This is a genomic window from Diaphorobacter sp. LR2014-1 (assembly GCF_002916785.1).
GTDB lineage: Bacteria > Pseudomonadota > Gammaproteobacteria > Burkholderiales > Burkholderiaceae_C > Diaphorobacter > Diaphorobacter nitroreducens.
In genome coordinates, this window is sequence record NZ_MTBE01000032.1 from 1 (window position 1) to 48,050 (window position 48,050).

45 protein-coding genes and 3 pseudogenes are annotated in these 48,050 nt (G+C 68.9%); 34 read left to right on the top strand and 14 right to left on the bottom strand.

Features of this window, described 5'->3' with window-relative positions; all coding sequences use genetic code 11:
* Positions 1–117: 117 nt before the first annotated feature.
* From istB to BV908_RS22840, 4 genes and pseudogenes are all read right to left on the bottom strand, one after another.
* The gene (gene istB, locus BV908_RS17530) at positions 118–855 is read right to left on the bottom strand and encodes an IS21-like element helper ATPase IstB (RefSeq protein ID WP_011805003.1); all 738 of its coding nucleotides are present in this window, start codon (positions 853–855) and stop codon (positions 118–120) included.
* 36 nt (positions 856–891) lie between these two features.
* Positions 892–2,437: pseudogene (gene istA / locus BV908_RS17535) on the bottom strand (IS21 family transposase).
* A gap of 159 nt (positions 2,438–2,596) precedes the next feature.
* A pseudogene (locus tag BV908_RS17540) lies at positions 2,597–2,761 on the bottom strand (RNA-binding protein); the annotation flags it as partial.
* A gap of 111 nt (positions 2,762–2,872) precedes the next feature.
* Positions 2,873–3,082: a hypothetical protein gene (locus BV908_RS22840; RefSeq protein WP_082136757.1), complete on the bottom strand. Its 210-nt coding sequence runs from the start codon at positions 3,080–3,082 to the stop codon at positions 2,873–2,875.
* A gap of 818 nt (positions 3,083–3,900) precedes the next feature.
* On the opposite strand from BV908_RS22840, the gene BV908_RS17550 reads away from it, so the two are divergent.
* Together BV908_RS17550 and BV908_RS17555 are read left to right on the top strand one after the other, a co-directional pair.
* Positions 3,901–4,131 (top strand): AlpA family phage regulatory protein, encoded by a 231-nt coding sequence (locus tag BV908_RS17550; RefSeq protein WP_059400289.1) that lies wholly within the window; start codon positions 3,901–3,903, stop codon positions 4,129–4,131.
* A 228-nt stretch (positions 4,132–4,359) separates the two neighbouring features.
* Entirely contained in the window at positions 4,360–5,187 is an 828-nt protein-coding gene (locus BV908_RS17555; protein WP_059400290.1) for an inositol monophosphatase, read from the top strand.
* Between the two features lie 65 nt (positions 5,188–5,252).
* Here the strand turns inward: BV908_RS17555 and BV908_RS17560 are convergent, their stop codons facing one another.
* Entirely contained in the window at positions 5,253–6,263 is a 1,011-nt protein-coding gene (locus tag BV908_RS17560) for an AraC family transcriptional regulator (RefSeq protein WP_059400291.1), read from the bottom strand.
* A 694-nt stretch (positions 6,264–6,957) separates the two neighbouring features.
* Here BV908_RS17560 and BV908_RS17565 point away from each other — a divergent pair.
* The 10 genes from BV908_RS17565 to BV908_RS22975 all read left to right on the top strand — a co-directional run bounded on the left by BV908_RS17565 (position 6,958) and on the right by BV908_RS22975 (position 14,927).
* Positions 6,958–8,112 (top strand): acyl-CoA dehydrogenase family protein, encoded by a 1,155-nt coding sequence (locus BV908_RS17565; protein ID WP_082136759.1) that lies wholly within the window; start codon positions 6,958–6,960, stop codon positions 8,110–8,112.
* Between the two features lie 122 nt (positions 8,113–8,234).
* A complete protein-coding gene (locus BV908_RS17570; protein WP_059400293.1) occupies positions 8,235–9,380 on the top strand; it encodes an acyl-CoA dehydrogenase family protein in 1,146 nt (381 codons plus the stop codon).
* Between the two features lie 93 nt (positions 9,381–9,473).
* A complete protein-coding gene (locus BV908_RS17575; protein ID WP_059400294.1) occupies positions 9,474–9,995 on the top strand; it encodes a flavin reductase family protein in 522 nt (173 codons plus the stop codon).
* Between the two features lie 22 nt (positions 9,996–10,017).
* Positions 10,018–10,692 (top strand): glutathione S-transferase family protein, encoded by a 675-nt coding sequence (locus BV908_RS17580; RefSeq protein WP_059400295.1) that lies wholly within the window; start codon positions 10,018–10,020, stop codon positions 10,690–10,692.
* Between the two features lie 54 nt (positions 10,693–10,746).
* Positions 10,747–11,133 carry a DoxX family protein gene (locus BV908_RS17585; protein ID WP_172751399.1) on the top strand — a complete coding sequence of 129 codons (387 nt, stop codon included), beginning with the start codon at positions 10,747–10,749 and terminating at the stop codon, positions 11,131–11,133.
* 37 nt (positions 11,134–11,170) lie between these two features.
* Entirely contained in the window at positions 11,171–11,992 is an 822-nt protein-coding gene (locus tag BV908_RS17590; protein WP_059400297.1) for a hypothetical protein, read from the top strand.
* A 104-nt stretch (positions 11,993–12,096) separates the two neighbouring features.
* Entirely contained in the window at positions 12,097–12,672 is a 576-nt protein-coding gene (locus BV908_RS17595; RefSeq protein ID WP_059400298.1) for a malonic semialdehyde reductase, read from the top strand.
* Between the two features lie 291 nt (positions 12,673–12,963).
* Positions 12,964–13,854: a site-specific integrase gene (locus BV908_RS17600; protein ID WP_139222802.1), complete on the top strand. Its 891-nt coding sequence runs from the start codon at positions 12,964–12,966 to the stop codon at positions 13,852–13,854.
* 269 nt (positions 13,855–14,123) lie between these two features.
* The gene (locus BV908_RS17605; protein ID WP_242455311.1) at positions 14,124–14,366 is read left to right on the top strand and encodes a hypothetical protein; all 243 of its coding nucleotides are present in this window, start codon (positions 14,124–14,126) and stop codon (positions 14,364–14,366) included.
* 213 nt (positions 14,367–14,579) lie between these two features.
* On the top strand, positions 14,580–14,927 hold the full coding sequence (locus BV908_RS22975) for a helix-turn-helix transcriptional regulator (protein ID WP_082136761.1): 348 nt from the start codon (positions 14,580–14,582) through the stop codon (positions 14,925–14,927).
* Between the two features lie 118 nt (positions 14,928–15,045).
* Here the strand turns inward: BV908_RS22975 and BV908_RS17615 are convergent, their stop codons facing one another.
* From BV908_RS17615 to BV908_RS17625, 3 genes are all read right to left on the bottom strand, one after another.
* Positions 15,046–15,567, bottom strand: coding sequence for a hypothetical protein (locus tag BV908_RS17615; RefSeq protein ID WP_059400300.1), 522 nt, complete (start codon positions 15,565–15,567; stop codon positions 15,046–15,048).
* A 116-nt stretch (positions 15,568–15,683) separates the two neighbouring features.
* Positions 15,684–15,881, bottom strand: a complete 198-nt coding sequence (locus BV908_RS17620) for a hypothetical protein (protein ID WP_059400301.1) — start codon at positions 15,879–15,881, stop codon at positions 15,684–15,686.
* 4 nt (positions 15,882–15,885) lie between these two features.
* Positions 15,886–16,065 carry a hypothetical protein gene (locus tag BV908_RS17625; RefSeq protein WP_139222803.1) on the bottom strand — a complete coding sequence of 60 codons (180 nt, stop codon included), beginning with the start codon at positions 16,063–16,065 and terminating at the stop codon, positions 15,886–15,888.
* Between the two features lie 713 nt (positions 16,066–16,778).
* On the opposite strand from BV908_RS17625, the gene BV908_RS17630 reads away from it, so the two are divergent.
* Positions 16,779–17,834 carry a DUF6236 family protein gene (locus BV908_RS17630; RefSeq protein WP_059400303.1) on the top strand — a complete coding sequence of 352 codons (1,056 nt, stop codon included), beginning with the start codon at positions 16,779–16,781 and terminating at the stop codon, positions 17,832–17,834.
* 62 nt (positions 17,835–17,896) lie between these two features.
* Here BV908_RS17630 and BV908_RS17635 read toward each other — a convergent pair whose 3' ends face one another.
* Positions 17,897–19,330: an HNH endonuclease gene (locus BV908_RS17635; RefSeq protein WP_103738772.1), complete on the bottom strand. Its 1,434-nt coding sequence runs from the start codon at positions 19,328–19,330 to the stop codon at positions 17,897–17,899.
* Positions 19,331–19,640: 310 nt separating this feature from the next.
* Here BV908_RS17635 and BV908_RS17640 point away from each other — a divergent pair, with 310 nt between their 5' ends.
* Positions 19,641–20,882, top strand: a complete 1,242-nt coding sequence (locus BV908_RS17640) for a DUF1173 family protein (protein WP_059400444.1) — start codon at positions 19,641–19,643, stop codon at positions 20,880–20,882.
* A 39-nt stretch (positions 20,883–20,921) separates the two neighbouring features.
* Here the strand turns inward: BV908_RS17640 and BV908_RS17645 are convergent, their stop codons facing one another.
* Together BV908_RS17645 and BV908_RS17650 are read right to left on the bottom strand one after the other, a co-directional pair.
* A complete protein-coding gene (locus BV908_RS17645) occupies positions 20,922–21,635 on the bottom strand; it encodes a TetR/AcrR family transcriptional regulator (RefSeq protein WP_059400305.1) in 714 nt (237 codons plus the stop codon).
* 104 nt (positions 21,636–21,739) lie between these two features.
* Positions 21,740–22,669 (bottom strand): LysR family transcriptional regulator, encoded by a 930-nt coding sequence (locus BV908_RS17650; RefSeq protein WP_059400306.1) that lies wholly within the window; start codon positions 22,667–22,669, stop codon positions 21,740–21,742.
* A 530-nt stretch (positions 22,670–23,199) separates the two neighbouring features.
* On the opposite strand from BV908_RS17650, the pseudogene BV908_RS17655 reads away from it, so the two are divergent.
* The 8 genes and pseudogenes from BV908_RS17655 to BV908_RS17690 all read left to right on the top strand — a co-directional run.
* Positions 23,200–23,892 (top strand): annotated as a pseudogene (locus BV908_RS17655) (2Fe-2S iron-sulfur cluster-binding protein); the annotation flags it as partial.
* Positions 23,893–23,906: 14 nt separating this feature from the next.
* Entirely contained in the window at positions 23,907–24,620 is a 714-nt protein-coding gene (locus BV908_RS17660; protein ID WP_210434038.1) for a branched-chain amino acid ABC transporter permease, read from the top strand.
* A gap of 40 nt (positions 24,621–24,660) precedes the next feature.
* Positions 24,661–25,689 (top strand): branched-chain amino acid ABC transporter permease, encoded by a 1,029-nt coding sequence (locus tag BV908_RS17665; protein ID WP_103738773.1) that lies wholly within the window; start codon positions 24,661–24,663, stop codon positions 25,687–25,689.
* Entirely contained in the window at positions 25,686–26,444 is a 759-nt protein-coding gene (locus tag BV908_RS17670) for an ABC transporter ATP-binding protein (protein WP_017404452.1), read from the top strand. The genes BV908_RS17665 and BV908_RS17670 overlap by 4 nt, the downstream gene beginning before the upstream one ends.
* On the top strand, positions 26,441–27,145 hold the full coding sequence (locus tag BV908_RS17675) for an ABC transporter ATP-binding protein (RefSeq protein WP_017404451.1): 705 nt from the start codon (positions 26,441–26,443) through the stop codon (positions 27,143–27,145). The genes BV908_RS17670 and BV908_RS17675 overlap by 4 nt, the downstream gene beginning before the upstream one ends.
* 69 nt (positions 27,146–27,214) lie before the next feature.
* Positions 27,215–28,399, top strand: a complete 1,185-nt coding sequence (locus tag BV908_RS17680) for an ABC transporter substrate-binding protein (RefSeq protein ID WP_017404450.1) — start codon at positions 27,215–27,217, stop codon at positions 28,397–28,399.
* Positions 28,400–28,503: 104 nt separating this feature from the next.
* Entirely contained in the window at positions 28,504–30,018 is a 1,515-nt protein-coding gene (locus BV908_RS17685; protein ID WP_246867539.1) for an aldehyde dehydrogenase, read from the top strand.
* A gap of 47 nt (positions 30,019–30,065) precedes the next feature.
* On the top strand, positions 30,066–31,121 hold the full coding sequence (locus BV908_RS17690; RefSeq protein WP_017404448.1) for a zinc-binding dehydrogenase: 1,056 nt from the start codon (positions 30,066–30,068) through the stop codon (positions 31,119–31,121).
* A gap of 100 nt (positions 31,122–31,221) precedes the next feature.
* Here BV908_RS17690 and nadC read toward each other — a convergent pair whose 3' ends face one another.
* The gene (nadC, locus tag BV908_RS17695; protein WP_103738775.1) at positions 31,222–32,079 is read right to left on the bottom strand and encodes a carboxylating nicotinate-nucleotide diphosphorylase; all 858 of its coding nucleotides are present in this window, start codon (positions 32,077–32,079) and stop codon (positions 31,222–31,224) included.
* A gap of 361 nt (positions 32,080–32,440) precedes the next feature.
* On the opposite strand from nadC, the gene BV908_RS17700 reads away from it, so the two are divergent.
* From BV908_RS17700 to BV908_RS22490, 12 genes are all read left to right on the top strand, one after another.
* Positions 32,441–32,902: a hemerythrin domain-containing protein gene (locus BV908_RS17700; protein WP_103738776.1), complete on the top strand. Its 462-nt coding sequence runs from the start codon at positions 32,441–32,443 to the stop codon at positions 32,900–32,902.
* Between the two features lie 42 nt (positions 32,903–32,944).
* Positions 32,945–34,264, top strand: a complete 1,320-nt coding sequence (locus BV908_RS17705) for a Rieske 2Fe-2S domain-containing protein (RefSeq protein WP_103738777.1) — start codon at positions 32,945–32,947, stop codon at positions 34,262–34,264.
* A 4-nt stretch (positions 34,265–34,268) separates the two neighbouring features.
* Entirely contained in the window at positions 34,269–35,258 is a 990-nt protein-coding gene (locus BV908_RS17710; protein ID WP_067513046.1) for an ABC transporter substrate-binding protein, read from the top strand.
* Positions 35,259–35,290: 32 nt separating this feature from the next.
* Entirely contained in the window at positions 35,291–36,268 is a 978-nt protein-coding gene (locus tag BV908_RS17715; protein ID WP_103738778.1) for a tripartite tricarboxylate transporter substrate-binding protein, read from the top strand.
* A gap of 11 nt (positions 36,269–36,279) precedes the next feature.
* Positions 36,280–37,257, top strand: a complete 978-nt coding sequence (locus BV908_RS17720; RefSeq protein WP_103738779.1) for a PDR/VanB family oxidoreductase — start codon at positions 36,280–36,282, stop codon at positions 37,255–37,257.
* Positions 37,254–38,432 (top strand): Gfo/Idh/MocA family oxidoreductase, encoded by a 1,179-nt coding sequence (locus tag BV908_RS17725; protein WP_103738780.1) that lies wholly within the window; start codon positions 37,254–37,256, stop codon positions 38,430–38,432. Before BV908_RS17720 ends, BV908_RS17725 begins: the two co-directional genes overlap by 4 nt.
* A 183-nt stretch (positions 38,433–38,615) precedes the next feature.
* Complete coding sequence (locus BV908_RS17730; RefSeq protein ID WP_086929075.1) at positions 38,616–39,536, top strand: LysR family transcriptional regulator; 921 nt, start codon at positions 38,616–38,618, stop codon at positions 39,534–39,536.
* 177 nt (positions 39,537–39,713) lie between these two features.
* Positions 39,714–40,688, top strand: a complete 975-nt coding sequence (locus BV908_RS17740) for a tripartite tricarboxylate transporter substrate binding protein (RefSeq protein WP_245610632.1) — start codon at positions 39,714–39,716, stop codon at positions 40,686–40,688.
* 9 nt (positions 40,689–40,697) lie between these two features.
* Positions 40,698–41,867 carry an alpha-hydroxy acid oxidase gene (locus BV908_RS17745; protein WP_103738782.1) on the top strand — a complete coding sequence of 390 codons (1,170 nt, stop codon included), beginning with the start codon at positions 40,698–40,700 and terminating at the stop codon, positions 41,865–41,867.
* A 673-nt stretch (positions 41,868–42,540) separates the two neighbouring features.
* Positions 42,541–43,044, top strand: coding sequence for a MarR family transcriptional regulator (locus BV908_RS17750; protein ID WP_103738783.1), 504 nt, complete (start codon positions 42,541–42,543; stop codon positions 43,042–43,044).
* A gap of 577 nt (positions 43,045–43,621) precedes the next feature.
* Positions 43,622–44,776, top strand: a complete 1,155-nt coding sequence (locus BV908_RS17755; protein ID WP_103738784.1) for a citrate/2-methylcitrate synthase — start codon at positions 43,622–43,624, stop codon at positions 44,774–44,776.
* Positions 44,777–44,947: 171 nt separating this feature from the next.
* Positions 44,948–45,103 (top strand): hypothetical protein, encoded by a 156-nt coding sequence (locus BV908_RS22490; RefSeq protein ID WP_158276426.1) that lies wholly within the window; start codon positions 44,948–44,950, stop codon positions 45,101–45,103.
* A 16-nt stretch (positions 45,104–45,119) separates the two neighbouring features.
* Here the strand turns inward: BV908_RS22490 and BV908_RS17760 are convergent, their stop codons facing one another.
* Both BV908_RS17760 and BV908_RS17770 read right to left on the bottom strand, forming a co-directional pair.
* The gene (locus BV908_RS17760; RefSeq protein ID WP_199227645.1) at positions 45,120–46,169 is read right to left on the bottom strand and encodes an alpha/beta fold hydrolase; all 1,050 of its coding nucleotides are present in this window, start codon (positions 46,167–46,169) and stop codon (positions 45,120–45,122) included.
* Positions 46,170–46,754: 585 nt separating this feature from the next.
* Complete coding sequence (locus BV908_RS17770; RefSeq protein ID WP_103738104.1) at positions 46,755–47,981, bottom strand: IS256 family transposase; 1,227 nt, start codon at positions 47,979–47,981, stop codon at positions 46,755–46,757.
* Positions 47,982–48,050: the final 69 nt, after the last annotated feature.

Sequence of the window (48,050 nt, forward strand, 5' to 3'; positions counted from 1 at the left end):
CCATCGCGGACAGCGTTCCAGGCGATGGCGGACACGTTGCGCGGGTGTCCTGAGTGACGCTCAAATCGTAGCCGAAGTGTCCGCCATCAGCGTGGAATGGCGGTCGGCGCGGCCGGCTCAGACGGCCTTGGTGAGCTTGCGCATCGACTCGCCCTTGAGGGCTATCTTGTGCGAGCCGTGCACGATGCGGTCCAGGATGGCGTCGGCCAGCGTGGGCTCGTCCAGCCAGGCGTGCCAGGCCGTCACCGGCAACTGGCTGGTGATGAGCGTCGAGCGCGTGCCCACCCGGTCGTCCAGCAATTCCAGCAGGTCGTTTCGCTCGTGCGCGGCAATCGGCGCGATGCCGAAGTCGTCCAGGATGAGCAGGTCCAGCCGCGCCAGTTGCGCCAGCCGTTTGCCCAGGCTGCCATCGCCGTGGGCCACGTGCAGCTCCTGCAGCAGCCGTGGCGCGCGGGTGTAGAGCACCGAGAAGCCCAGGCGCGCGGCCTGCTGCCCCAGTGCGCAGGCGAGCCACGTCTTGCCGCACCCGGTGGCGCCGGTGAGCAGCACGTTGTGGCCATGGCGCAGCCAGTCCCCGCCGGCCAGGCTGGTGATGACCTCTCGGCTCAGGCCCCGGCTGGCGCGCCAGTCGATGTCCTCCAGGCAGGCACTGGAGACCTTCAGGCGGGCCGCCTTCAACAGGCGCTCCAGGCGCTTGCTGTCACGCCAGTCCACCTCGCGCTGCACCAGCAGCGCCAGGCGTTGTTCAAAGGGCAGCTCGCTGGCCGTGATGTGGGTGGCCGCGTCGCTGAGGGCGGCCACCATGCCGTCCAGGCGCAGGGCGCGCAGTTGGTTCAAGGTCTGTTCGTTGAGCATGGTTCTTCCTTGTTAGGTTTGCTTGCACGTTGGAGTTCAGTGGTAGTAGCCCGGCCCGCGCACGTTCTCGTGCAGCGGCAGGCTCGCCTGTGCGGCCATCGGCGCATCCAGCGGCCGCTGGTCCAGGCCGCAGCCCAGGATGGAGGCGATGCTCTTGTAGGACGGTGAGCGAATCGACTGCGCCCGCGCACAGGCGGCCTCCAGCCGGTCAGCCCCGTACTCACGGCCCAGGCGCATGAGGCCCAGACAGGAGCGGTAACCCTGCTCGGGATGCTGGCGGTGCTCCATCTGCCAGCGCACCACGGCGGCGGTGGCCGCGCCCACGCGCTCACCCCAGGCGATGAGCTTGGCCGGCGTCCACTGCAGGTGCGCCCGGTGCGAGGCCGGCATGTGCTCGGGCGTGGTGGTGTGTGCACCCCGTCGGGGATTGAGGGCGTGGGCGGCCACGCGTTTGCTGCCGTGCAGGACTTCGAGCGTGCCGGCCGTGATGCGCAACTCCACCGGCTCACCCACCAGGGCGTGGGGCACCGAGTAGTAGTGGCCATCGAGCTCAACGTGGTAATCGATGTTGACGCGGGCGGGTTTGAAGCGCGCGATGGGCATGCGCACCGGCGGCAGGGGGCGCAGGGCTGGCCGGTCGAGTTCGGCGAAGGCGCTAGTGCGGTTGCCCGGCAGCTTCTTGAACGCGCGCTGGTTCAAGTCCACCAGCAAGGCGGCAATCGCCCGGTTGAGCTCGGCCAGGCTGAAGAAGGTCTGGTGGCGCAGCCTGGCCAGAATCCAGCGCTCGACCACCTGCACAGCGACCTCCACCTTGGGTTTGTCGCGTGGCTTGGCCGGGCGCGCGGGCATCACGGCCAGGCTGTAGTGCGCACAGAGCTCTTCGAGCAGGCGGTGCGCGGTGGGCTCGTAACGGTCGGGTCGGGCCATGAGGGCGCGCGGCTGGTCAGGCACCAGCAGGCGGGGCACGCCGCCGATGAACTCCAGCGCGCTAATGATGCTGGCCACCCAGTCGGTGGCCTTCTGGCTGGCGGTGGCGCAGGCGTAGGTGTAGTTCGATGCGCCCAGCACGGCCACGAAGACCTGGGCCTGGCGTATCTCGCCAGTGTCAGCATCCACCACGGGAACGGTCTGGCCGGCGTAGTCCACAAAGAGCTTGTCACCGCCCGTGTGGGTCTGGCGCATGGAGCGCTGCAGGCGCCGGGCCCAGGCCTTGTACTTCTCGCAGAAGGCGCTGTACTTGTACGCCTGCCCGCTGTGCTGTTGCTGGTATTCCTCCCAAAGCAACTGCAGCGTCACGCCAGGTCGGCGCAGTTCGCGGTGGATGTGGGCGTGGTCGGGTTCAAGGTGCCGGGACTCGCGCGCCACGGGTGGCTTGTAGAGCCGGGCCTGGAGTTCGTCGTCGTTCAGGCTCTGGGCCAGTGCCCAGTCCACGCCGGCCACGCGCGCGTAGCTGGCTATCTCGCTGACAGTGGATTTGGAGATGCCGAGANGCGGCACCGATTTGACGGGTGCTCAAGGCCCCGCGGTGCAGCAGTTGCAGTGTGTGTCGTAGTTTGCTCATGGTGACCCTGGGTGTGGGCATCGCTGGTTCCGGTCAAAAAACCGGGCAGCGTATGCCGCGTTCGGGTCACTCAGAACACCCCGCAGGTGTCCGCCATCAGTTTGGAATGCTGTCCGCCTTCAGCGTGGAACACTGTCCGCCATCACGCTGGAACACTGTCCGCCATCAGCATGGAATCGTGTCCGCCATCGCGTGGAATACGCAGCCGAAGCCCTTGGAACGGCCGGTCTCACGGTCCGTCATGACCTTGGCGGAGGCGACGCTGCCGAACTCGGCAAAGTTGCTCTGCAGGCTGGAATCGGTGACGGAGTAGGGGAGGTTGCCTACATAGATCTTGCTGGACATGGAAAAGCCTTTATTCATGGGGCGCGCGCAAGGGCGCGCCGTTTGCGCTAGGGATGTGCATGTGGAGGCCACATGCGGACGGATGGAAGGGACGCGGTGGGGCGCAGTTGCTCAGCACGCCGGAGGGTGCTGCATGCACGTTTGCAGCCAGCCTTGGGTGACTGCGAAGATTCGCGCGGCTTCGCGAGAGGCAAAGGCTCTGTCAAAGCGGAACACTCGACAGTAGCTGCCGTTGCCTTGAGAGCGTTGGACCGAGACGGAGGCGCGGAAGCGGCCACAGTCGGTCTGGTGTGTCGCGGGCGAAACGACGTACTTGCCCATGGGAATGGCGGTATTTGGAATCGGGTTCAGTCGGCAACGCAGGCTGGAATGGACCTGCATGAGCATGGAGAAACGGGATAGGCTGCAGCTCTACAGACCCACCGGGCGGCAATAGCCGCAAAAGCTAGCCGCGCGGGACGATGTGGCGCCTTCGGCGGGCGTTGTCGTGGCTGCTGGGAACAGCCAGTTGAACTGGTTTGAGTATATCTCGATTCGTATGGACGAGAAGCTTGATATTCTTTTTGGTTTTATAAAAGCCCTGCCGCACCGATGCGCTCGGATTCCTTCGGCTCCGCGCGCGAGATGCCTGCCGCCGCTGTCTTTCGAGCCTGCCGCATTCTCCCCAGGCGAGGGCGAGGGAACGACTGCGCCGACACGAGACAAGGTCCGCTGCGGGAAGTCACTCCGACTTGTCTCCCGCGGCGTGGCATTCGGTGCTAGGACGTGGCGCCGCGGCCCGGCACCCTATGCCTCTTGGCGCAGGCGCGATATGGTTCCGGCAGCCCGCATGCGCCCGTGTTCTCCGCGGTGACTTCGGGCGGGGACAGCTGGATCTCCTCGACCCTCCAGCCCTGGAGCTGCTTGCGAATTCTCTTCCTCGCGCCTGCCCGCCGCCGGATGGTCTGCCGTCGCTCGCCGCGGTGACCAGAGGCGTCCGCCGAGCGCGGCCATGAACTTGTCGATCGCCACACCGTCCAGGGGACGTCCACGGTGTGCGCCAGCGTGTTGCGTCCCTAGCGTGGGTGTCATCCTGACCTAGCCCCACGTGAACGAGCGGGTCGGCCACCGACCGGCCTTGCCGGTGTAGGAGTCGAACCATGACCTACCCATCCGAACGTCCTGCCGTGCTGCCCGAGACGGGGTTTCTGCGCGAACGCCAGGTGCTGGTGTTCGTGCCCATCTCGAAGTCGACCCTGTGGCGCCGCGTCGACAGCGGCAGCTTCCCTGCGCCCGTGAAGCTGTCGCCCCGGGTCACCGCGTGGCGGGCCGAGGACGTGCGCCGCTGGATCGCGGACCAAGGAAGCCAGCATCCGCGCTCCCCGGCGTAGCGTCCCGCGAGCGCACGGCGCCGGTCGACCGCGAAGGAGCGGCCTGCGCGCGCATGCGCTCGGGTGGATCCGGAGGCACAGGTGCCCCGCCGTCCCGCACGTACGCGGCATCGCCATGGAAGCGTGGCCTGGCCCCGCTGCGCGCGCGGCCGCAAGGAAGGGACCCGCTGCACGCATTGCCGCTGCCCGTGCGGGGCCAACACTGAAACGCCGCAAGGAGGCTGGCATATGGCGTTTTCGATGGATGACCTGTTATGGATGGGCAAGGTGCTGCAGGCGGCGGGACAGGCCGAGCTGATGCCGCGCTTCAACCGCCTCGCGCCGGACCAGATAGCGCGCAAGACCTCGGCATTCGACGTGGTCACGCTGGCGGATGAACGCTCCGAGGCGGCGATCGCCAGCGACCTGGCGCGCCGGTTCCCGGGCGCGCTCATCGTGGGCGAGGAAGCGGCCGGCCGCGACCCGGAACTGCTGGAGCGCATCGGCGGCCGCGACCTGGCCTTCGTGGTCGATCCGCTCGACGGCACCCGCAATTTCGCCAGCGGTCTTCCGCTGTTCGGCGTCATGGCCGCTGCGGTGGTGCGCGGAGAGATCATGGCCGGCGCGATCCACGATCCGGTGACCGGCAGCACGGCCTACGCGTTCAGGAGCGGCGGCGCATGGCTCGAACATGAAGGCGGCGGGCGCCGCATCGATCTGCGGGTGGCTGCACCGGTGCCCCCGGACCAGATGGACGGCGTCATCGGCACCAACTTCCTGCCCGAGCCGCTGCGCACGCGCGTGAACCAGCGCCTGTCCTCGCTGTCGACCACCTGCTGGCTGCGTTGCGCGGCGCACGAGTACCGGCTTGCGGCGGCCGGGCAGGTCCACGCGCTGTTCTACAACAAGCTGATGCCCTGGGACCACGCCGCGGGCTGGCTGCTGCACCGCGAAGCCGGCGGGCACAGCGCGCATTTCGATGGCTCGCCTTTTCTCCCCGCGCACATGTCAGGCGGGCTGATCTGCGCGCCCGATGCGCGGAGCTGGCGGGACCTGAAGGCGGCGCTGCTGGATTGAGCAGGACGGGGTGGGCTGGGCCTCTCGCGGCCCGGCCGCCGCCGGGGCTGGCACGCGCCCGCCCGTCAGCGAATGGAGCGGCGCAGCGTCTGGGACGGCGCTTCGCCGAACTTGTGCTTGTAGGCGGCGGTGAAGTGGCCCAGGTGCGTGAATCCCCAGCGCATCGCCACCCCGGTGACCGTCTCGTCGCGGGAAGCCCCCTCGAGCAGTTCGGCGCGAACGCGTTGGAGGCGGATCGACTTCAGGAACGCCGCGGGGCTCGTGTCGCGGAAATTCTTGAAGCCGGAATAGAGAGCGCTGATGCTCACGCCCGCGTGTTCCGCGACGTCCGCGATGCTGACCTGCTCGCCTGCATGGGCGTGGATGTACTCCTCGGCGCGGCGCACGTAGTAGGGGGCCATCGGCGGCGTCGGGCGCCGCAGTTCGTCGCTGAGGCTGTTCGACTGTCCGAACAGCAGGGCGCTGACCAGCATCTGCTCCAGGTTGGATCGCGCCGCCGGCGACGCCAGCATGCCGCTGTCGTGGGCCGCCTCGCTCACCAGAAGCTCGATCAGGCGGCGCCAGGGCTCGATCTGGGAACCATCGAGCGCCATCCTGGGGGCGAACTTCACCGGCTTCGACAGGTCCCGTCCGAGATGCTGTCCGCAATGCCGCTCCAGCAGGGAGCGGTCGATCTGCACGATGATCTGGTCGCACCCCTTGTGCCCCAGCAGGTGCAGCGGCTCGGTGGGCGTGACCACGGTGCCCACGCCCGGGCTGGAATCGACGGTGGTGTCTCCGCAGCGCACGACGCACGAGCCCGAGATCGGCATCTGAACCAGGTAGGCGTTCTCCATGCGTCCGGGGCGGACCTCCACGGCGGCGCCGTAGCTGAGGCGGTGCAGCGAAATCGATCCCAGCGTGACGCGGTACATGCGCGTGTCCACGGCGTCCCCGGTGTCCAGGACCCGGAGCTCGTGCGGCGAAAGCACCTCGCCGACGCGGCTGCGGGCCTCGTCGGGGTCGTGCGTTTGAAACAGCTGGCGCGACAGCAGTGCCTGGGACCGGAAGGTCTCCGCAAACCCGGAACTTGGCATCCCTTGTCTCCTTGTCGGTCGACCCGTGCGGCGCATCGACGCGCGTCCGGGCATCTTCTCGTCAGCACCTTCCGCCCGCCGGCTGCCTTGCGTGGCTCGCCCAAGGCACCGGCTTCAATGCAGGCGAACCCAAAAAAATGATCATGATTGAAAATGATCTAGCTCATATCAATCCAAAATACCATGAAGCGCGGGGAAGTGGCATCGGGACATCCCGCAGCCCCCGAGGGGGCGGTTGCCGCAGCCCTGCCGGTAGTGAAGCCGGACTCCGCCCGCTTGTGGCGGCAGCGTGCCGGGCAAGGCACTCTCCGGCCGAGCGGGCGCCCGGGAAGGAGGAGGAGCCGCTGCGCGGCGGGTGCCCTGGCTTCCTGCCCGGATCGAGGCCCGACGCGCTCCGCGGCCGGCGCGCCTCGCGCGCTGGCACACGGCACATGCGATGTGCCATGGACGGGGCCGAGGAACCCGACACACATCAAGAAGATGTAGACCCGGGATAGCCGCTGCAAAAAGCGGATGGCGTGCTGGAGGGGGTGCTGAGATGCTATGCACCAAGAGACAACTCCGCTTGCGAAGGACCGGGCCGCGAAAGCAAAAGAGCCCGGCCGCGCATGACCTCACTCGGTCCTGAGTCCCGCCCGGCCCCGCCGCAGGCGGAGGAGTCTCCCGTACTCCACGTCCTTAGAAGGTGCCGAGAATGCCAAATACTGATTCCGAATTGATCCAGCGCGCGAGAGAGATCGCTCCGCGCATCCGAGCCCGTGCTGCCGAGGCGGCGGTCCGGCGCAAGCCGCACGACGATTCCATCCAGGAACTGATCGAGACGGGTATCGTGCAGATGTTCGTGCCCAAGCGCTGGGGCGGCGCCGAAGCGAGCCTGTCCACCGCGCTGGAGGTGATCGAGATCATCAGCGAGGCCTGCCCTTCGACGGGCTGGATCGCCGCCTTCTACATCATGCACAACATCTATGTGCCGAAGTTCCCGGAGCGGGCGCACGAGGAGCTGTTCGGGAAGAAGGGCTATGTGCTGCTGCCGGCGGCCTCGGCCCCCAACATGAAGGCGCGCAAGGTGGACGGCGGCTGGGAGTTGAGCGGGCGGGCGCTGTGGGGGTCGGGTGTGATGCATGCCGACTGGGTCATGATCGGCGGCATGGCCGAGGATGGCCAGCAGCGCGGCTTTCTGCTGCCCGTGGCGCAGGTCCAGGTCGAGGACAACTGGCACTTCGCCGGCATGTCGGGAACCGGCAGCAACGACTACGTCGCCACCAATGTGTTCGTGCCGGACCACCGTTCGGCCGCCATGGGCGAGTTCTACGAAGGTCCGACGGCGGGGTCCCGCCTTTACGACAACCCGCTGTACTCGATTCCCTTCTTCGTGCTGGTGTACTGCACCTTCGCTCCGGTGATCGTCGGGTGCCTGAAGGGGGCCTTGCGGGCCTACGAGGAAACCGTCGAGCGCCGGGTCCGCAACTTCACCGGGGCGGTGGTTAAGGAGCAGCAGCATGCCCAGATCATGCTGGGCGAGTTCCAGATCGCCACCCGTGCCGCCGACGAGCTGGCGCGTGCCGTCTACGGCCACGCCGCCGAGATCCTGGCCGGCCGTCCATTCACCGTGGACGAGCGTTTGAAGCTGAAGGGGCTGACGGCCTTCATCTCGAAGCACAGCCGGGAAACCGTGAACGCCATGATGGGCGCCTCGGGGGCGTCCAGCTTCCACAACGACCAGGCGCTGCAGCGCATCTGGCGTGATCTCAACACCGTGTCGGTCCATGCATTCGTCGACTGGGACGCGACCCGCGAACTGCACGGCAAACACCACCTCGGCCTGCCGCTGACCTACCCGCTCTTCTGAGCCCCGGGCGAGGGCGGGCGACCTTGCGGCGGGATGGCTCCGCCCTCCCGTCGCCGCGTCCCGCCGCGCGCTCGGCAGTGCCAGGCGCGAGTCGTTGAACCAGATTGAAAAAGGAATCCGAGATGTCAAACAACGCTGTACTGAATCCCTCGCCGAAGGCGAGCGCCACCGCCGCCGCGGCGCCATCGCACGCCGAGCTCCTGGAGCGCGCCCGCCGGATCAGCCGCAAGGCGGAGGCGCGCGCCGAGCAGACGGACCGCGAGCGCTGCATTCCGCGCGAGACCATCGCCGAGCTCTACGATGCGGACCTGATGCGGCTCGTGCAGCCGCCGCAGTGGGGCGGACTGGGCCGCAGCTTCCACGAACTGTACGAACTGGTTTACGAGCTCGCGCGCGGCTGCGGCTCGACCGGCTGGATCTACTGCGTGCTGGCGGGCCACTCCGTCGTGGTGGGCACCTTCCCCGCCGAAGCGCAGGCCGCGGTCTGGGGCGATGACAGGAAGGCCCTGGTTTCCTCCGCATTCGCTCCCACGCTGCAGGCGAGGAAGGTCGATGGGGGCTACGAGATCAGCGGCAAGTCGCCCTTCTCGAGCGGCACCGACCATGCGAGCTGGGCCTTGCTCGGCGGCGTGGTCCTCGACGAGAAGGGGGCACCGGCGCGCAAGCTGTTCCTGGTCCCCCGCAGCGACTATGCGATCCACGACGACTGGTTCGTGATGGGCCTCGCGGGCACCGGCAGCAAGACACTGGAGGTCGCCGGGGCCTTCGTGCCCGAGGTGCGCGTGGTCGACCTGCAAGACTTCTTCAGCGGCCTGGCGCCGCACAGCCTCCAGAGCGCGATGGTTGGCGCGGCGCGCGGCGGCATCGACAGTTTCGTGGAGAGCATCCGCAACAGCCCCGGCAAGTTCGGCGGGCGGCCGCCGGCGGAGCTGGAGCTGTTCCAGACGGTGGTCGGCAGCGCGGTCGGGGACGTGACCTATGCCTGGGAACTGCTCCAGAAGATCACGTGCGAGTGCGAGCCCATCGTGCTGAGCGGGCAGGCGATGCCGCCCGAGCAGATCCTGCGCAACCGCTCGGCAACCTCCACGATTTCCAGGCTGTGCCTCGGCGCGCTCGAGCGGGTATTCGAGCTCAGCGGGGGCCAGGGGATCTACAACAACCGCCTGTCACGCGCGCTGCGCGACGTCCGGGCGGCGGCCAACCACGCTGCGCTCAATGCGACGCTGGCGGGCAAGGATGCCGGCCTGCTGGCCCTCAAGCGCGGTTAGCCCCTGAAGACAACCCGGCCGCGCGGCCGGCCCTGCCGTCGCACATGGCGTCGGCCCGTGCCGCTGGCGCCCCCACCCACAAGAGCTCCCAAGATGACCCAATTGATTGAAATCGCCAAGCCCCCGGAAATCCCGGACCGGCTCAAGCGCGTGCTGCGCTTCACCCCCGCGCCCGTGAGCATCGTCACCAGCTTCGACGAGTTCGGAGAGCCGGTCGGGCTGGCCATGTCGGCCATCATGCCCGTGGCCCTCGAACCCTGCTCGATGGCCATCTCGATCAACCGCGACGGATCGGCGTACCGGCATGTCCGCGCGGCCGGCCTGTTCTGCGTGAACCTGCTCAACAGCGCCACGGAGCCGCACTTCCGGCCCTTCTGCGACCCCAGGCTGCGGGAGCAGCGCTTCAAGGACCCGGCATGGAAGGTCCACGAGGGGCTCTGGTATCTCGACGACGCGCCGGCGAGCATCTTCTGCAGGATCGAGCAGGTCGCGCAGTACGGAACGCACGACGTGGTCATCGGCAAGGTGTTCGACATGTTCTCGTCCGGCGACCAGGACATCCTCGGCTGGGGCGACGGCTCGCTGGGACGCCTCCTGCCAGTCACGCCCCATTGAGCCTCGCCGGAGACAAGCCATCATGAAGCTGTACGAAGTACCCTGGTCCATCCATCCCCGCCGCGTCGGCGTCTACCTTGCCGAGAAGGGCATCGAGGGCATCGAACGCGTGCAGGTCGCCCCGCCGCCGGACAGGACGCGGCGCATCATCGAAGGCGTGACGATCGCCGGCACCGTCCCGGCGCTCGACATCGGCGACGGGCAGGTCATCGGCTCCTCGCTCGCCATCCTGGAGTACCTGGAGGAACGCTTCCCTTCGCCCGACCTGATCGGCGCGACCCCGGTGGAGCGCGCGCGCACGCGGGAGTTCATCACCGTCATCGAGGAGGCCACCGTCTATCTGCGGATCTGGGCCTTCAACGGCAGCCGGCTGTTCGCGGCCGAGGTGGCGCAGGACAAGGCGGTCGCGCGGGCCGGGATGGCGGCATGGCTCGGCAAGCTGCAGCTGCTCGAGCGCATGGTGGCGGACCGGGGCGGGGCGTTCCTGACCGGCGATCGTCTGACCACCGCCGATTGCGTCGGCTTTGCCTTGCTGCAGACCACGACCGAGCTGTTCGGCGTCCCGATCCCGGAGGACTGCCCCAGCCTCCAGGGCTGGTATCGGCGCTTCTCCGCACGCCCGAGCGCAGCGGTGCCCGACTTCCCGCCGGTGCTCGGGCTGAGCCGGGGGCTGGTCCAGCAGACGCAGGAAGGCTGACCGGTGTCCGCACGGTCCGCCCGGATCCATCGCAAGAACATGAACGGAGTATCCATGGAGACATTCAGCGTCTGGGGAGCAGCGACTGCGAGGGTCGTCGTCGCCCTGTTCTACCTGGTCACGGCCCTCGGCCTGGCGAAGGACTTCAAGATGGTCACGGGACTCATGGCGGCCAAGGGCGTGCCGGTGCCGGGACCGCTGCTCATCGTCACGATCCTGGTCTGGGTCGCCGGCGGCGGCGCGCTGATCCTGGGCCGGGGCATCGTGCCTGCGGCGCTGGTCCTGCTCGTCCTGACCGCCATCATCACCCCGCTGATCCATAACTTCTGGGCCGCGCCGGCCCAAGAGCGCGCGAACGAGGTCCAGCATTTCGCGAACAACATCGCGATCATGGCCGGGCTGCTCGCGATTGCCGCGGCGGCGTCCGCACGGCCGCTGTAGGTGCGCGTGCGGCACGCAGAACCATGAGGCAGCCACCATGAGCACTCACCACATTGCCAGCGCCCAGCTGGGTCGCGGCGCACCGGCCCGGAGCGCAGGTGCCGCGTTCGCGGACCGCTGGATCTTCGTCTTCATGGCCGCGCTGTTCGTGGCCACGGCCCTGGCGGGCTTCGTCCCCAGCTCGATCGCCAAGCTCGCTTCCGTGCGCGCGGGCGAGCAGGGGCCGATGCCGCCCGTGCTGCACGTCCATGCCGTGTTGATGGGCGGCTGGCTGGCCCTTCTGCTCGTGCAGTCCGTCCTCGTGGCCACGGGCGCGCCCTGGCTGCACCGGCGGCTCGGCATGCTGGCCTTGCTGGTGGCTCCCGCCATGGTCCTCAGCGGCGTCCTGCTCGTGCCCGTCGTCGACCGGCCGATCCACCAGATGCTGGCGGCGCCCCCGGCCGGCACCGAACCCGCCCTTCTGCAACTGCTGCAGGCGTGGATCCCGAACCGGCCCCTGTCGCAGATCCGCGCCGGCGTCGTGTTTGCCGTGCTGATCGCCTGGGCCCTGTGGGTGCGAACCGGTGATCCGCAGACACACAAGCGCCTCCTGGTCCTGGCCACGGTCTGGCCCTTGGGCGCGGGCATCGACCGCATCCCGCTGCCTGGCACCTACCCGGAAAGCCCGGCCGCGTCCGACCTGTACACGCTGCTGTGGGTGGCGCCGCTGTTCGTCTACGACCTGGTCCGGCACCGCAGGGTCCCGCGCGCCTGGTGGATCTGGCTCGCGGTGTGTCTTCCGCTGTCGGCGGCCGTGCACCTGCTATGGGGCTCGGCCTGGTGGATGGCCCACGGGCCGGAGATCCTGGGCCTGCGCTGACCGGGCCCCAAGACCGCCGCCAGCACCCGGGGGCGCGGTGGCCACGTTCATCGCCGCGGCCGGGCCGGCCTGACGGCACCATTCTTCCGAGGAGCATCATTCCCATGAACATCACGACCGAGCAGATCTTCACCGAGGCGCGAAGCCAGAACGGCTTCCTCGACGCGCCGGTGCCCGACGCGATGCTGCGTTCCCTCTACGACCTCATGAAATGGGGGCCGACGTCCGTCAACTGCCAGCCGGCGCGCGTCGTCTTCGTGCGTTCGGAAGCGGAGAAGGCCAGGCTCGTGGAATGCGTGAGCCCGGCCAACCAGCCCAAGGTGCGTTCCGCGCCCGTGACGGCGATCATCGGCATGGACATGGCGTTCCACGAGCAGTTGCCCAGGCTGGTGCCGCACGTCGACGCGCGCAGCTGGTTCGCGGGCAACGCGCCCATGATCGAAGCCACGGCGTTTCGCAATTCGTCGATGCAGGCCGCCTACCTGATCATCGCGGCCCGGGCGCTCGGACTGGACTGTGGCCCGATGAGCGGCTTCGATGCCGACCAGGTCGACGCGCAGTTCTGGCCCGGCACGCAGGTCAGGACGAACGTGCTCTGCACGTTGGGCAAGGGCGACCCGTCCAAGGTCCATCCGCGGCTGCCGCGCCTCGCCTTCGACGAGGTCTGCCGGCTCGCCTGAAGGGCAGGCTTCGCCCGGCGCGGGTCTGCTGTCCCGGACCCGCGCGGGCCTCGCGCGGGCCTTGACCTGGGTCAATGGGACGGCCACGGGCTGTCCTCGGCGACGCGGTGTCCGCCGGCCGGCTTGGCGGGTTTCCGCTTCGGGCGCAAGGCGCTGCGATGGACAGCGCGGGCCTGCTCCCGAAATCGCCCCCAATTGGGAGCAATTTCGGGCTGGCGCCAGCGGGCGCGAATCCGGAGCATCGGGCTCAGATGGAAGCTGGGCGGATGGCTCGATATGGATTCGGAACGGTTGGAACTCTCCACCATGCTGCTGCTTGCCGTGCTCGGGGGCATGACCTACGAGGCGGTGGCCCGCGAGCATGGCATGACGCGCACCGGGGTCGAGCGGCGCGTCAAGGCGCTCGTGCTCCGGCTGGTCCGCGAGATCGGCGTCGAGGGCCTCAACGAGAGCCGCGCGGTGTTCGTGCGCACGCTGCGCGCGCACCGGCTGGCCATCGAGTCGGCCCTGCAGCGGTATGGGCCCATGGCGCCGGCCGGGAAGACGGATGCGCCCGTGATCCTCTCGGACGAGGACATCCAGGCCGCCATGCGGCGCGCGCGGCTGCACACGGCGACACCCGAGCGGGACGTGGCCATGGTGTGGATCCTGCTCGCGACCGGAGCGCGGCCCCTCGAGGTCGCGCGCATGCAGGTGCGGGACTACCTGAACGACGATGGCACCGTCAGGCTGCATTCCGAGGTCCGCGCCGAGGTGGCGGTGAACCGCCGCAGCCGCCCCCTGTACTTCACCAGCGTGCCGGCGCGCGAGGCCATCGACGCCTATCTCGCGGTGCGGGCCCCGGGATCCGCCGGGGCCCAGCCGCTGGCTTACCGGGGGCTGGACCCGGTGCAGGCACTCTTCCTGACGCAGGAAGGCGCTGCCTTTCCGATAGAGCGCATTCCGACCGCATCGGGCATGCGCTACCTCTGCGAGGAGATCCACTATGCCTATCGCAAGATCTTCCGGCGGATCGGCATCCCCGGCCTGTCGGCGCAGAACGTGCGCCACACGGTGATGCACCGCCTGGTGCGCCGGGGCGCGGACGAGGAGCAGATCGGCGAGCTGCTGGGGATCCGCGACGTGCGGCCGCCCCGGTGCCCGCGGCCGAGCCTGGAGCAGCTCATGGAGGGGCTGGTCTAGGGGGCGTGCTCGCTGCCCGGCAAGTCCCGGTTGCTCGCGGAGCGTTCACCTACGCCGCGGGGCCCGGCGCCCTGCGGCATGGCAGGAGGGTGGGGTCCGGCCTGCAGGAGTGCCGACGGCGCATGCGGGCAGCGTGACGACTGAGACCAGGATCGGACCGGGGACCGATGGCGGTCGCACCGGGGTGCGATTTGCCATGGCGAGGCGCGGCCGTTCGCACAACGGTCGAACTTTGCGTGAACATGGCAGTCCCACCGTCCCGGGAGTGCATGACGATGCTTCGTTGCGGCAACCAGATACGCCTGACCCGGCGCGAGGCCGAGGTCTTCAAAGAGATCACCGACTTCGAGCCGGCGGACATCCGCACGCTCGCCGATCTCGAGCGCTATGTCGCGCAATGCAAGGGCTACTACCATGGAACGTCGTATGCCACTGCCTTTCTGCACTGGCTCATCGACGGACAGCTCGACGCATGCGTCGGGCGTCCGGATGCGCGCCAGGGCGGCCGCTGAGGCGGTAGCGGCGTCGGCGGCGTCCGGCTGAAGGACGGGGCCTCACATTCCGGCCCGCGGCCATGGCGAACCGGGGGTATCCGGGAGGCGGTCAGCGCGCGCGAATGTCACTTATAGAGGGTGCACTCATAGCGAGTGCGCTTATAGCGAGTGCTCTCATATCGAGTAGCTCCATAGCAAGTGATCCGATAGCGTACGGATCAAAGGAGTGCTATGGAACTGGAATACGACCCCCTCGTGTGCTTTGGGCGCCACCTGGCAGCGACGCGCCGCAACGCCGGGGTGTCGCAGGAGGCGCTGGCCTACGACAGCGGCATGTCGAGGAGCTACCTCAGCGAGATCGAACGAGGCTTGCGCAACGTGGCGCTGCGCAACATCTGCGTGCTTGCAGAGACCTTGAGGGTTCCCCCGTCGGCGCTGCTGGAGTTTGACCGCACACCCTCCGCCGACAAGGCGCGGCGCAGTCCCAAGCAGCGCAGTGGCGCGCGGCTGGGCGACGAGGTGGCCACGAAAGGCGGGAGAACGGGGTTGGAGCGCGGAAAGAAGGGCAGGGCGGGGTGAGTGCGGCGTTTGTTGGCGCGCCAGCCCGCTGTCCAGTCGGGGCCGGGCGAGCGCCGATGCGCCCGTGCGCGCCGCATGGGCGGCGCGCAGGGCGTTCGGTCTCTGGCGGGCGGCGGGCTCAGCCTGCCGCCGATGGCCGCACCGCCGGGGCGGTGTCCTCTGCGGCGAGCGCGTGCGTGCCCGTGTCGGTCTTGTCCGCGGCCTTGCGGGCGCGTTCCCTGAAGGACTTCTCTGCCTGGGCGTAGGCGTCACTCTCCATCAGGCGCCTGACCTGGGGCGCTGCGGGCTCTTCTTCCATTTCCGGCAGGCAGGCCACGGCGACGTTGCGGCCTTGGCCCAGCGTCTCGGCGACCGCCCTCGGGAACGAAATGAACACGGCCCGCAGCAGGCTGCGCACGGCCCTGCCGATGCGGCGGTTGCGTGTCTCGCGGCTTTCATGGAGCCGGATGCAGCGCTGGCAGCACAGGTACAGGCCGCGATGGCGGCGCCGGAGCGTCTCGTCGCGTTCGAGTTCCGTCAGGATCTCCGCGGCGAGGGTCTCATCGCGGCGCACTTCGGGGTAGAACTCCACCCAGATCTTCTCTTCCTGCCGCTCGATGGTTTCGAGCCGGTGACGGGCAGGGGACTTCTCTTGGGGCATGGCTAAGCCTCCCGTGGTTGGTGTTGAACATCGGAGGACGCAGGGCCGCCCGGCGTGGCCGCGGAGGATCGCGAACGGCGCGGCGGCGGCGCCGTGCGTGCAGCGGGCTGCAGGCTTCAGCGCCGGAAACCCGAACGCGCCTGTTCGGCGATCCTCATCCATCGGCTGGCGATCCGTTCAAGGTACGCCAGGTCATCTGGTTCGATGTCGCCCAGCCTGCGCCGCTGGACGATCACGGCCCTCACGAGCCCCGGGTCGTCCTTCGCGAGCTGGACGACCGTGGCTGCGATCTGCCTGCGGTAGCGGTCGATCATGCGATCAGGCCTGGGCCGTGGCAGACTCGGCCTGGTCTTGCCGGGGAGCTTGCGCCGCCGTGCCGGACCAGGGCTTGAACAACATCGGAATCCGGCGGGGGGCCGGGAGCTGCGCGGCGCGCGACCCGGATCCGCCCAACAGCACGCACACGGCGCGCTGGGCTCTCATCACATTCGTGATCATGGTGTCCTCCTTCCATGAAAAAAGGGGGACACCGCTCCCCATGCCGGGGAAACATGTTCCCCGTCTGGGATGCCTCAGCGGGGCCGAGGCGCTTTGCGGCGATACCTGGCGGCACGCCATGAACGCCTGCGCCCTGGCGGGTGCGGCACTCGCTCTGGGCCGCATGGCGCAGCGACCGAAGCCGCTGCCCCATCCGGCACGCAGTGGCGCGCCTCAAGGAGAGGACGCGCCACGGTTCGCGGTCCGGCGCAAGGCCGGACCGGGTCTCTGGTCATTCGCATGACCGGGCCGGACGGATCCGGCGCACTGCAAGGCGAGTAACGATCGCGACGCCAGCGAGGCTGGACTTCATTGGGCCTGCGTGCAGGCCCCGATGAAGGCTGGGTGGACTCGATGCCCACGGGTAGCCATGGCACTATCGGTCCGCTTGGCCGCAGGCCGCAAGCGGGGCGCGGACACGCGCCACGTTTCCGTTCCGAAGGGCACGCGGCAGCAAGCGCTTCGGGGTGGCGACGAGCGACGCACCGTGCGGCGGCCGGGCGGGGGACCCGGACCCGCGGACGGACGGACCCACGGGCCGCCGGGTCCCGCCAGCCCATGCGCCGGTCCTGGAGGGGCTGGCAACGCGCCTGCGCCAGGCCGGGCCGCGGGGCGATACGATGCGCGGGGCCGGGCCCGCCCCGCATTCTTCCACTCCATGTCTCGCGAGCGATATGCCACAGGCGCTGCACTATCCCACCATCGAATTCAACGATCTCGACGCGCTCAAGCGCTCGCTGCTGGTCTGGGACCGCGTGCACCGCATCGTTCCCGGCGGATACGTCCCGCAGGACCCGCCGGAGGTGGCGACGGCGGTGGCCGAAGGGGTCATCCTGAACCTGGCCGTCGATGCCGCGGAGAAGTCGAGCGCGGCCCACCGCTTCCTGGACTTCTACGCGCTGCGGGAGTCCCAGCGGACCCGCCTGGCCTGGCCCGCCGGCTTCTCTTCCGAGGCGTTCACCCGCATCAATCCGGACAAGATCGACGCCAAGCTCCTGCCGCTGTTCGAGCAGCTGGCGCAGCGCCTGACCGCCGACGGCTTCCTCGAGGTGCCCCACGAGCATGCCGGCGGCTACATGTTCTACCTGGCGGCCTCGGTGGCGCAGCGCCGCGCGCTGGAGCTGACCACGGACTCCTCCGACTGCTGGGCCGTCGGGACCTATTTCGCGAACGACGGGGCCTTCACCGAGGCGGTTTCCGACGAGCGTGCCGACGCCTACCTCGCGAACCTGGCGGTCGTCGATCTTCTTCCCAGGGACCTCGCCGAGGTGCCCATCGACACCATCCTGCGCTACCGCGAGGACACGGTGGAGCTCCGGCATGCGTTTCAACGGGAGCTGCAGCAGCTGCAGGCGGAGATCTCCCGCTGCAAGAACAAGCAGCACGCCCGCTACATCGTGGCGGACTTCGTGCGGCGCTTCGAGCGGGCGAAGGCGGAGTACCGGGCGTCGCTGGGCTTCTTCCGGAAGGAGGGCGTATACAGCATCCTGTCCGTGGGGCTGCCCGTCGCGGCTGCCTTCCTCTCGCTCCCGGGGCTCGGGGGCGGCGGTCCGTACACGCCGTTCGGGCTGGGCGTGGGCACGCTGGCGGGCGCCGTGGCGGCCCTCGCGACGCGTGAACTGGTCCGCAAGCCGAAGTCGGTGGGGTCGTACCTGGTCGACGCCGAGCGGCTGACCCGCACGCCGAGCCTGCTGCTGCACCGCAAGTTCGAGGAGTTCATGAACGACTAGGGTCCCGCCGCCCTTGCTTCCGGTCGGCGGGGGCGGAGGGTAGGGGCGCGGCACAGGCGCCGCTAGGCCGGGGCCGGGGCCGGGGGCGGGGGCTGGTCGATGCGTTGCGCGTAGCGAAAGCTCAGGCTTTGCTGCTCTCCCGACACGGCGGCCGTTCCGCTGAGGTCGCGCACGCGGGCCTGGCTGCGGCCGTAGGCCTGGACATGGCCGGCCGTCCCGCCAATGTGCGGAAAGAAGGGGACCTCGCAATGGCCTTGCTCGATGAGCGCGCGGTCCTGGTCGTGCATCGGGAGCACGATCTGGTGCAGCACGTTGGAGAACTGCAGCACGAAGATCAGGTAGGGGCAGTCGGCATGGCCGGGGCGCCGGCGCAGCAGGGCGTACTGGAACTGGTCATTGGGCATCGGGCCCGGAAGAAACTGCTCCAGCAGCCGCAGCGGGCGGTAGGGATAGCTTTCGAAGGTGTGCGCGGGCGCCAGGATCCAGCGTTTCAGGTGATCGCATTCACCCGCCTCGGGCTCGGGCATGACGGCCAGCGCCATCTTGACGAGGCATTTGAAGACGCCCATGGGCACGTAGGGCTGGCGCTCGAGCTGCAGCGTGACGGTGCGCGTCTCCTCGTCCAGGCGGTGGCGCGGGTCCTTCTCTCCGAGGCGGATCGCCAGGTTCCGAGGGCCCCGCGCGTCGATGCGCATCTGGTGGTCGCGGGACTTGAACGAAGGCAGCCCCTTGCCCGTGACGCGCCCGGTGGCGCGCATGGGCAAGGTCCACTTGGCGTAGTCGTCCTCGACCATGCGCGCGAAGTGCCGGTTGCACGCGTCGCACTCCCGGCGGTCGATCAGGGCCTTGTTGCCGATCTGCTCCGGAAACGCATGGGCCTTGTCCCGGAAGGACGTCTCGGGGTCGGTCCTGCCGCAGTAGCGGCACCGCCGCGGCGAGAGATCGCCGCCGAGGTACTGCGGCCTGGACGTGGAGCGCAGGAGGCCATGCGCGATTTCGTCGTAGCGCTCGTCATACCACCGGGCCGCGGCTTCGTTCTCCCTGGTCGCGGCGGAAGCGTCCCCGCTCTCCTCGCGCAGCACGATGGCGGCGGAGTCCGGGTGGCGCGCGAGGTACGTGGCCAGGCATTCGGCGGTGCGCGGCACGAACACGACGTCGGTGAGGCCCGCCGTGGCCGCGAGTTCCTCCAGCAGATCCGGGTCCACGCCGGCGGCGAGCAGCGGTCCCGGCAGCCGGCCGACGCGGATCCGCTCCGTGACCAGGTAGAGCACGTGCCCCTCGAGGTCGCAGCGGTTGTCGCGCTCGAGCAGCCCGAGCGCGTCGGCGTCGCAGAGCCCGTCCAGCAGTTCCCGCAGGGTCTTCTTGCACGGGGCCGCGATGCCCATGTCGATGGCTCCGCGCTGGGCGAGCAGGTAGGAGCAGGTCAGCCACCCGGCGGCCAGCGCCGCGGGCTGCTCCGAGAGCGCGGGCGTGTGGATGCGGCGGGCGGCCGCCATCGGGCGGCCTGGGGCGGGGCTGGGCGATGAAGGCATGGAGCGGAATCCGGGATGCGCCGCGCAGACCAGCTGCTCTTGCACCGTTCCTTCCGGCGCACCCCCTTTTGCGCCTATCGTAGCGCGGCTGTCGTGCTCCGCCGGGATGCGCGGGCCGCGGTGGCGGCGTGTGCCGGTCGCCGGACGCCGCGGACAGCGGGCCTGGCGCCGGGCGGACAGCGACATGGCGCCGATATCGCCTCGATTTCAGCGGCATTCCGGCTTGCGCCGCGCCGCATGGCGGCCGACGATGGGGCAAGCCATCCCTTCGCCCATGGACATCCAGCGGTTCGCCATCGCCGGCAGCGAATTCGATGCGGACGATCCCCGTCTGCAGGAGGCGCTCGCGCTGGCCTACGAGTCGCCGCAGCGGCCGCGGTGCCTGTGCTGTCCCGAAGGGGTGGAGATGTATGTCGCGCGCCACCGACAGTTCGTGCTCAAGCGCATGCCGGGCTCGGGAGGGCGGCACCATCCCGGATGCCCGTCCTACGAGCCCGATGCGCACCAGTCCGGCCTCGGCGAGCTCCTGGGCGAGGCCGTCGTCGAGTCCAGCCCGGGATGCTTCGAACTGCGCGTGAGCTTCCCCTGGAGCCGCGTGGCGGGCCGCGCGGTGCCGCGCGGCGAGGCGCAGGATACCGCCGAGGTGGCCGTCGGGCGGCGGCGCATGACCCTGCGGGCGCTGATGCACTTCCTGTTCCAGAGCGCGGGCTTCAACCGCTGGTCGCCCGCCATGGAGGGCAAGCGCAACCAGGGCGTCCTGCACAAGTACCTGCTGGAGGCCTCCGAGAGCATCACCATCCGGGGCGTGGCGCTGGCCGAGCGGCTGTACGTGCCCGAGCCGTTCTCGGAGAGCGGGCGCGAGGAGGCCGCGCGGCGGCGCAGGGAGAAGCTGGCCGTGCTGCATCCACGCGAGGGGCAGAGCCCCCTCGCGCTCGTGCTCGGTGAATTCAAGGCGTGCGACGCGACGGCGCTCGGCCGCCGGCTCTGGATCAAGCATGCGCCGGATGCCCCCCTGCTGGTGGCGACCCGGACCTGGGAACGCATCGAGCGTGCGTTCGCCCCGTTGTTCGAGGCCTGCGACGCCGACACCGGCAGACGGGTCCACCTCGTCATCGCGGCGCTGATCCGGGCGCGGCGCGAGCACACCTACGAGGTCGACGCGGCGAGCCTGATGCTCACCAGCGAGCAGTGGATTCCCGTGGAGGGCGTGCACGAGCTGGGCCTGCTGCATGCCCTCGTCGCGCAGCGCCGGCGCTTCGTCAAGCCGCTGCGCTACGACGCCCGGACGGCGGCCGCCTTCCCCAATGCGCTGCTGCTGGACGCCGGCGGCCAGCCCCTGCCGCTGCACGTGGTCAGTGCCTTCATGCCGGCGAAGGACCGCGCGACGAAGGAGAAGATGGCGCAGGCCGCGGGTGCGTGGATCTGGCGCCTCGACGAGCCCATGCCCGCGTTGCCAGAGGCGCGTTTGGCGCCGCCGGGGGGCGGCATGCGGGCGCTGCGCGGGGCGGGGCCGTGAACGGAGGGCAGGCGGGCCGGACGGCCTGGGTCCATGGGCCTACTTGCGCGGGAGCATGCCGGAGACGATCAGCGTCAGCGCGGCGCGCAGGTCGCGCAGCCCGCGCGCCATGCTGGGATGCGGGTGGGAGCGCAGCCACAGGTCCAGCTCTCCGTAGAACACGGAGCGCACGACGCGCGTCGCGAGCATCGGGTCCACGGTGCTGGCGAGCTCGCCCGAACGGATCGCGGCCTCGAACAGGTTGCTGAGCTCCCGCTGCACGATCTCCTTGCGCCGGTCCACGCTCACGCTTTGCGGCGTCGGGCCGATGTCCGCGTTGCCGCGCTCATGCAGCTTCAGCAGGCCGATCGGGGCCTCGGTGCTGAAGAAGCGCAGGAAGGGCTCGTACCAGCGCAGCAGCCGGTCGATCAGCGGGCCGGGCTTCTTGACCGCCGCCGAGGATTCGGCGAGGACGTCGTCCATGTCCTCGTTGAACACGAGAAACAGCAGATCGCGCTTGTCCTGCGCGTAGAGGAAGACCGTCGCGTGCGAGACCTCCGCGAGCTGGGCGATCTCCCGCGTGGTCGCGCCGTCGAAGCCCTTCGAGATGAACACGCTGCGCGCCGCGGTCTTGATGCGATGCAGCTTGTCCTGCTTGTGGCGTTCGCGCAGCCCGGCGGGCTTGTGGGGCTGCGGCTTGACGCCCGGCGCCTTTGCGCCGCGACGCTGTGCCTTTGCCGGTGACCTGGAGGGAGCGGGATTGGAGGAAGCCATGTTCTGTGGTGGAGCCGGCCGGGTGGGGCCATGACTGGGGTGGGAAAACGGTCCAAGGGGCCTGGGCCGGCAAGGCCCGCCGGCCGCGGGCGGTGGCGACCCCTCTAGGCGATCGCCCGCTCGCGCGCGCGGTCCTCGCCGAAGAGGTCGAAGACCACGCCGCGCAGCCACTGGTTGACGGGGGAGCGGTGCACCTTCGCATGCCAGAAGGCATTGATCGAGATCTCGGGCAGGGCCACGGGATGCGGCCGGGACGTCAGGCCGAACGGCTCGGCGAGCCGGTCGGCGAGCTTGTCCGGCACGGTGGCGATCAGGTCGGTGCGCTGCAGGATGTGGCCGACGCTCACGAAATGGGGGATGGTCAGGCGCGTGGTGCGGTCGACGCCGGCCCGGCGGATCAGCTCGTCCACCGTGCCGTGGCCGGTCCCTGCCGAGACGATCACGAGGTGCTGGGCGGCCTTGATGTCGGCCAGCGACAGCCGCTTCCGGTCCAGTGCGTGGCCCTGGCGGAACAGGCAGACATAGTGCTGCCGGAACAGCCGCCGCTGGAAGAAGCCCGCCTTGAGCTGGGGCAGGAGACCGATGGCGAGATCCACCTTCCCGGACTCCATGTCGTCGCGCAGGTTGACGGCGGTGTTGCGTACCGTGTTCAGTGTGGCGCCCGGCGCTTCGCGGGTCAGGCGCTCCACCAGCGCGGGAAGGAAGACGATCTCGCCGATGTCGGTCATCCCGATCGTGACCGGACGGTTCAGCTTCGCCGGGTCGAAGTCATTCTGCTGGTTGATGCCGCTGTGGATCATCGCCAGGGCGTAGCCGACCGGCTCGGCCAACTGCTCGGCGAAGGGCGTGGGGACCATCCCGGAGGAAGTGCGCAGGAACAGTTCGTCCCCGAACAGCCGGCGCAGCTTGGCCAGGGAGTTGCTGACGGCGGGCTGGGTGAGGTTGAGGTTGTCCGCGACCTTGGAGACCCGCCGCTCCACCATGAGCTGGTGAAACAGCACCAGCTGGTTCAGGTCGATGTCAGAGAGCTCCAAGGGATGTCCTCTCCACCGGGGTCGTGATGGACGCGGGCCTGCGCGCGGGCCGCGCGGCGCAACCCGTCCCGGCCCGCGTTCCGGCAGCCCCATGCTTCGGGCCGCCACTGTTTCTGCTGCTCAAGATGCTGTCTCCGTTGTGGACCCCAGGGGCCCTTATCACATGAACTGACTAGGATTATAAATAACCATGCTCATGTAAAGGATGAATCGGGCTGGGCGGAAGTTTTTGCGGCGTGCGCATCGGGGCGCAGGGCAGGGCGGGGCCGGCGGGGCCGGACAACGCAGAGTGATGGCGCGCAAAGGGCCTGGATGCGCGCAGCGGCGCGGGCTGGCGCGGGACGGCGGGTGGCCTTGCATCGCCCTGCGGCGGGGAGAGCCGGTGCCGCGCAGGCGGGTTCCGGGGGCGGAAGCGGGGCAACATCATTCGGAGTGATGTTGCACATTCAAGCGATTCTATTGGCTGATCTGCTGCGGGAGTCAATCATGGCGTTTGTTCGGTGCATAACAAAAAGCCAGCCCCACGCAGCATGGAAGTCCTCGTTCAGCCCCTCAATCGTGTCGTCCAGGTCGAGCCTGGGGCGAACCTCCTCGACGCCTTGCGCGCCGCGCAGGTGCCGATGTCGTACTCCTGCCTGGCGGGGCGGTGCGGCACGTGCCGCTGCCGCGTGATCGACGGCGAGGTAATGGACAACGGGCGGGAGCAGCAGTTCCCGCTGGACGCGGGCGAGACCTACGTGCTCGCATGCCAGACCCACATCACCGGATCCTGCACGATCGAGATTCCCGAGCCCGACGAGATCGTGGTCCATCCGGCGCGCATCGTCAAGGCGACGGTGAGCGCGGTGGAGGACCTGACGCACGACATCAAGCGTCTCGTGCTCAAGCCGGCCAAGCCGATCGAGTTCTCGGCGGGCCAGTACGTCCAGCTGCAGTTCACCCCGGAGCACGCCCGTCCATACTCGATGGCGGGCACCGCCGGCGACGAGATGTTCGAGTTCCACGTGCGGCTCGTGCCCGACGGGCGCGTCACGGGCTACATCGCCGGCGACCTCAAGGTGGGCGACGCGGTGAAGGTCAGCGGCCCGCTGGGGTCTGCCTACCTGCGCCGCAAGCACGATGGCCCCATGCTCTGCGTCGCCGGAGGGACGGGGCTCGCGCCGATCCTGTCCATCGTCCGCAGCGCCGTCGCCGCCGGCATGGCCAACCCGATCCATCTGTATGCGTGGCGGTGGGATTGATCGCCGGCCTCGTGCTGGGCTACCTCATCGAACGCCTGTTCATGCGGCGGCTCTACAAGCGGGACCACCTGGAACAGGTCCTGGCGACCTTCGGGCTCGTGCTCTGCTTCGAATCGGGCGCGAAGTTCCTGTGGGGACCCTCGGGCCGGTCGGTGCCCCTGCCGGGCTGGCTGTCCGGCGAGGTGTCCCTGGGCGGTGTCGCGTTGCCCGAATTCAGGCTCTTCGTGGTGGTGGCGGGGCTGCTCGTCGCTGCGCTGCTCTGGCTGCTGATCGCCCGGACGCGCGCGGGCATGCTGGTGCGCGCGGCAGCGAGCGACGAGTGGATGGCCAGGGCGCTCGGCGTGCGGACCCGGCTCGTCTACGCGGCGGTCTTCGCCGCCGGGGCGATGCTCGCGGCGCTGGCGGGCGTGCTGGTCGCGCCGGTCACGGGCGTCTCCACCACGATGGGAAGCTCCATCGTGATCATTGCGTTCGTCGTGATCATCGTCGGCGGCGTGGGCTCGATCCGGGGGGCGTTCGTGGCCTCGCTGCTGATCGGCGTCATCGACACCATGGGCCGCGCGTATGTGCCCGCATTGCTCGCGCAGGTCGCGTCGCAATCGGCCGCGTCGGCCGCCGGGCCCGCCCTCACCTCCGTGCTGATCTACCTCCTGATGGCCGTGGTCCTGCTGGTCAAGCCGCAGGGGCTGTTCCCGGCCGCCCGGCGCTAGCCCCAAGGCGCCATTTCCGTTACCCACAAGGATTGCGTTGATGCTGATCGATACTTCTTCCGTCGCCACTGCGGACTCCCGCGCTTCCGGACAGGTGGCGGCCCGGCATGGCAGGCGGCCGCGCGTGCCGTGGTCGGACGAGGCGCTCGCGACCGCGCTGCTGCTGGGCTTCGCCGTCGCGTGGCCGGTCCTCGCCTACGCCGGCTTGGGGTTCTGGGCCGAGGTCGCCAACCGGATCCTGGTGCTGGCGCTTGCCGCGGCCAGCCTGAACCTGCTCATCGGCGTCGCGGGGCTGCACAGCCTGGGGCACGCAATGTTCTTCAGCATCGGCGCGTACTGCGTCGGTATCCCGGCGTACTACGGCATCGACAATGGATACGCCCACCTCGCGCTGGGCATTGTGGCGAGCGCGCTGGCCGGCGCGGCCATCGGCGTGCTCGCACTGCGGACGCGGGGGGCCCACTTCATCATGCTGACGCTCGCGTTCGGACAGATGGCGTACTTCACGCTCATGAGCCTGCGCGAGTTCGGGGGCGACGACGGGCTCACGATCACCGGGTCGAGCGTGTTCTCCGGGGGGCTGGACCTGGGCAGCCGGCCCGTCCTGTACTTCGCCTCCCTGGGCGCCCTGGCGCTCGCCTCGCTCGGGTTCGTGCGCATCAAGGGTTCGCGCTTCGGCTTGGTCCTGGCGGCCGCGAACCAGAGCGAGCAGCGCGTGGAGGCGTCGGGCTTCAGTGTCGATCGCTACCGGCTGGCGGCTTTCGTGCTCGCCGCGGCGGTCTGCGGCTTGGCCGGGTTCCTGAACGCCAACCTCACCAGCTTCGTGACGCCCGACCTCACGAGCTGGAAGCTGTCCGCGGCGCTCATGTTCATGGTCGTGCTCGGCGGCAGCGGGACGGCCTGCGGCCCGGTCCTGGGGGCGGCCGCGTTCGTGCTCATCGAGCAGCTGCTGGGCAGCAAGACTGCCTACTGGGAGTTCTGGTTCGGAGCCTTCCTGATCGTCGCGGTGAGCGGCGGGCGCCGGGGGCTGGCCAGCCTGCTGCTGGGAACCAAGGGAGGTTCGGCATGAGCGCCGCCGTCGCACCGGTGCTGGCCATGGACGGGCTGTTCAAGGCCTTCGGTGGCGTCGTCGCCACCCGGGACGTGTCGCTGGACATCCGCAAGGGCGAGATCCATGCCCTGATCGGCCCCAACGGGGCGGGCAAGACGACGCTGATCAGCCAGCTGTTCGGGGCCCTGCGGCCGGACCGCGGGCGCATCCTTCTTCACGATCAGGACATCACGGGCCTGTCTCCGGCGCAGCGGGCCCGCAGGGGCATCTCGCGGTCCTTCCAGATCACGGCGCTGGCCCGGAGCATGTCCGTGCTGCAGAACGCCGTGCTGGCGATCCTGGCCCAGGACGGGCACGCCTTCAGCTTCTGGCGCTCGATCCAGCGCGACGCCCCGCTGCAAGCGCGCGCGCATGAACTGCTGCGCAGCGTGGGCATGCACGGCAGGGCAGGGGCGCTGGTCGAGAGCCTGAGTCATGGCGAGCAGCGCCTGCTCGAGTTCGCGCTGGCCATGGCCGGCGACCCCGCGATCGTGCTGCTCGACGAGCCCATGGCCGGGCTGGGGCACGAGGAAGGACTGGAGATGACCCAGCACTTGGCACGCCTGAAAGGCAAGACCACCATCATCCTGGTGGAGCACGACATGGATGCGGTCTTCGGGCTGGCTGACCGGGTCACGGTCCTGGTGGGCGGCACGGTGCTGGCCACCGGCACGCCCGCGGAGATCCGCGCCAACCCGGATGTTCGCAACGCCTACCTGGGGGATGATCTATGACGCTCAGCGTTCAACGTCTCTCGGGCGGCTACGGCGCCAACCGCGTGCTCTTCGACGTGGACCTGTCCATCGGAGAGGGCGAGGTGGTGTGCCTCATGGGCCGCAACGGCATGGGAAAGACGACCACGGTGCACAGCATCCTGGGGCTGCTTCCGAAGAAGGGCGGGAACGTCACGTTCCAGGGCGTCGACATCACCGGCCTGGCGGCCGACCAGATCGCGCGGCTGGGCGTGGGCCTCGTGCCCGAGGGACGGCACATCTTTCCCAACCTGTCCCTGCACGAGAACCTCATGGCGACGGCGGCCAGCCGGACCGCGGGGGCCGCGCCATGGACTGTGGATCGCGTCTACGAGATCTTCCCGAAGCTGCACGAGCGCCGCCTTGCCGCCGGAAACTTGCTGTCGGGCGGTGAGCAGCAGATGCTGGCCATCGGACGCGCGCTGATGACGAATCCCCGCCTGCTCATCCTGGACGAAGCCACCGAAGGGCTGGCGCCCTTGATCCGGGAGCAGATCTGGCGGTGCCTGGCCGATCTGCGCCGCACGGGCCTGGCGATCCTCATCGTCGACAAGCACCTCAAGAAGCTCGTGCATCTGGCGGACCGCTTCTACGTCATGGAGCGCGGCCGCATCAAATGGACGGGGACCGCCAAGGACGTCGAGTCCGACCTGGAAAGGATCTCGGGGCTCATGGCCGTGTGACCCGCGCCGTGGCGCCGGCCCATCCCCATCCCCATCCGCTTTGCTTGTTCCATCAAAGGAGACGATGAAATGAAGATACTGGGCATTTTTCTGGCGCTGGCTGCCGCCATGGCCGCTCCGGCCGGCGCGCAGACGCCGCCGATCAAGATCGGGGTCGTGACGACGCTGACCGGCGGCGGCGCGGTCATCGGCCGGGACGTGGTCGATGCGGTCAACCTGGGGGTCGAGCACATCGGCGGCAGCATGGGTGGGCGCAAGGTCGAGATCGTCTACGAGGACGACGGGCTCAAGCCCGAGCTGGGGCGCCAGAAGACGCAGAAGCTGATCCAGCAGGACGGCGTCGACGTGCTGGGCGGTTACATCTGGAGCAACGTGCTGCTGGCCTCGCGCAAGCCGATCGTCGATGCCGGCAAGGTCGTGGTCAGCGTCAATGCCGGCCCGTCGGACATCGCGGGCAAGCTGTGCTACGAGAACTTCATCGCGATGCACGCGCAGAACGACGTGCTGCCGATGGCGGTGGGCAAGCTCATGAACCTGCGCGGCGCCAAGAAGCTGTACTTCATGGCCCCGAACTACACCGCGGGCAAGGACTTCCTCCAGGCCGTGCGGCGCGTGTACACGGGCGAGGTGGTCGGTGCGGACATGACCCGGTGGGGCGACGATCCGCAGCTCGACTTTTCCGCGGAGCTGAGCAAGGTGAGGGCGTCCGGCGCCGATGCTTTGTTCGCCTTCTACCCGGGTGCCGCGGGCGCTGCCTTCGCGCGGCAGTTCGACCAGTCGGGCCTGGCCGGCAAGACCAAGCTCTTCACGGCCTTCACGCTGGACCAGCTCAACCTGCCGAGCCTGCAGGCCGCGGGCGTGAAGGGCGTGCTTGGCTCGGAAACAGCCGACTTCTGGGCGGCGGACCTGGACAACGCCGAGAACAAGCGCTTCGTCAAGGAATTCAATGCCAAGTACGGCCGCCTGCCGTCGAACTACGCCGCGACGTCCTACGACATGGTCACGCAGCTGAAGGCCGCCGTGGACGAACTGGGCGGCAACACCAAGGAAGCCGCGAAGCTGAGCGCGGCGCTGCGCAAGGCGGCCTACCGGTCCGTTCGCGGGGTCCAGTACCGGATCGGAAAGAACGGCTTCCCGGTCGACCGGTTCGTCGCGGTCGAAGTCGATGGAAGCGGACCCGTCTGGAGCCTCAAGTCCAAGGAGGTCGTGCTCGAGGGCACGGCCGATCCGCACCTGGCGGCTTGTCCGCTGTAGGCGAGAGGCGGCCGTGCCCGGTCGGGTGGCGCCGCCGCGCGGCGCGCCCCCGCAAGGGCCGCCCGTGTCCACCCCGTTTGTTCAGAAAGAGGATCCGAGCCACCATGTCGCAGTCAACTTCGCTGCCGAATCACGAGATGGGCGCCCGCAGCTACGGCCTGCACATTGCCGGCGAGGCCGTCGCGGCCGAGCCGGGACGTACCTTCGAGTCCTTCAACCCCACGACCGGGCGGCGCTGGGGCGACTTCGCCATCGCCGGCGCCGACCAGGTGGACCGGGCGGTGACGGCGGCCGCCAAGGCATTCCGCGGCCCCTGGTCCCGCATGTCCGCGACCGAGCGCGGCCGGCTGCTGATGCGCTGGGGCGACGCGATCGCGGAGAACGCGATGCACATCGGCGCGCTCGAGGCGACGCAGAACGGCAAGCTGGCCTCGGAGATGCAGACCCAGGCGCGCATCGTGCGCGACTGGCTCTGCTACTTCGGCGGCATGGCCGACAAGATCGAGGGCGCGGTCATTCCGGTCGCGCAGACGTCGGTGCTCAACTACACGCTCAAGGAGCCCCTGGGCGTGGTGGCCGTCATCGTGCCCTGGAACTCTCCGACGCTGCTGATGATCGAGTCGGCCGCGCCCGCGCTCGCCGCGGGCAACACCATCGTCGTCAAGCCCAGCGAGGTGACGTCGGCCTCGGCGATCGAGATCGCCCGGCTGGCGGAAAGCGTCGGCATCCCCCCCGGCGTCCTCAACGTCGTGACGGGGCTGAGGGAAACCGGGGAGGCGCTCGTCGGACACCCGCAGGTCCGCAAGATCTCCTTCATCGGCAGCACGGACGTGGGACGGGCCATCGCCGCCGAGGCGGGCAGGAAGCTCGTCCCGTGCACGCTCGAGCTGGGCGGCAAGAGCCCGAACATCGTCTTCGAGGACGCCGACATCGACCGCGCGGAAATCGGGGTGCTGGCCGGGATCTTCGCGGCGGCGGGCCAGACCTGCGTGGCGGGCTCGCGCGCCTACATCCACCGCCGCATCTACGACGAACTGGTCTCCCGCCTGGTGCGGCGGGCGGGCCGGATCGCGGTCGGCGACCCGCTGGCGCAGGCCACCCAGATGGGGCCCGTCGCGAGCAAGGCCCAGCTGGACAAGGACCAGGCCATCGTGCGCGAGGCCGTGGCCGCAGGGGCCAGCGTGCTCTGCGGGGGCGAACGCCTGGCGGTGCCAGGCTTCGACGGCGGCTACTTCTTCGCGCCCACGATCCTGGGCGGGGCGGATGCGGCCAATCCGGTGATCTGCAAGGAGGTCTTCGGGCCGGTCCTCGCGGTCATGCCCTTCGAAGACGACGACGAGGTCCTCGCCCTGGCCAACGATTCGGAGTTCGGGCTGGCCGCGGGGGTGTGGACCAAGGACTTCCGGCGCGCGCACCTGATGGCGCGGCGGCTCGAGGCGGGAACGGTCTGGCTCAACACCTACCACACGCTGGCCTTCAATTCGCCCTTCGGCGGCTACAAGTCCAGCGGAATCGGGCGCGTCAACGGCACCGAGGCCGTGAACCACTACCTGCAGACCAAGAGCGTCTGGTGCGAGCTCGGCGACGAGGTGCGCGACCCGTTCGCCTTCAAGGCCTAGGCACCCTCCCGGCCGCACAGCCACAGATCCATCGCATAGGAGCCACGATGAGAGGTGTCGTATTTCCCGGGAACCGCAAGATCGAGTACCTCGAGGTGCCGGACCCGACGCCCGGGCCGCTGGACGTCGTCATCGAGATGAAGGCGTCCGGCATGTGCGGCACCGACCTGCAGAACTACCGCAGGCCGCTGGACCAGCCTGCCTACATGCCATCGCTGATCGGCCGCCCGCCCATCGCCGGCCACGAGCCCGCGGGCATCGTCTGCGCGGTCGGTTCGGCCGTGCCGGCGCAGCTCGCGCGGGTCGGGCAGCGGGTCATGGTGCACCACTACCAGGGCTGCAACGCCTGCGCGCACTGCCGCACCGGCTGGCAGCAGCTGTGCCGCAACGTCCAGCCGATGGTGCGCGTGTACGGCAACAACGACGACGGCGGCCACGCGCCCTACCTGAAGGTGCCGGCGAACACCGTGGTCACGCTGCCGGATTCGCTGAGCTTCGAGGCCGGCGCGGCGATCGCCTGCGGAACCGGCACCGCCTACCAGGCGCTGCGGCGCATGCACCTGTCCGCGGCAGACACCATCGCCATCTTCGGGCAGGGGCCCGTCGGCCTGTCGGCCACGCAGTTCGCGCGGGCCATGAATGCGCGCGTCATCGCCATCGACACGAACGAGCAGCGGCTCGAGCACGCACGCCGACTGGGCGCCGACGTGGCCTTCGCCCCGTCGGGCGACGGCGATGTCGCAGAAGCCATCCTGGAGCTGACCGGCGGGCAGGGCGTCGACAAGTCGCTGGAGACCTCGGGGGCGGCATCCGCGCGCAGCGCGGCCATCCGTGCGGCCAAGACCTGGGGGACCTGCTGCTTCGTCGGCGAGGGCGGCGAGGTGCGCATCAACGTCAGTCCGGAGCTGCTGCGCCGCCAGATGACGGTCATGGGGTCGTGGACGTTCTCGACGACCGGCCAGGCCGAGTGCGCCGCCTTCGTCGCCGCCAAGGGGCTCGACGTCGGCCAGCTGTACACCCACCGCTGGACGCTGGACCGGGCCGAGGAGGCCTACCGGCTGTTCGACCAGGGCGTGGGCGGCAAGGGCGTGTTCCTGCTCTGATGGCGGCGGGGCGCCGGTACCGGGGGCGTATGCGGGCCACGGCCCGGCGCACGGGCCCGTCCGGTCGCCGGCATGCGCGCCGACGCGACGCGGTCCCGGCTCAGGCCTCCAGCGGCCGCTCGCTGAAGCGCATCGAGAAGTCGACGGCCGTCACGTCCTTGATCAGCGCGCCCACGGAGATGCGGTCGACGCCGGTCTCCGCGTAGGCCCGCAGCGTCTCGAAGGTGACGCCGCCGGAGACCTCCAGGCTGCAGCGGCCCTGGGCCAGCCGCACCGCTTCACGGACGGTCTCCAGGGGCATGTTGTCCAGCAGCACCATGTCCACGCCCGCGTCGAGCGCTTCCTGCAACTGCCGCAGCGTCTCGACCTCCACCTGGATGAAGGCCACGCGGCCCTTGAGCGCCTGCGCCGCGCGGAACGCGGCCGTCAGGCCGCCCGCTGCCGCGATGTGGTTCTCCTTGATCAGGACGGCGTCGTACAGGCCCATCCGGTGGTTCTGGCCGCCGCCGCAGCGCACGGCGTACTTTTGCGCGGCGCGCAGGCCGGGGATGGTCTTGCGCGTATCTAGGACGGCCGCGCGCGTGCCTTCGACCACCTTGACATAGCGGGCGGTCTTGGTCGCCACGCCGCTGAGCGTCTGCAGGAAATTCAGGCAGGTGCGCTCCGCGGTGAGGAGCTCGCGCGCCACGCCTTCGATCACCACGACGGCCTGCCCGGGCACGCAGGTGCCGCCATCGGGTACGCGCCAGTCGGCCCGCGCCGTCGGCGCCAGGCGGTGCAGTATCTCCTCGACCCAGGGCCGGCCGCAGACGACCGCCGCCTGGCGGCACGTGATGGTGGCCGTGGCGCGGGCGGTCGCCGGGACCAGTTCCGCGGTCAGGTCTCCCGGGCCGACATCCTCGTCCAAGGCACGCTCGACGTCCTGGTGCACCTGCTTCAGAAACTCTCTCTCACTCACGTTCAATCCTTTTTGTTCATCCTGGGGAGGCCGCGTCCCGGCGCGGCCGTGCCGCCTGTGCTTGCGTGGGCCGGCGGAGCGCCAGCCACCGGGGCCACCGGCGCCGGAGCATGGCTTGCGGCCTCACCTCGCTCATGCGCGCGACTGGAGGAGACGTTTGCCCGTCGGCCGAACCGGTGCGCACGCACGCACACGCACCGCCATGCGTACACATCGAGTCCGAGTTTACAAAATTATTAGAGACCAAATGATTCTAGGGAAACCCCGTAGGGAAAACCGTTGCCTGGATCAACGCGTGCACCTAGAATTATTAGGCAACTAACAAAACGAGGCATCGCCAGCGGTGCCAGTACTCCCCACCATGAAGCCCTCTGAAAACCCGGCGCCAATCTGGTCAGACTCGCTGCTTCTCGGGCATGCCGCGATCGATGGCGAGCACGAGCAGCTGGCCGAGCTGATCGAGCGCATGCGGCGCGCCGCCGCGCCGGAGATGGCGCAGGCGCTGGATGCGGTGCTCCAGCATGCGGCCTCACATTTCGCGGCCGAGAACGAGCTCATGCGCGCGACGGCGTTTCCGCCGCGCGACTGCCACATCAGCGAGCACGAAGCGGTGCTTTCCACGCTGCGCGGCGTGCGCGCACGCCTGGAGCGTGGGGAGTTCAAGGTGGCCCGCCGGGTGGCGGACGAGCTGGCGGCCTGGCTTCCGCCCCACGTCCAGCACCTCGACTCGGCACTTACCCATTGGCTCTGCAAGCTGCAGCACGGCGCCAAGCCCGTGGTGTTGCGCGTGGGCCGAAAGCCCGAGGCCGCCTTGGCCTGCTAGTTCCACCCCTGAATCAACCACCACTAGAGATGAGATGACATCATGATGACTCACGAAGAAAACGAACTGCTTTGTCGCGTCGAAGGCGACGCCCCGATGGGACGCCTGATGCGCCGCCACTGGACGCCGATCTGCCTGGTGGAAGAGGTGAGCGAACCCGACGGTACGCCGGTGAAGGCGCGGGCGTTCGGCGAGGACCTCGTGGTCTTCCGGGACAGCGAAGGCCGGATCGGGGTCATGGATGAGTACTGCCCCCACCGTCGTGCGTCGCTGGTCTACGGCCGCAACGAGGAGGGAGGGCTTCGCTGCCTCTACCACGGCTGGAAGATGGACGTCGACGGGAACGTGCTGGAGATGGCTTCCGAGCCGGCTTCGAGCGGCATGGTCGACAAGGTCAAGCACACCGCGTACCCCACCAAGGAATGGGCTGGCATGGTGTGGGCCTACATGGGGCCCAAGGAGACCATGCCCGAATTCCAGCCGCCGCCGTGGGCGCCGACGGCGGACACGCGGGTGAGCATCGCGAAAGTGCTGCTGCCGTGCAACTGGGCGCAGATTCTCGAGGGCGCCATCGACTCGGCCCACAGCTCCAGCCTCCATTCCTCCGACATGGTTCCGGCCCGGGTCGATGGCGCGAAGGCCACCGACAAGACCTGGCTGCGCCCCTCGACCGACAAGGCCCCGCGCATGCAGGTGCAGCGCACCGGCTATGGCTTCCGCTATGCCGCGCTGCGCCGTCCGATCACGAACGCCGCGGAGAACGACTACGTGCGCTCGACGGTCTTCGTGGCCCCGGCCACGGCCCTGATCCCGCCCAACAACCTCTACAACGTGGCCAACGTCAACGTGCCGATGGACGACACGAACACGGCGTTCTATTTCATCGCATGGGGTCACCCGTCGCAGACGCCGGAGACCGAAACCTGGCGCAAGTTCCTGCGTCAGACGGTGGGTGTCGACCTGGACCAGAACTACCGTCCCCTGCGCAACGAGGCGAACAAGTTCTGGCAGGACCGCAACGCCATGAAGGCCGGCAACTTCACAGGCATCACAGGCTTCCCGAACCAGGATGTCGCGATGTGGCTGACCATGGGGGCCATCGCCGACCGCACCCATGACCGCCTGGGCGCCAGCGACCTGGCGATCGTGGAGTTCCGCAAGCAGATGCTCGAGGCCGTGCAGGCCTTCGATCAAGGCGCGCCAGCGATCGGCACCGGCGCCGAAGCGGCCACGCCGGCCGTCTGTTCCTTCCAGGCCATCGTCCCCAAGACGACCGACTGGCGCACCTACGAGGCCCGCTACGTCTGGCTGGACAGCGAAGACCGCCCCGAGTTCGAACCCTCCTATTCCGTGAAGTCCTGATCCCGTGAGCAAACTCCAACTTTCCGTCGCCATGGGCGACTACGACCGCACCCGTGCGCTGTTCGACGGCCGCGTCCAGATCGACGGCGTCGATCCCGTGTACATGCTCCTCAATCCCGAGGAGATGTTCTTCCGGGCGATGCGCAGCGTCGATTTCGACATCACGGAACTCTCGTTCTCCAGCTACTTGGTGAAGCACTCGCGCGGCGAGTGCCCCTACATCGCGCTGCCGGTCTTTCTCTCGCGGGCGTTCCGGCACACGTCCATCTATGTGCGCAAGGACCGCATCCGCGAGCCGGCCGACCTGAAGGGCAAGCGCATCGGCCTGCCCGAGTACCAGCTCACCGCCAACGTCTGGGCGCGCGCGATCCTGCAGGACGACTACGGCGTGCGCCCCTCCGACGTGACCTGGGTGCGCGGGGGCATCGAGACGCCGGGACGGCCCGAGAAGGTCAAGCTGCAGCTGCCGGAAGACGTCCGGATCGAGCAGGCGCCCGAGGGGGCCACGATCTCCCAGATGCTCGATCGCGGCGAGATCGACGGCTTCATGGCGCCGCGCCCGCCGAGCCGGTCGGCGCTCGCCAATCCGAACATCGGCTGGCTGTTCGACGACCCGACCGCGGTGGCCAAGGACTACTACCGGCGTACGGGCGTGTTCCCGATCATGCACGTTGCGGCCGTCAGGAAGGAGCTCGCTGCCAAGCACCCCTGGCTTCCCGCCGCGCTCGTCAAGGCCTTCACCCAGTCCAAGGCCGCCGCGCTGGAGCTGCTGTCGGACACCTCGGCCACCAAGGTCACGCTGCCCTTCGTCGAGGAGCAGTTGCAGGCCGCCCGCGAGGCGATGGGGGACGACTTCTGGTCGTACGGCGTAGCGGCCTCGGCCAGGACGCTGGAGACCTTCGTGCGGACCCACTATGAGCAGGGACTGTCGTCGCGCCACGTGTCGGTCAGCGAGCTCTTCCACCCCGCGACCTACGAGACCTACAGCATCTGATTCCGCATCACTCACAACTGGAGACATCCCCCATGAAGCACAAGATCCCCGCCTGGCTGGTCGGCTTGGCCTGTATCGCCCAACTCGCGTTCGGCTCCCTGGCCCATGCCCAGGCCTATCCGAGCCGCGCCATCAAGCTGGTCGTTCCCTATGCCGCTGGCGGCCTTCCCGACACAGTGGCGCGCATCCTCGCCAAGTCGCTGGGCGACACGCTGGGACAGGCGGTCTATGTCGACAACCGGCCCGGCGCGGGTGGCTCGGTCGCCGCCTCCACGATCCTGCAGTCCCCGGCTGACGGCTACACGCTGCTGGTGACCGACGGGCCGATGCTGTCGATCACGCCGTTGATCAACAAGAAGATCACCTACGACGCGGCCAACGACTTCGTGCCGATCTCCCTGGTGGGCAAGGCCCCGCTGTTCCTCGCCGTCAACGCGAACGTCAAGGCGAACACGCTGGAGGAGCTCGTCGCGCTGGCCAAGGCGAAGCCGGGGGGCCTCAACTACGGCTCCGCAGGCAACGGCAGCATCCACCACCTGACGATGGAGGCGATGAATGCGAGCCTGGGCATCTCGATGACGCACATTCCGTTCAGGGGCAGCGCCGTCTCGGTCCCCGCCATGATCGGCGGGCAGGTGGACATGGTGTTTGCCTCGCCGCCGTCGCTCATGGGCTTCGTCAAGTCGGGCCAGGCCCGCCTGCTGGCCACCAACTCGACGACGCGTTCTCCGCTGGCTCCGCAGATGCCCGCGCTCGCGGAAAAGATCCCCGGCTTCGATTTCGCGTTCACGGTCGCGGTGCTGGCCAAGACCGGTACGCCGAAGCAGGTCATCTCCAAGATCAATGCCGAGATCAACAAGATCGTGAAGGTCCCCGAGGTCATCGAGCAGCTGCGCACCGCGGGCGTCGATCCGGTGGGCGGATCGCCCGAACAGCTCGCGCGGGCGCTGAGCGCCGAGAAGGCCCAGGTGACCGACGCCGCCGCGCGTGCCCAGCTGAAGGCCGAGTAGTCCCGCGCGCCATGACGGTCACCCCACCCCCAACCCATTCCGACACGCAGATGCCGCTGCGCGTGGCGCGGATCCTCGACGTTGCGCGCGACATCCGCAGCTTCGAGCTGGTACAACCCGATGCCAGCGCGCTGCCGCCGTTCACGCCGGGATCGCACGTCAAGGTCCAGGCCCCCAATGGCATGCTGCGCAAGTATTCGCTGTGCAACGATCCCGCGGAGCGCCACCGCTACGTCATCGCCGTCAAGCGTGATCCCGCGGGGCAGGGCGGCTCGCTCTCCATGCATGAGGAGCTGCATGAGGGGGACACGCTGCCCACGTCGCTGCCGTCGAACGCCTTCCCGCTGGTCGAGAACGCCAAGGGCTATCTCTTCATCGCAGGCGGCATCGGCATCACGCCGATCCTGTCCATGATCCGGTCGTTCGGCGAGCTGCCGCCGGCGCCGTGGAAGCTCATCTACCTGACGCGCTTTCCCGAGACCGCGGCCTTCCGCGAGGAGCTCGGCGCCGCCGAGCTCAAGAGCCGCGTGCGGATCCACCACAGCCACGGGGACCCCGCGCGCGCCTTCGACCTCTGGCCGGTGCTGGAGAAGCCCAACACGGCCCACGTGTACTGCTGCGGCCCGCGCGCGCTGATGGAGGCGGTGCGCGACATGACCGGCCACTGGTCGCCGGCCAACGTGCATTTCGAGAGCTTCAACGAGGGCGGGGGCGTGCGGCCCGACGACAAGCCCTTCATGGTGAAGCTGGCCAGCACGGGCGCGGTGTTCGAGGTGCCCGTCGGCAAGTCCATCCTGTCGGTCCTCCACGAGCACGGCTGCAACGCGGCGTCCTCGTGCGAGAGCGGCACCTGCGGCACCTGCCGCACGAAGCTGCTGGGCGGCGAGGCGGACCACCGGGACATGGTGCTGCTGCCCGAGGAGATGGACAGCCAGATCATGATCTGCGTCTCCCGGGCCAAGTCCGACGAACTGGTGATCGACCTGTGAACGCCGCCCGCCCGCTTCGACTCGGCGTGGCCGGCCTCGGCCGCGCCTTCACGCTCATGCTGCCCACGCTCCAGCGCGACGCGCGCGTGCGGCTGGTGGCGGCCTGCGATCCGCGGGATCCCGCGCGCGGCCGCTTCGCGAGCGACTTCGATGCGCCGGTATACGCGGACATCGAGGGCCTTGCGTCCAACCCGGACGTCGAGGCGATCTACATCGCCAGCCCGCACCAGTTCCATGCGGAGCAGGCGCGCATCGCCGCCCGGCACGGGAAGCACGTGCTCGTCGAAAAGCCCATGGCGCTGTCCCTGGGCGACTGCGACGCGATGATCCGGGATTGCCGGGAAGCCGGCGTGTACCTGATCGTCGGCCACTGCCACAGCTTCGATACGCCGTACCTGCGCGCACGCGAGATCGCACTGGGCGGCGAGCTCGGGCGGGTGCGCATGATCCACGCGCTCAACTACACCGACTTCCTCTATCGGCCGCGGCGCCCCGAGGAACTGCGCACGGAGGAGGGCGGCGGCGTGGTGTTCAGCCAGGCCGCCCACCAGGTCGACATCGTGCGCCTGCTCGCCGGCACGCGGGTCAGCCGAGTGCGCGCGATCACGGGTGACTGGGATCCCCGGCGCCCGACCCAGGGCGCCTATTCGGCCCTGCTGTGGTTCGAGGGCGGGGCGTTTGCCAGCGTCAGCTACAACGGCTACGGGCACTTTGATTCGGACGAATGGTGCGGCTGGATCGGCGAGATGGGCGCCGAGAAGTCGCCCGATGCGTACGGCGCCGCGCGCCGCAAGCTGGCGGCCGTGGGCTCGCCGGAAGAGGAGGCGCGCCTGAAGGCGGCGGGCACCTATGGCGGGCCCGGCTACGTGCCCGCGCCCGCGGATGCGCCGCCGGCGTGGCACCAGCATTTCGGGCCAGTCGTGGTGTCCTGCGAGCGCGGCGATATTCGCCCGCTGCCCGACAGCGTCTGCGTGTACGGGGACCTCACGAAGGAGCGGCGGCCGCTGGGCCGGCCCGCGGTGCCCCGCTTCGAAGTCATCGACGAACTGTACGAGGCCGTGGTGGACGGGACCGCGCCGCTGCATGACGGCGAATGGGCGCGCTCCACGCTCGAGGTGTGCCTGGCGCTGCTCGAGTCGGCGGGCTCGGGCAAGGACGTTGAACTGCTGCGCTGAGGCAGCGCCCCGGCGTGCGCCGTGGCGCCCCGCGTGCAGGCCGCGCCTGGCGAAGGCACCGGCGTTTGCGGGCCGCCGGGGCCGGTTCCGGCGCCTGCCTGCACCTCGCGGCGGCCTGGGGTTCATGGCGCGCCGCGCGAGACCGGGGAGATTCCCGTGGATTCAGCCAAAGGGTAGACCAAGATGCAACCATCCCACGAGGACCTCAATCTGCTCGTCGTCTTCGAGGCGCTCATGGAGACCCGCAGTGTCTCCAAGGCCGGCGAGCGGCTGCAGCTGAGCCAGCCCTCGATGAGCCACGCGCTGTCGAAGATGCGCAAGGCGTTCGACGACCCCATGTTCGTGCGCGTCAAAAACGAGATGCAGCCGACGGCGAAGGCGCTGGAAGTCGCGGAGCCCATCCGCCAGGCCCTAGAGCTGGCCCGCCGCCAGATCTTCTCCAAGGTGGCGCTGGACCTGCGCACCTCGTCGCGCCTGTTCACGATCTGCATGACGGATGTCGGCGAGACCTGCTATCTGCCGATGGTGATCAATGCCGTGCGCAGGCAGGCGCCGTGCGTGCGGCTGCGCACGGTGTCGCCGATCGTGGAGAAGCTGGAGGAGGGGTTGGAATCGGGGGGCGTCGATCTCGCGATCGGGTACTTCCCCGACATCAAGAACGGCGGCGTCTTCCAGCAGCGGCTGCTGCGCAACAGCGGGTTCATGTGCATCACGGGCAACAAGGAGTTCGCCGCACGCGGCGAGCTGGACCTTGCTTCCTTCCAGTCGGCGCTGCATGTCGCGGTGCGAACGGAAGGTCGAAGCCAGGAGGTCATCGAGAAGGCCATGGCCGCGATGTGTATCCACCGCAACGTGGTGGCCACGATCCCGCACTATCTCGGCCTGCTGACCATCATCCCGCAGACCGGGCTGACGGCCATCATTCCCATGGACCTCGCCGGCGCGTTCGAGGGCAAGGAGGGCATCGCGGCCCTGCCGCTGCCGTTCGCATCGCCCAGCGTGGAGGTGATCCAGATATGGCACAGGCGCCACCACGAGGATCCGGCGCACCGTTGGCTGCGGACGCTGGTGCGGGACACGCTGCAGAGGCGGGTGCTTGACTAGGAGCGCGCCGCCACGGAGCCGGCCACGTTCCCCACGCGTGCCCGCGGGCGGTGCTGCGCTTCCTCCCAGGCCCGCTGGCCTGTCCGCCGCACCGAGCGTCCGGGATCGCGCCGGGCACCCGGCGGGCGCAAGCGCCGGGACATTTCCCCCTTCGAAGAACCATCCAGGAGATACCTCATGAGAGTGCGCATGCTGTCGCTCATCGCCGCGACCCTGACCTTGCAACTGCAGCCGTGCGCCTGGGCGCAGGGCGCGGCCTACCCCACGAAGCCGATACGCCTGTTCGTGGGCGCGCCGGCCGGCGGGCCCACGGACGTGATCGCCAGGTCGCTCATTCAGCAGATGGGGGATTCGCTGGGGCAGCCCGTGATCATCGAGAACCGGGGTGGGGCGGCCGGCACGCTCGCGGCCGGCATCGTGGCGAAGTCACCAGCCGACGGCTACACGCTGATCGTGACGCCCTCGGCGCATGCCTATGCAGCGAGCATGTACGAAAAGCTCCCGTTCGATCCCGTGAAGGATTTCCGGCCGGTGGGGCAGATCGGCATGATGCCCCTCGTGGCGATTGCGAACAAAGCCTTCCCGGCGGCGTCGCTGCGCGACCTGGTCGAGCGCGCCAAGGCCCAGCCCACCGCCGTGAACTACGGCTCGAGCGGCACGGGCTCCGCCCATCACCTGGCAGGCGAACTGTTCAAGCTGCGCACGGGCATCCAGATGACGCATGTGCCCTACAAGGGCAGCGCGGGATCCATCACGGACCTCATTGCCGGCCAGATCCAGGTGATCTTCGAGCCGCTCGTCTCGGCGCTGCCGCAGATCCAGGCCGGCCGGGTGAAGGCCCTTGCCGTCATGGGCGAGAGGCGCTCCCCGGCCCTGCCGGACGTGCCGACTCCCGCCGAGGCCGGGCTGCCCGGCGTGGAGGCCAGCGCCTGGTACGGGATCATGGCGCCGGCGGGCACGCCGGATGCGGCCGTCGCCAAGCTGAACGCGGCGCTGAACAAGGCCCTGGCCGACACTTCCACGCGCGCGAGCCTGCAATCGCAGGGCGTCGACGTCACGCCCGGGCCGCCGCAGATGTTCATGGACCTGATCTCCAGCGAGATCGCGCGCTGGCGGCCGATCATCCAGGCGGCGGGAATCCGCGCGGAGTAGGCAAGGCGCATGCATTCACATCGCAAACTGCAGCCTCCTTCGGTCGTCAACATCGAGGATCTCCGCCGGCTGGCGAAGAGGCGGCTGCCGAAGGTGATCTGGGACTACCTGGAAGGCGGCGCGGAGGACGAGGTGACGCTGCGGCGCAACCGCGCGGCCTTCGACCGCTATCACCTCCTGCCGCGCATGGTCACGGGCAAGGGCTCGCGCGACCTGTCCATCACGCTGTTCGGCCAGCGGCTCGCGGCGCCCTTCATGATCGGGCCGACGGGCCTCAACGGGATCTACGTGCCGGACGCGGACCTCATGCTGGCGCGCGCGGCCGCAGCGGCGGGCGTGGGGTTCTCGCTGTCCGCCGGCTCGAACAACGACATCGAGGCCGTGGCAAGGGTATCGGACGGACCCAAGTTCTTCCAGCTCTATCCGTGGGGCGGACGCGAGGTCGCGCTCAGGCTGCTGGCGCGCGCACGCGCGGCCGGCTACTGCGCACTCATGGTCACGGTCGATTCGCTGATCCCGGGCAACCGCGAGCGGGATGTGCGGAACCGGTTCGCCCATGCACTGCATTTTTCTCCGCGCATCGTCTGGGACGCGGTGACCCATCCGCATTGGGTCGTGTCCACCTGGTTCGCCCGCGGCATGCCGCGCTTCGAGAACCTTGCCGAGTTCCTGCCGCCGGGCTCCGACGCGTACGCGCTGGCCGCCTATACGCGCGCCCAGCGCAATCCGTTCTACAGCTGGGAGGACATCGCTTGGCTTCGCTCGCAGTGGACGGGCCCCTTGGTGATCAAGGGCATCCTCACCGCGGACGACGCGCGTCTGGCCGCCTCCCATGGGGCGGACGCCGTCGTGGTATCCAACCATGGGGGCCGCAGCCTGGACGGCATGCCCGCGACGCTTGACGTGCTGCCCTCTGTGGTCGCCGCATCCGGCGGCATGCCCGTCCTGGTCGACAGCGGCTTTCGGCGGGGCTCCGACATCGTCAAGGCGCTCGCCCTCGGTGCGCACGGCGTGCTGTTGGGCCGGGCGCCCCTGTACGGCGTTGCAGCGGCGGGGGAGGCCGGCGCAGGCCGCGCGCTGGAGATCCTCCTGCAGGAGACGGATCGCGTCATGGGCTTGCTGGGGGTGGACTCGGTGGGCGCGCTGGGGCGCCAGCTCGTAGGAACGCAGCCGCCATGACGCGTCGGGAGGGACTGCATGTTCTCGCCCCGGGTCGGAGAAGACCCGTAGCGGCGTCGGCAGCACAAGCCACGCGGTGGGGGCGGCGTGGCGGCGTCTTCGGCGGTCCGTGATGTCACACGGGTCTCGCAGTTCGCGACGCCCGCAGGCGCCAGCTGCGGGCGGCTCGTCGCAGGCACTGTGGTCTGGACACGGGGTGCGCAATTCACGCGTGCGCATACCCCGCGGCGCAGCCGCGGAGCGGGGCGCTGAAGCCAATCCACCCCTGCAGCCTCCGGCGGACTGGGCACCGCGTGTCAAAGGTCGACGCGTAGACGCGTGCGCGTAGCCTGGGGCCGAGCGTGCGAAGGGGGGCGCAAAGCCCGTAGCTCGCCAGAACGAAAGCGCTGGCGTCGTCTCGCCTTCGCCCGTGCAACCGTATGGTTTTGTGATCTGGATCAGCGTGTCGCCTACTGGGAACAGCAGAATGTACGGTGCTATATTGTGCGGTCCGCTTGGCTTGGGCAGCACCTTTTCAACCTCCTCCCGCTTCTTCGTGTCCGTCGGCTCGTTCATGTCGCCGATCGCCGCTGTCTTGCAGGGGGTCGGCCGGGCAGAGTGTCCGTTGGGATGCATTGAGGAATGAAAATTGGCAAAAAAGGCAGGGAAAGAGTCGGCGGAGGTAGCGAGCCGTATGCTGCAGCACTGGCATGAGGGCGTTCCCGACGACCGTTTGGCGCATCTGGTAAAGGACGCGACGCGTTCCTTCCTGCGATCGCTGCAGACCCGTCTCGCGCGCCACGACGTCCAGCTCGGCCATTGGACATTCCTGCGGATTCTCTGGGAGAAGGACGGGCTCACCCAGGCCGAGTTGAGCGCGGAGGCCGGTGTGATGACGCCCACCACGGCGATCGCCCTCAAGGCCATGGAGGAACTCGGGTATGTCCTGCGAAAGCAGCGTCCCGACAACCGCAAGAGCATCTACGTGTTCCTGACGCCGGCGGGCAAGCGCCTCAAGGCGAAGCTCGTGCCCTTGGCCGAGGAGGTCAACGCGCTCGCCGTCAGATCCCTGACGGATGCCCACATCAGCATCGTGCGGCGCTCGCTGCTGAAGATCATCGACAACCTGGCGAGCGACGAATGCATCCAGGATGATCCGAAGCGCGCGCCGGCCGCCCAGTCATCCGCAAGAACGTAGCTCGCGTTGACGCTGGCCGCGCCCTGGGTGCGACGTCGTGGAAGCGAACTGCGCCTCGGGGCGCCGCCACGCTCTGCCCATCCCTCAGATGCATCGGGCCCGCCATAGCGCAGTGCGCCCGGGCGAAACCGTGCCGCATCGGGCCGCGTCTGGGGGCCACCGGTGGTTGCCGCCATCGCCGAAGGCATCCGCTGCGGCGCTCGCGGACCGCCCGGGAGCGCGACGTTCGCGCCGGCGCTTCGGCAGTGCCGCGTCGCGGGCCCCGCGCACCACGGGCGAGAGGCATGGATGCCCCATGGAACGCACGCCGGAACCGCCTGTCCGGTGCCGCCGCCTCCTGCCCGGCAGCCTGTGAGATAATTAGATACCTAATGATTAGGCCTACGGAGACATAGCGCGGTTTCGGGATTTCCGTGCCGGCGAACGCCGGAATCGCGCGGAGCCCACATGAGCACATGCCCCGATCCCACGTCGGGCCGGCAGCCGGATTTCCTGGATGCGAAGGCCAGTCTTGCCCTTCTGGGCGTCCGCCCGCAGACGCTCTACGCCTATGTGAGCAGGGGGGGCCATCCGCAGCGTGCCCCAGCCCGGAACCAAGGCGCACCTGTACAGCCGCTCGGACATCGAACGGGTGGTCGCGCGCGCGGCCGCCCGCGCGGGCCATGCTGCGGCGGCGGCCGGTGCGATGGACCATGGGCCACCCATCGTCAGCAGCGGTATCACGGAAATCACCGAGGCGGGTCCTGCGTACCGGGGCTACCTGGCCAGCGACCTCGCGCGGCAGGGCGTTCCGTTCGAGCGTGTCTGCGAGCTGCTGTGGGGTGCTCCGCTCGATGTCGACAGGGCCAGCGCCTGGAGAATCCCGCCGCGCGACCAGGCACTGGCACGCGAAGCCGGTTTGCGGATCCTGCACGGCGCTGATCCTCACCGCGTGTACGGGTCGCTTGCGATGCTGGCTCTCCAGTTGGAGCGCACCCGCCGGATGTCGGGCGGCGGTGCCCAGGACGCGGGTGTCGCGCAAGAGGCGCGCCTGCTGATCTGTGCGGTGGCGCAAGCGCTGGGATGCGTCGGCCCGGCCAGAGCGCTGACGCTGCCGGATCGCTCCGAATCGATCGCATCGACGCTGATCCGCTCCTTCGGGTGCGAGACCACGCCCGCGCGGATCCGGGCGGTGAACGCGCTGCTCGTGCTCCTCGCTGACCACGAACTGCCGCCGGGCACCCTGGCCGTCCGCGCGGCGGCCTCGGGAGGCGCGAACCTTTTCGACTGCATTGCCGTGGGCATCTGCGCGAGTGCCGGCACCGAGATCGCCGGGCACTACGCGGTCGTGGACCGTTTCCTCACCGCAAGACCGTCCGCGACAGCGCTGCGTGACAAGGCCCTGCGGCTGCACCAGCGGGCGCACCGGATCCCGGGCTTCACGCATCCGCTCTACATGGGCGGCGACCCGCGCGCGAGGCACTTGCTCGCCATCGCCGCGGAGCTGGCCGACGACTCCTTCAACATGCGACAGGTGGCCGATTTCGTCGGGTGGGCGCAGGAGAATCTCGCGGACCATCCCAGGCATGAGTTTGCCGTCGTCTGCCTGGTGCGGGCGCTCCGGCTTCCCGTCTGGTCGGCTGCGGTCTTCTTCCTGGTGGCGCGCATGGCCGGCTGGGCTGCGCATGTGGAGGAGCAGCGCAGCGTGACCGGCCTATGGCGGCCGCGCGCCCGTTACGTCCCCCGCCCATGAGCGTGGCAGGGCCCGTGCGCGTCGCTAGCGCCGCCCTGTGTCGCTCGGAGCCGAGAGGCGATCCTCTGGAGGAGCGGACTGGACGCCGGGCATTGCGGGCCCGCGGCAACCGGCCTGCCGCTGCGAACTCGTGCGTCTCCCTCTTTGCGAGGGGCAGCCCCGATGACGGCGATGGCCACTCCGCATTTGCGCTGCCGCCTGCTAAGCGGTGCGTCCGCGCGGTGGTGGTTGGAAGAGGGCATGGTGCGGGTGGAAGACCTGCCGCGCGTCACCGACCTGGCCTACTCCAACAGCCTGCGCCGCTGGATCACGGCGGAGTTGGCCTGAGCACTGCCCGGAGGTACTAGGACGCCGAGGCGCTGAATTTGCCGGTCTGCAGCCAGGCGGCAATACCGGCTGCCAACTGGTCGCTGTTGCTCTCCATCATCATCATGTGGCCGTTGCCCTGGATGCCCCGGTCGCCCAGCGGAATGAATTCCGCGCGCGCCCCGATGTCGTTCAGCCAGTCGACGATGGGCTTGTCGATGGCGGCCGTGTGGTCCGCGTCGTTGGTGCCCATGATCAGGGCCACGCGCTTGCCCTTGTAGCCCGAGGGGTCGGTCACACGGGGCGCGCTGTTCTCATAGTTCACCCGCTCTAGCAGCAGGCGGGGCGGAATGACGGTCAGGCTGGCCAGGTAGCTGTCCAGGTGCTCGCGCGGGAAGCGCGTGCTGCTGCCGACCAGCTTCTTCGTGGCCCAGCCCGGTTCGGCAACGAAGGGCAGCTTGCGGCTGAGCTTGAGCACCGGAGCGCCGGGTGCCAAGCGGACTTCCACGTCGTCCGACGTGCTGGACAGGAACTCGGTCGGCGCGCTGACGTTGGCCGGCCCGCCAGGTGCGATTGCCACCAGGGAGACGATGCGGTCGCCGAAGAGTTCGAGCAGCTTCCAGCCGAAGGGGCCCGACATCGAATGCGTCATGACGATCGCCGGGCGGTCCAGCGTGGCCAGCACCTTGCCAAGGCCCTTCACGACCGTCTCGCCCGACAGGTCGTCGTAGGGGATGTAGCCGCTGCGACCGGTGCCTGCCCAGTCAGGGACCACCACCTGGTAGCCCTGGGCTGCGAAGAAGGGCGCCCAGCCCGGGCGGCCATCGGCGGTCGCCATGTAGCAGGAGCCGGTGTGCGCCCCGCCGTGGATCAGCACCATGGGCGGCTTGCGGGTCTTCGCGACCGGCTCCAGAACCTCGTAGTAGGTCGAAGGACCGGCCACAAAGCCGCTGCGCACCCGCACGGCGGCGTGGGGGGGCGTGCTGGCGCCGGAGGCGCCGGTGCTGGTGGCCGCGGCTAGGACGGCACCCATGCCAGCACTGGTGCGGAAGAACCTCCGGCGGGAGGCGGGGGGCGTGTTGTGCATCTTGTCTCCTGGTTCTCTGTGGCATTGGCATCGACTCTGGCAGTGCAGGACGGTCGCCGGAGCGTCTGGCGAGGACGGCCCAGCGCGGCCAGGCCATGCCGACCATTATTGTTAATCGACTAACAATATGAAAGCTGGGGCGAACCCTGTTGTGCGCTGTCCAGCCGCCGCGACAGCACCTGCACCTCCTCACTGAACGTGGGCGGAGCGACGCCCTGGCCCCAGACCTCGAGGAGCTGTGTTGCGTCGTCATGCCGCAGATGTCGATGGGCTCGAGGAGCGACCTGGCCGGCTACTCGCAGGAGAGATTTCCCGAGGCGATATGCGAGTTGCGCTTGGGGGCAGGCCGTACGGTGGATGGGCGCGGCGGAACCAGCGTTCCGCATGGCGCGGGCCCCTTTAGCATTCCGGCGGGCCGGGCGCTGGACAGGGTGGTCGCTCGACAGGCGAAGGAAGACCTGTGTTCATACGGATCGTGGCTGGAGAGCGCGTCGCATCTTGCCCGGTACACGAAAGCGCGCAATCCACGATGCCGACGACGAGCCTCTTGGGCGTGTCCGAATTTTTGTGTAAACGGTTCGGACTTCAGTTGACGGAGATGCGGTCTCCGAACTGAATGGTAAAGCGGGTCAGCGCAGCCTTCCAATCCCGGATGGGCATGGTCCACTTCTGGCTGATGTTGCGCAGGGCCAGGTAGAACAGCTTGCTCAGCGCCTCATCGCTGGGGAATGAGCCCCGGTTCTTGGTCAGCTTCCTCAGGCCCATGTTCACCGACTCGATGGCGTTGGTGGTGTAGATGACCTTGCGGATTTCCGGCGGGTAGTCAAAGAACGGGATGAGTCGGCTCCAGTTCCTGCGCCAGGACTGGCCAATGGGCAGGTACTCGGCATCCCAGCGCTCCTCGAATTCCCCGAGCATCAGCTCGGCCTCCTCGGCGGTGGCGGCCGTGTAGATGCGGCGCAGGTCGGCAGCCACCTCTTTGCGGCGCTTCCATGAGACGTAGTTCAGGCTGTGGCGCACCATGTGAACGATGCATAGTTGCACCACCGCCTTGGGAAAGACGGCCTCAATGGCGTCAGGGAAGCCCTTGAGCCCATCGACGCAGGCGATGAAGATGTCCTGCACGCCCCGGTTGCGCAACTCGGTGACCACCTGCAGCCAGAACTTGGCGCCCTCGGTCTGGGCCAGCCACAGGCCCAGCACCTCCTTGTCGCCCGTCATGGTGATGCCGATGGCCAGGTACACCGCCTTGACCCGCACCGCGCCCTCGCGCACCTTCACATGGATGCAGTCCAGATAGACGATGGGATAAATCGGCTCCAGCGGTCGGGCCTGCCAGGCCTTGACCTCGTCGGCCACGGCATCTGTCACCGAGGAAATCAGGCTGGGTGAGACCTCGGTGCCGTACATCTCTTCGAGGTGGGCCTGTATCTCGCGCACCGTCATGCCACGGGCGTACAGCGAGATGATTTTGTCGTCGAAGCCGGCCCAGCGGGTCTGGTGCTTGGGGATGAGCTGAGGCTCGAAGCTGCCATGGCGGTCGCGTGGCACTTCGATGGGCAATTCGCCGAACTCGCCCTTGAGGGTCTTCTTGCTCTTGCCGTTGCGGGTGTTGCCAGCGGGGTTGGCCACCGCCTCGTTGCGTTCATGGCCCAGGTGCTCAGTCAGCTCAGCGTCCAGGGCTCGCTCGACCAGCAGCTTGGTAAGTTGCTTGAGCAGACCGTTCTCGCCGATGAGGTCTTCGGGCTTCTTGTAGTTGGCCAGCAGGCCAGACAGCAGTTCTTCGGGTACGTCGTGTTTCTTGGTGTTCATTGTGCTTACGGACAGGCCGGCTTACGCCGGCGGTGGATTGTCCGTTTACACAAAATTCTGCACACCCTC

Coding starts and splice junctions, on each gene's coding strand:
- istB (WP_011805003.1), bottom strand. CDS start 855: ATGCTCAACGAACAGACCTTGAACCAACTGCGCGCCCTGCGCCTGGAC.
- BV908_RS22840 (WP_082136757.1), bottom strand. CDS start 3,082: ATGGGCAAGTACGTCGTTTCGCCCGCGACACACCAGACCGACTGTGGC.
- BV908_RS17550 (WP_059400289.1), top strand. CDS start 3,901: ATGACCTACCCATCCGAACGTCCTGCCGTGCTGCCCGAGACGGGGTTT.
- BV908_RS17555 (WP_059400290.1), top strand. CDS start 4,360: ATGGCGTTTTCGATGGATGACCTGTTATGGATGGGCAAGGTGCTGCAG.
- BV908_RS17560 (WP_059400291.1), bottom strand. CDS start 6,263: ATGCCAAGTTCCGGGTTTGCGGAGACCTTCCGGTCCCAGGCACTGCTG.
- BV908_RS17565 (WP_082136759.1), top strand. CDS start 6,958: ATGCCAAATACTGATTCCGAATTGATCCAGCGCGCGAGAGAGATCGCT.
- BV908_RS17570 (WP_059400293.1), top strand. CDS start 8,235: ATGTCAAACAACGCTGTACTGAATCCCTCGCCGAAGGCGAGCGCCACC.
- BV908_RS17575 (WP_059400294.1), top strand. CDS start 9,474: ATGACCCAATTGATTGAAATCGCCAAGCCCCCGGAAATCCCGGACCGG.
- BV908_RS17580 (WP_059400295.1), top strand. CDS start 10,018: ATGAAGCTGTACGAAGTACCCTGGTCCATCCATCCCCGCCGCGTCGGC.
- BV908_RS17585 (WP_172751399.1), top strand. CDS start 10,747: ATGGAGACATTCAGCGTCTGGGGAGCAGCGACTGCGAGGGTCGTCGTC.
- BV908_RS17590 (WP_059400297.1), top strand. CDS start 11,171: ATGAGCACTCACCACATTGCCAGCGCCCAGCTGGGTCGCGGCGCACCG.
- BV908_RS17595 (WP_059400298.1), top strand. CDS start 12,097: ATGAACATCACGACCGAGCAGATCTTCACCGAGGCGCGAAGCCAGAAC.
- BV908_RS17605 (WP_242455311.1), top strand. CDS start 14,124: ATGACGATGCTTCGTTGCGGCAACCAGATACGCCTGACCCGGCGCGAG.
- BV908_RS22975 (WP_082136761.1), top strand. CDS start 14,580: ATGGAACTGGAATACGACCCCCTCGTGTGCTTTGGGCGCCACCTGGCA.
- BV908_RS17615 (WP_059400300.1), bottom strand. CDS start 15,567: ATGCCCCAAGAGAAGTCCCCTGCCCGTCACCGGCTCGAAACCATCGAG.
- BV908_RS17620 (WP_059400301.1), bottom strand. CDS start 15,881: ATGATCGACCGCTACCGCAGGCAGATCGCAGCCACGGTCGTCCAGCTC.
- BV908_RS17625 (WP_139222803.1), bottom strand. CDS start 16,065: ATGATCACGAATGTGATGAGAGCCCAGCGCGCCGTGTGCGTGCTGTTG.
- BV908_RS17630 (WP_059400303.1), top strand. CDS start 16,779: ATGCCACAGGCGCTGCACTATCCCACCATCGAATTCAACGATCTCGAC.
- BV908_RS17635 (WP_103738772.1), bottom strand. CDS start 19,330: ATGGCGGCCGCCCGCCGCATCCACACGCCCGCGCTCTCGGAGCAGCCC.
- BV908_RS17640 (WP_059400444.1), top strand. CDS start 19,641: ATGGACATCCAGCGGTTCGCCATCGCCGGCAGCGAATTCGATGCGGAC.
- BV908_RS17645 (WP_059400305.1), bottom strand. CDS start 21,635: ATGGCTTCCTCCAATCCCGCTCCCTCCAGGTCACCGGCAAAGGCACAG.
- BV908_RS17665 (WP_103738773.1), top strand. CDS start 24,661: ATGCTGATCGATACTTCTTCCGTCGCCACTGCGGACTCCCGCGCTTCC.
- BV908_RS17670 (WP_017404452.1), top strand. CDS start 25,686: ATGAGCGCCGCCGTCGCACCGGTGCTGGCCATGGACGGGCTGTTCAAG.
- BV908_RS17675 (WP_017404451.1), top strand. CDS start 26,441: ATGACGCTCAGCGTTCAACGTCTCTCGGGCGGCTACGGCGCCAACCGC.
- BV908_RS17680 (WP_017404450.1), top strand. CDS start 27,215: ATGAAGATACTGGGCATTTTTCTGGCGCTGGCTGCCGCCATGGCCGCT.
- BV908_RS17685 (WP_246867539.1), top strand. CDS start 28,504: ATGTCGCAGTCAACTTCGCTGCCGAATCACGAGATGGGCGCCCGCAGC.
- BV908_RS17690 (WP_017404448.1), top strand. CDS start 30,066: ATGAGAGGTGTCGTATTTCCCGGGAACCGCAAGATCGAGTACCTCGAG.
- BV908_RS17700 (WP_103738776.1), top strand. CDS start 32,441: ATGAAGCCCTCTGAAAACCCGGCGCCAATCTGGTCAGACTCGCTGCTT.
- BV908_RS17705 (WP_103738777.1), top strand. CDS start 32,945: ATGATGACTCACGAAGAAAACGAACTGCTTTGTCGCGTCGAAGGCGAC.
- BV908_RS17715 (WP_103738778.1), top strand. CDS start 35,291: ATGAAGCACAAGATCCCCGCCTGGCTGGTCGGCTTGGCCTGTATCGCC.
- BV908_RS17720 (WP_103738779.1), top strand. CDS start 36,280: ATGACGGTCACCCCACCCCCAACCCATTCCGACACGCAGATGCCGCTG.
- BV908_RS17730 (WP_086929075.1), top strand. CDS start 38,616: ATGCAACCATCCCACGAGGACCTCAATCTGCTCGTCGTCTTCGAGGCG.
- BV908_RS17740 (WP_245610632.1), top strand. CDS start 39,714: ATGAGAGTGCGCATGCTGTCGCTCATCGCCGCGACCCTGACCTTGCAA.
- BV908_RS17745 (WP_103738782.1), top strand. CDS start 40,698: ATGCATTCACATCGCAAACTGCAGCCTCCTTCGGTCGTCAACATCGAG.
- BV908_RS17750 (WP_103738783.1), top strand. CDS start 42,541: ATGCTGCAGCACTGGCATGAGGGCGTTCCCGACGACCGTTTGGCGCAT.
- BV908_RS22490 (WP_158276426.1), top strand. CDS start 44,948: ATGGCCACTCCGCATTTGCGCTGCCGCCTGCTAAGCGGTGCGTCCGCG.
- BV908_RS17760 (WP_199227645.1), bottom strand. CDS start 46,169: ATGCACAACACGCCCCCCGCCTCCCGCCGGAGGTTCTTCCGCACCAGT.
- BV908_RS17770 (WP_103738104.1), bottom strand. CDS start 47,981: ATGAACACCAAGAAACACGACGTACCCGAAGAACTGCTGTCTGGCCTG.